Genomic DNA, 55,792 nt, shown 5'->3' with positions numbered 1-55,792 from the left:
CAGGTAGTGGGCGCGGCTCGGGCTGCCGGTGATGCGGCCGGTCAGCACCTCGCCGCGCGGCGCCGCGCCGGCCTCCAGCTCGGGCAGCACCTCGGCCAGGCTGCCGACCGCCCTGACCCGGCCCGGCGCGATGGCGGTCAGCTCGCCGCCGAACCCGACGAGCGTGACGCGCATCCGGTCCGACCACAGGTTCGTGGCCAGCTCGACCGCGAGGGCGGCCAGGGCGGCGGTGGTGTGGGCGCCGCGCACGTTGATCAGGCCCTGCGCGGCCTCCAGGTCGATCAGCACCCGCCCGGCGGCATCCGTCCCGATCGAGACCAGCCCGGGATACGGCGCCCCGCCCGGCCGCGCCGCCTCCTCGGGACGCGCACCGGCGTCCGGTGGCGGAGGTGCGGGCGTCCGGGCCCGGATGTCGGGGTACGGGATCTTGCCGGACCCGGACGCCGCCCGCCCCGCCTGATACGGCAGGTACGGCCGATACGGTGCCCCACCCGGCCGCCCCCCTGCCTCAGCAGGGGTGGCCGAGGCCGGTCGCGCCCGGTCATCAGGGGACGCGGCCGGTCGTGCACGGCCATCAGGGAAGGCGGCGCCGGCCGGTCGGGTCGGGCTTTCATGGGCGCCGGGCGGCCGAGTCCGGCTCTCAGCGGCACTGGCCGGCCGGGTCTGGCTCTCAAAGGCGTCGGGCGGCCGGCTGCGCGGGTCGGGCAGGAGGCGGGCCTCGTGGGCGGGCAGGCGCCAGATCTGGCCGCCGTCCGCCGCCGTCCACGGCGCGGGCGGGTGCTCGTCCGGCGGGTGGATCCACAGGTCGAGCGAGCGGGCCGACAGGTGCGCCCCGTACACGACGGGCGGCGTGCGGCGCTGGGCGGCCAGCTCGGCGCCGAGCATCCGCAGCCCCACGTCGAGGACGCGGGCGCCCGGCGCGTCGCTCCCGAGCCGGAGCGCGAGCTCGGCCTGGGCGGCGTCGTCGCGCGGCCGGGCGATCCGGCGCCCGGCCGGCCGCCGCCAGAGCTGCTCCCTGCGCCGCCTGGCCAGCACGAGCAGCAGCCCGGCGGCGGCCAGGGAGGCGGCGGCGAGGTACTGGGTCAGCTCGCCGCTCTGGCCCCCGGTGATGACGACGGGCTGCCGGTCCGTCGGCGTCTCGTCCTCCTGCCGGCCGGCGTGCTTGCCGCCCCGCTGCTCCGAGCGCTGGTCAGAGTGCCGATCCGGGTGCCGATCCGGGTGCTGATCGGGCTGGCGGTGCCGCGCCTCGCCCCGCTCGGCGGCGCCGGAGCCCCGGTCCACGTGCGCCCGGCCGGGGTGCTCGCGCAGCGTCTGCTCGCGCGGCTGGTCGGCGGGCACGATGTGGACGTGCCGGGCGTCGTCCGGCATGTCGAGCACCCAGCCGGGCCTGATCAGGTCGGCCATCCGCAGGCGGGTGCCGTCGGGCTGCTCCTTGGCCTGATTGAGCCGGTAGATCTCGGGGTAGCGGCGGCCGTCGCCCAGGCACTTCTCCGCGATCTCCCACAGGCTCTCGTGGTGGCGGCCGTGCGGCGGCTGCACCACGTACACCTTCTTGGTCTTGGGCGTCTCCAGCGTCTGCTCGACGATCGGCGCCGAGTACGCGACCGCCGTCACCGGCGGGGCGGCGGGCGTCGGGGCGAGCTTCACCAGCGGCGCCACCATCGCGCCCGCCGTGAACAGCAGCAGCACCGCCGAGACGAGCTTGTTGGCGAGCAGCTGCATCCCGCCGGAGAGCGGCACGCGGGCGGGCATGCCGACCCGGCGGACGCCGGCGTACACCTCGACCAGCACGCACATGAAGAGCTGGAACCAGGCGCCCCACACCACCAGCACCAGGACGCCCATGATCGTGGTGTAGTCGACCTTGCCGGCCCACACGGCGGGGTCGAGCAGCTCGGGCGCGACGGGCGGGCCGACGTAGGTGAGCAGCGCGTACGGCACGCCGCCCACCAGCGCGACCAGCACGATCAGCGCGGCGAGCCCGGCGAGCACGTCGCCGGGGCGCCGCCTGGCGGGGACGCGCACGGGAACGTGACGTCCGGGCGGGCGCGCGGGCTCTCGCGTCGGCATCGCCTCTCCTTTCCCCGGTCCAGCGTCGTGGCTGTGGTGTCCCGCTTCCATCGAGTGGCGGGATTCGGTCTATGTCGCTTCGGGCCCGCCCGCGCTACCTCGCCTCGGGGGCCGCGGTGGCGGCGCCGGTCATCGCGGAGCCGGGAAAGCCGATGGCGCTGAGGAAGAACGCCTTCCACCGCACCGACACGGTCACCGTGACCTGCGCCTGCCCCTGGCCGAGCGCGCACTCGCCGGCGGACACGTCGTCGCCGCCCTGGGCCGCGATGATCTCGTCGGCCCGCGCGCACACCTGCGCCTCGCCGAGCAGCCGCGTCTGGCCGGTCTGGCGGAGGTGGTCGACGTCGAGCTCGTCGGCGGCGGCCCGCGCGGCCTGCTCGGCCACGTCGGCGGCGCGCAGCCGGGCGTTGATCGCGGACCCGCCGTCGACCAGCAGCCCGGCCAGCAGGAACACGACGACGGAGAACAGCACGGTGAACACCGACATGGAGCCCCGCTCGCCGGCTCTCATTCGACCCTCCTGAACTGCTCGATCGGCACCACCGCGGTGCCTGTGAGCCGTTTGGTGCCGCCGAAGCCGAGGAAGGCGAGGTCCAGCTCGCAGGTCACCTCGGCCTGGACCTGGCCGCCGCCCTCCCACGCGGAGCCGTCGAGGGAGACGGCCGAGGTGCGGCAGCGCCCGTCCAGCACGTTCGTGGTGATGGCCTTCGCGGCGGCTTCGGCGTCGTCGAGCGTGCGCTGCACGGACGCGGCGCGGGCGGCGTCGCGCGCGGCCCCGTTGACCCGCCCCTGCGACTCCACCAGCACCCCGGCGCCGGCCAGGAACATGAGGAACAGCAGGAAGACCGGGGCCAGCATGACGGTCTCCACGGCCATCGACCCCCGCTCGTTCATGTGCAGTCCTCGCCGCCGTTGTCGGGGCGGAAGCACTCGACGGGCCCGCCGGCGGTGGCGGTGATGGTGAAGGCCAGGTCGGGCAGCAGCGGGATGACCTGCACGGCGCTGCCGGTCACGGTGACGAAGCGCTCGTCGGGCTCCTTCTCGGACGTCGTGGCGGTGGCGTCGCGCAGCAGCCGCGGCCCGATGGCCCGGATGATCTCCGTGGCCTTGCCGGTGGCCGCGCCCTGCCAGGCGCCGGAGTCGAACGGCGCGGCCCGGGCCACGCGGGCGCCTTCCCTGGCCGCCGCCTCGGCCACCTCACGGGCGTGGAACCAGAGCGCGACCTGCACGATGAGCAGCACGGTCGCGAGGATCACCGGCATGAGCAGGGCCAGCTCGATCACCGTCGCGCCGCGCTCACGGGCAGGGCGGGCCCGATCACCGTCGCGCCGCTCGCCCCGTGACGGCCGGGCTCTCACGGAGCGCCGCCACCGCCGCCACCGCCGCCGTCACCGCCGAAGTTCTGTTCGAGGTTGCCCTGCTGCTGCTCGACCAGGGTCCTGATCAGGGTGGCCAGGCCGAGCGCGACGCCGGCGATGATCGCGGTGATGATCACCCATTCGACGGCGGAGGCGCCCCTGGTGGGCGCGGTGCGGGCGCGGTGGACGCGGTCGCCCAGGTACGCGCGGAGATAGACGATCCAGGGGTGGTTCATGAGACTCCCAACATCTTCATCGCGGCGGGGTAGCTGAGAAAGATCACGAAGCCGGCGCAGAGCAGGAGCTGGGCCACCAGCATCGACTGCGAGCGCTCGCCCGCCCGGCCCTCGATCTCGGCCAGCTCACGGCGGCGCAGCGTGGCGGCCCTGGCCGTGAGCGAGGCACGTACTTTGGCGCCGTCGTCGGCCACCAGGCCGAGCGCGGCGGACAGGTCGCGCAGCTCGTCCACGTTGATCTCCTCGCCGAGCTGGCCGAGCGCCTGCCACGGCGTGATGCCGACGATCCTGGCGCCGCGCAGGGCGTCGCGGATGCGGCCCATCGCCCAGTTGGGCTGCTCGCCGCTGACCGAGACGGCCATCATCAGCGCCTCGGGGACGCCGCGGCCGCCGGCCAGGTTCATGGAGACGAGGTCGAGGAAGGCTCCGACGACGTGGCGGAAGTCGCGGCGCTTGGCCGCCGCGTCCCGCTTGACCTGCAGATCCGGCAGGAAGAAGAACAGGAGGGCCACCAGCACGGCGCTCCAGAACGGGATCGCCAGGTTGACGCCCCACTCCATGAGCACCAGCCAGGCCAGCAGCAGCGGGAAGGCCAGCAGGCCGCTGACCGCCAGCAGGACCTTCGTGGCCAGGAACGCCTCGAACGAGCGGCCGAGCAGGGCCAGGTCCGATTTCGCCGACCTGGCCTCCCAGCCGCGCGCGCCGTAGAGGCGGGCCAGGCGGGCGCCGAGACCGCGGCGGAACGCGCTGACCTCCTCGTCGGGCAGCAGGAGCTGGATACGGGGGGCGCCGGTGTCCTCGCGGACGGCGTCGAGCGCGAGCAGCCGCGCCACCAGACCGGGGCGGGCCGGGAACAGCGCCCGCAGCAGCACGAACAGGCCGAGCCCGAGCGCCGCGCCCGCCAGTGCGCTCTCAACCACCGGTCCCTCCTTCCACCAGGACGTCAGCCATCGCCGCCGCCCCCTCCCGTGAGCAGCCGCGTGGGCTTGTCGAACCTGGCCAGCCGGCGCATCCACGCGAACCCGGCACCGAACAGCCCGGCCACGACCACCAGCACGGCCTGGCCGAGGTAGCCCTTGTACTCCGCGACGTATCCGGGGTTGAACACCACGAGGATCCCGGCGAACGCCAGCGCGGTGATCACCACGATCTGCACGCTGCGCCTGGTCGAGCGGCGCTCGGCCTCGACGCGGCGGCGCATGTCGAGCTCCTCGCGGGCCGAGACGGCCAGCGCTCCGAGCACGTCGCGCAGGCCGGGGCCGCGCAGCCGGGAGTTGAGGATGAGCGCGGCCACGACGAGGTCGGCCGAGGGGTCGTCGAGCTCGTCGGCGAAGCGGGCCAGCGCCTCCGGCAGCGCCATGCGGGTGTGCAGCCGGTCGATCAGCGCCCGCAGGTGCGGCCTGAGCATGGGCGCGGCGGCCCGGATGGACGACGGGATGGCCTGTTCGAGCCCGGCGGCGCCGGCGATGGTGTCGCGCAGCGACTCCGTCCAGGCGGCCAGCCCTTCCAGGCGGCGCATCGCGGCGCGTTCCTCGGCGGCGCCGCCCGCCAGCCCGCGCCAGGCGAACACGAGCAGCACCGTGCCGACCGCCATGACGGGCCATTGGGTGATGATCAGGACCAGGGTGGCGGCGACCGCCGCGACGGCGCCCCTGGTGCCCAGCGCCTTGATCAGGTCGCTCTTGGGCCGGGTGGGGCGGGGGCGCAGGCCGTACAGGGACAGGATGAGCAGGAACACGCCGCCGCCCGCGGCCGCGCCGGCCAGCAGTGTCAGCGGGTTGATCGTGAACGGCATGGCGCTCACCAGCCTCCCGGGGTGTAGCCGTGGGCGGCGAGCTCCTCCAGGCAGGAGATCGGGGCGTGCGGGACGGCGGCGCCGTCGGGGCCCGGCACGAACACCTCGCTGGACAGGACCCGGCCGTCGCAGCCGTTGACCTCGCGGATGCTGGAGACGTAGCGGCGCAGCCGGCCGCCCACGTGGTAGTCGTTGCGCTTCTCGATGAAGACCACGAAGTCGATGGCGCCGGCGATGAGCATGTGGGTGGCGTCGATGGGCAGGCGCTCGCCGGCCTGGAGGGCGTAGGTGGAGATGCGGTTGAAGACCTCCATGCTGGAGTTGGCGTGGATGGTCGACAGGGAGCCGTCGTTGCCCTGGGTCATCGCGTTGAGCATGGTGACGATCTCGTCGCCGAGCACCTCGCCGACGATGACGCGGCTGGGGTTCATGCGCAGGGAGCGGCGGACCAGCTCGGCCATGGAGATCTCGCCCTGGCCCTCGGAGTTGGGCAGGCGCTGCTCGAAGGCGACGACGTTGGGGTGCAGCTCGGGGAACTGGTCGAGGCCCAGCTCCAGGGCGCGCTCGACGGTGATGAGGCGCTCGCCGGGCGGGATCTCGTTGGCCAGGGCCCGCAGCAGGGTGGTCTTGCCGGCGTTGGTGGACCCGGCGATCATGATGTTCTTGCGGGCGGCGACGGCCGCCTTGAGGAACCGCCCGACGTCCGGACTTATCGTGCCGTTGCCCACGAGATCGGACATGAAGACCTTGCCCAGGCGGGCGCGGCGGATCGACACGGCCGGCCTGACCGTGACGTCCATGACCGCGCTCAGCCGGGAGCCGTCGGGCAGGCGCAGGTCGAGCTGCGGGTTGGCGGTGTCGAACGGCCGGCTCGACAGCCCCGAGTACGCCGCCAGGATCTGGATCAGCTCGATCAGCTCGTCGTCGGAGTCGGCGACCGGGTCGTGCATGAGCTCCTGGCCGTCGGCGTAGCTCACGAACACCCGGTCGCAGCCGTTGATGTCGATGTTCTCCACCTCGGCGTCGTCGAGCAGCGGCTGCAGCCGCCCCACCCCGAACAGGGCCGCGTGGATGCCGGCCGCGAGCGCCTCTTCCTCCTCGACGGTGGGCGGCGTGCGGCCGAGACCGATCTCGCCGCGCGCGTGCTCCTCCAGCACCTGGGAGATCAGCGCCCTGGCGAACTGGCGCTCGTCCTCGCCGGTCATCGGGGGCAGGCCGCCGGCCTGGTCGAGGCGGCGCTGGTGGGCCAGGCGGTCGCCGACCTCCTGGCGGAAGCGCTTGACGAGCCCGTGGTCGATCATCGGTGGCTCACCAGCCTCGCGGCGAGGTCGCGGGCCGTGCGGATGAGCAGCGAGCGGTCGAGCCGCCCGCCCCACTGGCCGCGCAGCAGCTCGGCGCCCTTGGGGTCGTAGGCCAGGCCGTGCACGAACTGCACGCTCGGGCCGACGATCCTGCGGACGTCCTCGATGGAGCCGCGGTAGTTGCGCGGGTCGGCGATCACGACGACGCCGTGCGCCTTGGTGATCTGGAGGCGCTCTCGGAGGTGGGCCACGTGGTCGAGGGTGGCCCTGGTGAGCAGCACGACCTGCTCGGACTCGGCGACGAGGTCGGCGAGCTGCGGGTGGGCGCCGAGGCGGCCGCAGTCGGCGATCACGTCGGCGTTGGGGATGGCGGCCAGCGACCTGCCGAGGGGGCCCCACAGCCAGGTCAGGCCGGCGGCCTGCTCGCCGTGGGTGAGGCCCACGAGCACGTCGAGCCCGCCGACGATCTTCTGGGTGTGCTGGTGGATCTGCGCGGCCTCCAGGCCGCGCCGCGCGGTGGCGCCCAGCGTGAGCAGCCCCTTTCCGGGGTTGAGCACGCCGCCGCCGGCGGCGGGCAGCCGGTAGGCGAGGTCGCCGCCGGCGGGGTCGCATTCGGCCAGCAGCACGGGACGGGGCCAGACCGCGGCGAGCGCCGTGGCGGCCGTGGTCACGCCGGGCGCGCCCTTGTCGGCGGCCAGTACGATCAGCGCCACGTCAGCGTGCCCCCGGGAGCTCGGCGACCGCGATCTGCCCGCTGGAGGCGGCGGCCACGATCTCGGGTGCCGCCGGAGCCTCGACGACCACGGTGATCTGGCCGGAATTTCCGGTTTTCGAGCGATCTCCGACGGAGAAGACGAGCGCGCTCGCGGCGAGCACCCGGCTTTCTCCCTCACTCGACCGGCTCGGCACGAATATCACCTGGACGCGGTCGCCCTGCTGCACGCCCGCGGGCATTTGGCCGGGTTTGAGGGCCAAACCGACGGTGGCCTTTCCTTCACCCAGCTCGGTGCTGGCCTTCGCGCCCATGGCGTCGGTCATCAGCGTGCCCGGCAGGATCGTGACGGTCGCGAAGCTGTTGGTCACTTCCTGCCGCCGCGCCCAGGAGACGTAGCCGATGCCGGTGTCGGCGATCTTGACTTCCTCGATCGCCTCTTTGGGGATCCGCTGGCCCGCGCCCACCTGCTGGGTGAAGCGGATGGCCGAGACGCGGTCGCCGCTGCTCAGCACGAGCACGGTGGTGGCCAGCGCGCCGCCCAGGATGAGCAGGACGGCCAGCGCGGCCAGCGCCGGCTTGCGCTCTCTGGGCGGGACGGGGAGCTTGCGCGAGGCCGGCCCGGACAACCCCGCCGCCGCGTTGGGGGCAGGCTGCTTTTCACTGGTCCTCATGGGTGGGGGGCTCCCGAATGTGAATTGCGGAATTCACGCCATTATGTGGTGATCGCCCGGGCGGTGGAGGCGGAATTCGCGGACCCATGCTTGTTTCGCAGGTGACATGACGTCAAGCGGAAATAATCAATGCCTATTGTTTCTACCGAGTTGACGGATGCGCATATATCCGGTTAGTCGCACCTTTTTCAACTTGCGGCACAGGAATCACAGCCTCGCGGCGTGCCATGCCGTTGCCGTCAACCGGCGCACCCCGCCGCGCTCCGGACGCTACCTTTGGCGCCCGAAGTCGACCGAGGAGACGGCACCATGCGGATCATGCTCACCGTGATCGGCGGGCAGGGCGACCGTGACGTCGTGATCGACGGCGACGACGGCGCCACGGTGGGCAGGCTCAGCGCGGAGCTCAGCGACCACGGCCCGCTCGCGGAGATCGTCCGGCTGCCCAAGGCCCGAACGCCCTACGGCAGGGCTCCCTACGACACTTCGGGGGACGACGACGGCCGCCTCCGCGTGCCCCGGCCGCGCCGGCCGGAACGCTCCGACATGGGGCCGCCCACCCTGTGGCGCGACGGCCGCCCGCTCGACCCGCTCGCCCCCGTCGCCGCCGTGCTGCGCGACGGCGACAAGGTCACGCTGGAGGCCCACCTGGCCCGCGCGACCGTCGTCGAGGAGCCCGGCGGGGTTGCCGAGGTACGGGTCGTGGGCGGCCCCGCCGCCGGCGCGGTGCACCGGCTCGGGCTCGGCGTGCACGTCATCGGCTCCGACCCCATGTGCGCGATCGCGGCCGGCGACCCGGCGCTGCCGCCCGAGGCGGTGACCGTACGCGTGACACCCGACGCGATCACCGTCGAGCGGGCCTGGCACCCGCCCGCCGACACGCCCAAGCTCAAGCTCAAGGGCCGCTGGGCCGAGGAGGTCGCCGAGCTGACCGCGCGCACCGCCGCGCGGGAGGCCGCCGAACTCGCCGCCGGCTACGAAGAGGTGCCCGAGCTCGACGGCAGGCCGCTCACCGAGCCCGTCGAATGGCCCGACCAGGCCGTGCTGACCTGCGGGTCCTCCGTGTTCGTGCTGACCTCGATCGAGCCCAGGGACGCCCACCTGGCGCCGCGCGGGGAAGGCGGCGTCGCCTACAACCGGCCGCCCCGGCTGCTGCGGCCCGAGCCCCAGCGCGCGTTCGTCCGGCCCAAGGAGCCGAGCAGGAACGAGGGCATGCGCCTGCAACTGCTGGCCGCGTTCCTGCCCGCCGTGCTCGGCGTCACCCTGGCGTTCGCGCTCAAGCAGCCGTACTACCTGCTCGTCGCCCTCATGACGCCCGTCATCATGATCGGGCAGTGGTGGAGCGACCGCCGCCACGGCAGGAAGCAGCACAAGAAGGCGCTCAAGGAGCACCAGGAGCGGCTGCGGGCGTACGAGGAGGACGTCGAACGCGCCCGCGCCGCCGACGAGGCGGCACGCAGGGACGGCGCGCCCGACCCCGCCCAGGTGCTGCTGACCGCCACCGGCCCGCGCCGGCGGCTGTGGGAGCGCCGCATCCACGACGCCGACGCGCTGCGGCTGCGGGTCGGGCTCGCCGACCTGCCCGCCGGCCTGGAGCTGACCGAGGAGCAGGGCGGCCGCATCGACCCGCCCATCTGCCGCTCCGTGCCCGTCGCGCTGCCCATGCGGCGGCTCGGCGTCGCCGGCGTGACCGGGCACCGCGCCGCCGCCGCCTCGCTGGCGAGCTGGCTCATCGCGCAGGCCGCCACCCTGCACAGCCCACGCGACCTGGCCATCGTGATCGTCTCCGCGCACCCCGACGCCGAGCGGCAATGGGGCTGGATGCGCTGGCTGCCCCACTGCGCGCCGCGCGCCGGCGAGGAGTGCGTGGCGCTCGTCGGCGCCGACCCCGACGCCGCCGCCCGCCGGGTCGCCGAGCTGGCCGCCCTCATCGACGAGCGCCAGAACACCACCATCCCCGAGCTCGGCAAGATCCCCACCGGCTGGGACGACCTCGGCGGGCCCGAGAAACCCGCGTTCTCCTCCTACGACGTCCGCCCCTACGACGTGCTCGTGATCCTCGACGGCGCCCAGGTGCTGCGCGGCCTGCCCAACATGCCGCAGGTGCTGCGGCAGGGGCCGCGCTGCGGCGTGTTCGCCCTCGCCATCGACGAGGACCAGCGGCTGCTGCCCGAAGAGTGCCAGACCGTCGCCGAGTGCGGCACCGACGGCCTCGTCCGGCTGCGCGGCGGCGGCCTCGACGTCATCGGCCCCCTCCTCGGCGACCTCGTCTCCCCCGCCTGGTGCGACCGCCTCGCCAGAGCCCTCGCCCCCATCCGCGACGTCAGCAGGGACGACTCCGGCGGCAGCCTGCCCGACTCCGCCCGCCTGCTCGACCTCATGGGCATGCCCGTGCCCTCCGGCCGCGAGCTGGCCGCCCGATGGGGCGAGCGGGGCAGCACGGAAGCGCTGATCGGCGTCGGGCCCGACGGGCCCTTCACCGTCGACCTCCGGCTCGACGGCCCCCACGGGCTCATCGCCGGCACCACCGGCGCCGGCAAGTCCGAGCTGCTGCAGACGCTCATCTGCTCGCTCGCCGTCGCCAACCGGCCCGACCAGCTCACGTTCGTGCTGATCGACTACAAGGGCGGGGCGGCCTTCAAGGAGTGCGTACGGCTGCCGCACACCGTCGGCATGGTCAGCGACCTCGACGGGCACCTCACCCAGCGGGCCCTCGACTCGCTCGCGGCCGAGCTGCGGCGGCGGGAGCGGCTGCTGCTGGCCGCCGGGGCCAAGGACATCGACGACTACACCGGCCCTGGCCTGCCCCGGCTGGTGCTGGTCATCGACGAGTTCGCCGCGCTCGTGGCCGAGCTGCCCGACTTCGTGACCGGGCTCGTGGACATCGCGCGGCGCGGGCGGTCGCTGGGCATCCACCTCATCCTGGCCACGCAGCGGCCCGCCGGGGTCGTCACGGCCGACATCCAGGCGAACACGTCGCTGCGGATCGCGTTGCGGGTCACCGAGCCCGCCGAGTCCGCCGACGTCATCGACCTGCCGGACGCGGCGCACATCTCCAAGTCGACGCCTGGACGGTGTTACGTGCGGGCGGGGGTCGGGGCGGCGGTGGCCGTACAGACGGCCCGCGTCGGCGGCCGCACCCCGGCCCCACCCCCACCGACCACCGGCAACGGCTCCGGCGGCGCGGGCGGCTTGGGTGGCGCGGCCGGCTTGGGCGGTACGGGCGCCTTGGGCGGTGCGGGCGGCTCATCCGGCGGCGTGGGCGGCTCATCCGGCAGCGCGGGTGGCTCATCCGGCGGTGCCGGGGGTGGTGGGCGGTTGCGGGTGCTCGATGTGGACTGGCGCGGGCTCGGGAGGCCGTTGCCGCCGCCACCGCAGGCGGACGAGGAGGACTCCTCGACCACCGACCTGACGCTCGTCGCCGACGCCCTCATCGAGGCCGCCAGGCTGGCGGGCGTGCCCGAGCAGCCGAGCCCGTGGCTGGACCCCCTGCCGACCCACCTCGTCCTGGACCTCCCGGACGAGCCCCCCGACGGCGGGACGTTCGGCGAGGTGGCGCCGTTGCCGTTCGGGATCACCGACCGGCCGTGGGCGCAGGACCGGCGCCCGCTGGCGCTCGACGTGGCGCACGGCGGTCACCTGCTCATCGCCGGGGCGGCCCGCAGCGGCCGGTCGACGGCGCTGCGGACCATCGCCGGCTCGATCGCCGCCCACGCCTCCCCCGAGGACGTGCACCTGCACGCCGTGGACTGCGGCTCCGGCGCGCTGCTGCCGCTGATGGCGCTGCCGCACTGCGGCGCGGTGGTCACCCGTGACCAGCTCGACCGGGTGGAGCGGCTGCTCACCCGGCTGCGCGCGGAGGTCGGGCGGCGCCAGCAGCTCCTCGCGGAGGCCGGGCACGCGTCGCTGGCCGAGTACCGCCAGGCCGGTCACCGGCTGCCGTGGCTGGTGTTCATGCTCGACCGCTGGGAGGGCTTCGTCGCGGCCTTCGAGGGTTACGACTACGGCCGGCTGATCGAGGCGGTGCTCCAGCTCCTGAGGGAAGGGCCCGCGGTGGGGCTGCGGGGCGTGGTCAGCAGCGACCGGTCGGGGTTGCTCGGGCAGGTCTCGACGGTCTTCGACGACCGGCTGCTGCTGCGGCTGTCCGACAACGCGGACTACGGGCTGGCGGGCTTCCCACTCAAGGGGCTGCCCGCCGTCATGCCGCCGGGGCGGGCGCTGTCGATGGGCGAGCACGGGATCGTGGAGCACCACATCGCCCTGCTGGCCGCCGACCCGGCGGGCCCCGCCCAGGTGGCGGCCCTCCAGTCCCTGGCCCGCGCGGCAGCCACCGGCGCACCCCAGGCGGAAAGCGCCGCCCGAGCACCCCAGGCGGAAGGCGCCGCCGGTGACGGGGTGGGCAGGCGGGCCGGGGTCTCGCACGCGCTCGGCGTGAGCAGGGTGCCGTGGCGCTGGGGCGGGGCGCCGCCGTTGCGGGTGGACGCGCTGCCGATGCGGATCACCGCCGCCCAGACGCTGGCCCTCGACCCGGCGTTCGAGCCGCCGTCGCCGCTGTGGGCGCTGATCGGCGCGGGCGGTGACGCGCTCACCCCGCTCGGCCTCGACCTCCAGGCGCACGGCCCGGGCGCGGTGATCGCGGGCCCGTCCCGTTCCGGCCGCTCGTCGGCGCTGCTGACGGCCGCCCGCTCGCTGATCGCGCGCGGCACCCCGGTCGTCGCCGTCGCCCCCAGGCGCAGCCCGCTGCGCGACCTGGAGGGCGCGCTGGCCGTCCTGAACGCGGACGCCACCGACCTCCCTGAGGTGGTGGCCGGCCACGACCACTACGTGGTGCTGGTGGACGACGCGGAGCTGGTCAACCCGGACGGCCCGCTCGGCACGGCCCTGGAGGAGGTGATCAGGACGGGCCGCGACGGCGACCACGCGCTGCTGATCGCCGGTTCGACGGGCGACCTGGCGGTGGCCTACCGGGGTTTCGTGGCGGAGGCGCGCAAGTCGCGTACGGGCGTGCTGCTCAGCGTGCAGGGGCAGACGGACGGCGACCTGTTCTCGATCCGGCTCCCGCGCGGGACGGCGAGCGGCCCGGCGGGCCGCGGCCTCCTGGTGACGTCCGGCACGATCGTCCCTCTTCAGGCGGCCCTGCCGGAGGGCGGCTGAGCTTCACCACCCGCCTGACCTGCCTTTCGGTGAACAGTCAGCGAAAGATCTGGTCATCGCGCTCACCAGATGGCACCCTTGCTCCCCGTGCGGCGAGTGCGACAGCGCGTTCGAGCGCCGCGACCGACCGCTCTAAGCTGATGCGCGGGTTCCGAGCCGGGGAGGTGCTGTGCAGACCAACAAGGATCTCTACCAAGCCCATCGCCTGATGCAGCAGCGGCTCGGCATGGCGCTCCTCCAGGCGGAGCCCGATGTGCCCGAGTCCCCGATGCGCCGGCAGAACATCGCGACGTTCGGCGGCATCCTGGTCGGCGTCCTCGTGATGGCCGTGTTCGGGATCTGGGGCCTGGTGCGGCCGGGCAACGCCACCAAGCTGACCGACCCGGGCCAGCTGCTGATCGAGGAGGGGAGCGGCGCCAAGTTCGTCTACAGCGAGCAGCAGCGGCGGCTGCTTCCGGTGGCCAACTACGTGTCGGCGCGGCTGGTGCTCGACCCCGGGGGGTTCACCACGCGGAGCGTGTCCTCAGCGTCCCTGGCCGAGCTGCCGCGCGGGCCGGTCATCGGCATCCCGGGCGCGCCCGACGCGCTGCCGGCCAAGGAGAAGCTGGTCAAGGCGCCGTGGTCGGTTTGCGTCACGGAGGTGGTCGACGGCGCGGGCACGCGCAAGTCGTACACGACGCTGGTGGGCGGCCAGGACGTCGGCGGGCGGCAGGTGGGCCGCGACGCGATGGTGGTGACGGCGGGCCAGGGCAGCTGGCTCATCTGGGGCGACCGCCGCATGCGGGTGAGCACGGCGGGCGCGCGGGCGCTCAACGCGCAGCCGCGGCAGGTGCCGGCCGCGTGGCTGAACGCGCTGCCCGCCGGGCATGACTTCAAGGCGCCCGACGTCCCGGGCCGCGGCAGGAAGGTGCGGGCCGAGGGCAAGGTGACGGCGGTGGTCGGGCAGGTCTTCACGGTGGCCGCGCTGCCGGGCACCCCGGCCCGGTGGTACGTGCTGCTCGACGACGGGCTGGCGCCGATCACCGAGGTCCAGGCCCGGCTGCTGCTGGAGGATCCGGCCAGCAAGAAGGCGTACGGCAAGCGCCCGGTGCAGGCGATCACGATCGACGCCGCCTCGGCCAACGCCTCACCGTCGCGCCAGACCATCATGGACACCACCCTGCCGACCACCATGCCGAAGGTGATCAGCGTGCCCGGCACCGTCCCGCTCTGCGCGGTCTATCCGAAGACGGCGGCGGGCTCGGTCGTCGTGAAGGTGACGGTGGGCAGCAGGATCGCGATCCCGACGCCGTCGAGCTCGGCCGTGCAGGGCCAGTACGACCAGGTCATGCTGCCGCCGGGCAGCGCGGTGGTGGCGGGTGTGTTGCCCGGTGAGGGCCAGCTCGGCGCGGTGAGCAGTGCGCTGTCCCTGATCACCGACCAGGGGGTGCGCTTCCAGGTGCCGTCGGCCGACGTGCTCGGCAGGCTGGGGTACGACGCCGGTGACATCGCCCCCGTGCCCGCGAGCATCATCCACGCGATCCCGCAGGGCCCGGCTCTCGACCCGGCCGCGGCCATGGTGCCGCTTCCCGCCGGGAAGTAGGGCGGTTCACCAGCCGAACTCCGGCATGATCGACGGCTGTTCGAGCTGGGCGGCGTCGAGCTTGCTCTGCGGGTCGTCCACGATGTCGGCCGTCGTCGGGTCCCAGACGGCCTTGGCCTCGATCAGGTTCGGCTTGTCCGCCTTCACCGTCGCGATGCCCGGCAGGTTCTGGGTGAACTGGTTGAAGGCGACTCCGGCGGTGCCCAGGATCAGGGAGACCTTCAGCACGAGCTTCCAGTGCTGCTTGAACGCCGCCGACACCGCGTCGTGCAGTGACACCACCGCCCGCATCGCGTTCGCCTCGCCGGCGGCGGCGTTGACGAGGGAGCCGCGGCAGAACTGGACGAAGACCGCCAGCGCGGCCAGCACCGCCGCTACGGCGACGCAGACCATCAGGATCGCGTTGTAGCCCTGCGCCGAGGCCTTCAGCGTGTTGCCGGTGCCGACCCTGTTGTCGTCGAGGGCGGCGAGGTGCTTGTCGAGGACGTTGACCTTCTCGATGAACGACTGGTACGCCTGGCCCGCCCAGTCGCCCACCTCGCCGACCTCCTTGGCCAGCCGCTTGAGCTCGCTGCGCAGGAAGGTCAGGTCGCTCTGGTCGCCGGGTGTCGGGTGCGCCGCCATCGGCGGGTGCCATTGCTGCTGCTGTTGTGCCGACGTGAGCGGGGTGGCGGGGGCGTAGGTCGGCCAGTTGTTGACGGAGCGGGGGTTGAGCCACTCCTCGGCGCCCCGGTCCTGCTCTTGCGGGTCACCGTTCATCATGCCGATGAGCCCGACGACCGGCCAGGCGTACGGCATGATGAACGCGGCCATCGACGCCGTGCCGAGCGCGGCGGTGAAGGCCGCCACTGAGCCCTCGTAACCTGCCATGTCGCTGCTTACACCTCTTCCTTGCCGAGCACCGCGACGGTGTGGTCGACGTCCAGGCCCCAGGTCTCCTCGTCCTCACCGGCGTGCGGGCCGCGGTCGCGGTCCTTGCCGTCCTGGGCGGGGGCGCCGCCCATGCCGCCGGGCGGATAGAGGGGCACGCCGGTGTTCAGTGCCCTGGCGATGCTGCCCGGGGCGCCCAGGCCGGAGGAGGCCGGGGCGGACGACGACGATCCTCCCGCGAAGGTGCCCTCGGGCAGGCCGGCCGTCGTGCGGGGCACGGTGGTGCCGCCGGGGCTCGTCGACGGGAGGTCGGGGGTGCGGATCTGCGGCGTGCTCGTGGCGGGCACCTGGGGGTTCAGCCCGGCGAGGTCGGTCTTCGGCTGGCCGAGGCCGCTCAGGTCGGGGCTGGTGGCGCTGGGAGTGGGGATCTCGGGCTGCTTGATGTCGGACGGGTCGGGCGTGTTGAGGTCCGGTTGCTTGATGTCGGACGGGTCGGGGGTGGGGACCTCGGGCTGCTTGATGTCCGACGGGTCGGGGGTGGGAATCTCCGGCTGCTTGATGTCCGACGGGTCGGGGGTGGAGGGCTTGTCGATGCCGAGGTCGCTCGGATCGATGCCGCCCTTGCCGAGACCGCCCTTGCCCAGGTCGCCCAGGCCGCCGGTGTTCTTCGGCAGGCCGCCCAGCCCTCCCGAGGGCAGGCCGCCACCCGGGTTCTTGATCTGCGGGATCTTGCCGCCGCCGTCCTGCGGGGCCTTGCTGGCCTGCTCGGCCGCCTCGGTGTTGTCCGCGGCGGTGTTGAGCGCTTCCTTCCACGACTCCAGCACGTCCTTGGCCTGCTTCAGCGCTTCGGCGGCGCTGTCACGGGCGGCGCGGTGGGCGACGTTCAGCCCGCCGCCGATCACGCCGAAGGTCAGCGTGTGCAGGTCGATGGCACGGGTGCTGGAGCTGAGCTGCGACAGGTTCTCGCCGTAGCCGCGCACGTTCGTGCCCAGCGTCCTGACGCTGGAGTACCGCATCTTGAAGTCGGGATCGCTGGTCCGCGGATCGACGGCGCCCGCGGCGTTGCCGAGAGCGCTGGTGAAGGGATTCTCGGCGGACGAGGATGAGTTGGACACACGCCCCCCTAGTCACGTTCGGCACATACGCTACGCCAGCCCCGCTGCCCCCGTACACCCGCATTACGGACTACTGCCGCCACCTCTGGCCAGGGGCACAAACACCACCTTTTCTGGCGATACACCCACGATCCTCCTGGTTGCTATGGAAAATTAACTCGATCACGTGCGACGCTAGGGGCAGAAGTTCACTAATGTGACCAAATAGGCTGACACGACGTGTCGGCCTAGTCAGACGACTGGCAAGGGAGGGAGACCTGTGGCGGACCAGACACAGGTAAGTGCGTCCGATCTGACAGCCGCGATCGGATACATCGAGGAAGCGGCCACCAAGCTGCGCACCATCCAGAAGAACCTCGACACCGCGGGCGTGACCCTCAAGGCGAGCTGGGTCGGCCAGTCGGAATACGCCTTCGACCAGGTCCACAGGATCTGGCACCAGCGGATGGACAAGGTGCTCGACAGCCTGCGGACGCTGGCGGAGAACATCGGCGGCAGCAACAGGAACTACGCCGCGTTCAACGAGGAGCGGGTGCAGGCGATCAACAAGATCGAGGCCCTGATCAACGCCGCCCCGATGTCGCGTACGGCCGGCTAGCAACACACACCCATCCCGCAGGCACCGAAGGAGGTCAGCATGCCCGCTGAAGACATGTTCGACGTGACCAAGCTCAACTACAGCGGCCTCGACGCCGGTGAGGCCGACTTCCAGAACGCGTTCAACGGCATGGTCGAGACGCTCGAGACGCTGGAGCAGCAGCTCCTGGCCAAGAGCGCGATCTGGCAGGGTGACGCGAAGGCCGTCTTTGACGAGGTCCGCAAGATCTGGCAGACCGAGGCCTCGCACATGTCGACCGTCATCACCGAGCTGAAGACGACGATCAACGTGACCCACATGAACATGAGGGAGGTCGAGCGCATCAACTCCATCATGTTGGGCGCCGACTAGCGGCAGCATCCACGAGCGGCACCGGTGGAGGCCCTGACAGCGAAGGGGGAGCATGGGCAACGATCGTGGTGTGGAGCTCAGCAGGCGAGCGATCAAGGCCGCCAGGACCGACCTGGAGGAAGCGCTCGCGCTCCTGAGCCCTGACAGCAAGAACGGCGGCGCCAAGAACGACGGCACCGCCCAGCCTGTCTTCGCGCAGGCCTCTCCGGCGTTGCAGCTACGCGACGACTACGAGGCCATGAGCGGTTACTGGCCTGCCGCCACGGGCTTCCAGACCAGCGCCCAACGGGCCATCGGCGCCGTCACCGTGTCGTACGGCAACATCGCCACGCAGGTCCGTAACGTGATCGACCTGCTGGACCAGGCGCTGCGCAACTACGACGACATCGAGGTCGACAGCGAGGGCCGCTCGCAGTCGGTGCAGGTCTGATGAGCCGGTTCCAGCAGCCGATCAGGCAGGACTTCGACACCGGCGAGGTCGACTACGCCGACCTCCAGCTGTTGCGCGACCACCTGAACAAGAACAAGCCGGAGCTGCTGCGCAGCGCGGCCGAGGAGTTCCTGACGGCCAAGCGGCGCCTGGAGCACCTGATCGGGGTGATCGACCGGCACCTCCGGGCGCTGGACGAGCACTGGACGACGGGCAACGACGCCAAGACGGTCAAGGCCGAGCTGCGCCGGCTGCGCGCGGCCGCCTCCGACGTCTCCACCACGATCAGCAACCAGCCCGTGGACGCCGAGCAGTGCCCGGCCAACCCGTCCGGCGTGGCCCCCGCGCTGCTCCTCCAGGCCCACACGCTGTCGGTCTTCAGCGGCAAGAACCTGCCGGAGTCCGCCGACCGGGACGTCAGCGTCCTGGAGGGCGCCTTCCAGGGCGGCGCGGTCGGCACCATCGGCGGCGGCGTGATCGGCGGCCCGCCCGGAGCGGTCATCGGCGCCGTCGTGGGCACGCTGGCCGGCGGCGTGACCGCCCTGTTCACCGACGGCCCGTTCGCGAACCTCGTCGGCGACTCCAAGGAGGAGAAGGACAGGAAGGCCGCCAAGGAGCACATCAAGCTGCTGACCGAGGCGACGAACCAGAACAACCAGGCCTTCCCGGTGGAGCTGAACACCGACATCCCGCAGTTCAGCCCGCTCGCCCCGCGGACCCCGACGATCCCGGACGTCAACGGCCCCGGCGGCGGCACGGTGCCGGCCGGGCTCGGCCAGGGCCTCGACCCGGGCGCCCCGGGCATCGACGGCCTCGGCTACCCCACCGGCCAGGACGGGCTGACGGACCCGAGCCTGCACCGGATCCCCGGCGTGGACACCACGTACCCGGGGGGCACGCTGCCCGACGGGTCGGCAGTCGGCGCCACGCCGGGCGGCGGCACGGGCCTCGGCGGCACGAACGGCGCGGGTGGCGCGGGTGGCGCGAACTTGCCCGGCGGGCAGGGCGCCGACGTTCCGGCCACGAACGTTCCCGGCGCCGGCGGCACGAGCCCGAACGCGCCGCAGACCTCCCTGGCCGGCCTGGGCGACCCGGCGGCGACCCTGCCGCAGGTCCCTTCGACCACCACTCCCGCGCTGAACGCCGCCGCCACGAACGTGCCGGCCACGGGCATCGGCAGCCCGTACGGCGGCTCGTCCGTGGGAGGCGCGTTCGGCAACGGCGCGGCGGCCGGCGCCGCCTCCGCCGCGGGCCGCGGCGCGAGCGGCAGGGCGCCGACGGTGCCCGTGGTGCCTCCCGTGGGCGCGCGCGGCAAGGGCAAGGAGGACGCGCAGGAGACGACGCGGACCACGTGGCTCCTGGAGGACGACTCGCTCTTCGCCAGCGACGTGCCCACCATCAATCCCACCCTCAAGGGCGAGTCGAAAGGCAAGGCATGAGTCGCCCCGCTGACAACGGCAGCCCCGCTCCGGAGCTGGAGCTGCCCGCCAACTTCCCCGGCCTGGGCGACGACGCCGCCACGGGCGGCCCGTACGTCGACCACACGGAGCTGCGGCGCGTCGTCGGACGCCTGCGCACGAAGCTGGACTCGCTGCGCGGCAACGCCCCCGCCTCCATGAGCGCCACCTACAGCGGTCCCGGCACGATCGGGGAGGTGGCCGGCATGGGCAACGTCGGACCGCAGGAGACCGGCCAGTGGGAGGTGGCCTCGTCCTTCGGCGCGAACACCGAGCAGGCCTACACGGTGCTCGACCCGAGCTACGGCAAGCTCCTCGACCACGTCGAGCAGTGGGTGGACGCCGTGGAGAAGGCCATCGCGAACTACGAGAGATTCCATCAGGACAGCAGTGCGTGAGAAGTGGCGGGGTTGTTGAGCCATGGGTGAATGGCAGCCGATCAGGCTCTACGCCTACCTTGGCGAGAGCGACCCTGGAGCGGGCACGACGCGGGAGCAGGTCGTCTCCTGGCTGAACAGCACCGATCCCGACCGGATCGAGGCCGCCGGGCAGAGCTACGTCGAGGCGGCCAAGCTGATCAAGGGCGAGGACGGCGTCCAGGACGCCCTGAGGCGGACGGCCGAGGAGCTGAAGAACGTCTGGCGCGGCGAGGGCGCCACCAAGGCGCTGGAGAGCCTGCGGGTGCTGTTCGCCAGCGCGGGTGCGCTCGGCACGGCGATGCATGACACCGGCACCCCCATGAAGCAGTACGCCGCGAAGGTCAGGGAGTACCGCGCGGCCCTGCCCGCCGCCCCGGAGGAGAACGCCGGCGGCGGCATGCTCAACGGCGGCGGCACCGGGGGTTCCGGCGGTACGGGAGGTTCCGGCGGCAGCGGCGGCACCGGCGGTGCCGAGTACGCGCCGCCGCTGCTCGACCAGAACACCGCCGGCGGGACGTTCGGCGACCCGTCCCTGTCGGGCGTCCTCACCCCCGACGAGATCGCCAGGAACCACCTGAAGCGCCTCAACGACGAGATCGCCGAGGTGAACGCCAGGATGGCGGAGGGGTTGTCCTTCCGGATGCCCAACGTCACGCCGCTCGACGTCGCCCTGACGAAGAACAAGAAGATCGACGTCGGCAGCGGCAGCGACGCCGGCGGCGGCCCGGTCACGTACTGGGACGGCGGGAACGGCTCCGGGAGCGGCACGGGCTCCGGATCGGGCGGCGGCGCCACCGGCTCCGGCGCGGGCGGCTCCGGGTCGGGCTCGGACGGCACGGGCGGCACGGGCGGCTCAGGGGCAGGCTCAGGAGCGGGCTCGGGCGGCTCCGGGACGGGCTCGGGCGGTGGCACGCCGCAGGATCCCGCGGCCCCGGGCCAGAACGGCCAGGACGGCTCCGCCACCCCCAACCCGGGTGACTCCGGACAGCAGCCCGGCGGCACCCAGGGCCAGCAGCCGTCCGGTCAGGCGCCGGGCGACTCCGCGCGGGACGTGCCCCCGGTGATCGGCGCCGACGGCCGGACCGAGCTGGCCGACAGCACCACCACGCCCACGGCGAACCCCGGCTCGACCTCGAACCCGTACCAGACCACCACGCCGACCACCACGAGCGTCCCCACGCCGCAGACGCCGACGAGCACGCTGCCGACACCGAACCCGGCGGTCCAGCCGGGCGTGAACGGCGGCATGTGGTACCCGTCGGGCGGCGGCGCGGCGGCGGCGGCCAGCCCGGCGGTCCTGCGCGGCGGCGCCACGCCGGGCTCCGGCTTCATGGCCTACCCGCCAGGGGCGGGCGCGGGCGCGCCGGGCAGCGACGGCGGCGAGAAGACGCGCGACATCTACGACCCGGAGCCCAGCGTGTGGCACGTGCCCACGCCAACGGGCCCGGACAAGATCGGCTGAGCCGGACGCGGCGGCTCCGGCGCGCGTGACCTCGCGCCGGAGCGGCCCAGGCCTCAGGGCGCGACCGACCTCGTGCCGGGGCGGCTTCGGGCCTCAGGACGGGTGACCTCGTGCCGGGGCGGCCTCAGGGCGCGGGTGGCCTCGTGCTGGGGCGGCCGCGGGCCTCAGCCCTCCATGCGCTGCCGGATGCGGTCGAGCTGGCCCATGAGGTCCTCGTGGGTCCGGTCGTAGGCCGCCTGTGCCTGGCGGACCTGCTCCAGCGCGCCCTCGGGGTCTCGTCCGAACCGCAGCGGGTTCTCCTCCCCGAAGGCCTCCTCCATCATCTCGCTCAGCTGCCGCTGCAGGTCGGCGGCGGCCTCTTCGATGACGGCCTTGATGCGCTCGGCCAGCTCGCCGGAGGTGAGCCGCATGGCCTTCGGGTGCAGGACGAGGTCCTTGAGGCCGCCGCCGCCGAACTCGGCGGTGACGAGGCCGTCCTCGTCCTGTGCCCGGCCGGTCAGCTCGACCATGGAGCTGCGCAGCTCGGCGACGCGGGCCATCTGCTGCTCGGCGTTCCTGAGGATCTTGTCGAAGTCGAGTGCGCCGAACTCCCGCTCCATGCTCACGCCCCTCACCTGCCACAAAAGCCCTGTTCTGCCGCAACCCTACCGTCAGGGCTGCGCGGTGGTCTCCGTCCGCTTCGGCTCGACCCAGGTGAAGTCCTCGTAGCCGGGCGGCAGGCCGGTGCGCGGGTCGGGCTCGGCGAAGGAGGGGAACTCGCTCGCGTCGATGGTCACCGACCGGAAGTCGATCGCGGCGTCGCCGCTGGGGGTGATGTAGCCGAACTGGTGCTGCTTCTTCACCATGGTCGACAGCACGTCCCCGGCCTCCTTCAGCGTGTGGCCGAGCGTGGTGGCGAGGAAGAGCGTGGAGACGTTCACCGTGCCGGTGATGTAGCGCTCCAGCAGCAGGCCCCAGACGGAGGTGTTGGGCACCCGCTGCAGCTTCTTGGCGACGACGAGCAGGCCGATCGCGGCCAGCGACGCGCGCAGCACCCAGGTCCAGAAGCTCCGGTAGCCGGCCGCGACCTCGTCGAGCATGCCGGCGCCCTTGGAGATGACGTTGCGCAGCGCGCCGATCTCGCGGTGGAAGGTCCAGATCCACTTCTCGTACTCGTCGCGGTCGAGGGCGATCCAGCCGTCCCTGGCCGTGTTGAGCAGCTGGGGCAGCAGCTGCTTGATGCCGTCGTCGAGCCGGGCGGACATGCCGCTGTCGAGGGTGCTGACCGCTCTCGCCATGCCGGGCTCGTTGGCCAGCATGCCGCCCGCGATGGCGATGGAGGGCGCCAGTCCCACGGTGAGCCGGCCGGCCTTCTTGAGGACGTCGAGAGCCCTCTCGCCGATGACCGGCCGGTACGGATTGCGCAGCGCGGAGACCGCCTGCTGGGGGGCCGGCGTGTTGTACGGGCCCGGCGTGGGGCCGCCGAAGCCCGGCGTGCCGGGATAGCGGGCGGGGCCGAAGCCCCCGCTCGCCGGCGGCGTGGTCGGCGTGCCCGGGGGCGTGGCGTACGGGTTGCCCGGTACCGGCTGGTTGGGGGTGGTGCGGGTGTGCGCCCAGGGGTCGGGGGTGCTCATCAGCCGCGGTACCTCACCATGCTGGCCTCCTCGGCCGCCCGCCAGTTGCGCCTGGCCCGGCCGAGCGCGGTCGAGCACTCCTGCACGCAGGTCTCCGCCTCGCCGAGCGTCGTGTCGAGCCAGGTGCGGAACTGCTCGTACGCGCCCTGGATGAACAGGCCGCCGATCTGCCCGAAGCCGAGCCCGTCCACGGTCGTCATCGGCAGGAGCCCGTGGATGTGCTCCACGGCCGGCTTCAGCTCGTCGTCCATGCGGGAGCGCGTGTGGGCGATCGTGGACGACGTGACGTAGATCTCCTGGCCCGAACCTTGTTGAGTATTCGCCACAAAACGCGATTGTTGTCCACGTTCGACGGTGAACGGGCGAATTGCTGTGATCTTCACACCAGATTCAGCGTCCGGACAGTTCCGCAACCCTTTCGGTTAACCGGCCGCCGATGGCGTGGCATGCCATGGACTACACCGAGAACGACATCGACCGGCTCATGCGGGAGAACCAGCGCGAGCTGCGCGACCTCGCGGACGCCGCCCAGAGCCTGCGGGAGGTCGTCGGCAGGGGCGAGAGCCGCAGCGGGCTGACCAAGGCGGTCGTGGACGCGGACGGCCGCCTCCAGAGCGTCACCTTCGCGCCCCGCGTCCTGCGCCTGGACGTCGCCGCCCTCCAGGACGAGGTGGTGCAGGCCGTCCGGCAGGCGCAGGAGGACCAGGACCGGCAGACGCGCGGCGTGCTGGGCGTGCCCGAGGCCCAGCTCGGGCTGGAGGACATCCAGCGCCAGTTCGAGGAGTTCCGCGACCTGTTCGCCGCCGAGACCTCCGAGCGGAACCTGCGGATGCGGCGGCTGGCCGAGCGCGACCCCTACGACGACTGACCGCTCAGCCCGCCAGCCCCCGGATCCAGGTGTAGACATCGAGCACGCCCAGCGCGAGCGGGAACAGGGCGATGAGCAGGATCACGTCCACGATCTCGCCCGCCCGTCCCCAGAACGGCGACAGCTTGCCCGACGGCAGCCACAGGCCCAGCCCGACGACCAGCATGGCCACCCAGAGCAGGCCCATCACGACCGCGGCGGCGGCCACCGTGCCCGCGCCCACGCTGAGCGCGACCGCCACGCCCACCAGGCCGGCCAGCCCCACGCCGAGCAGCCAGAGCCGCTGGCCGACGCCGTGGAAGACGCGGGCGCGCAGCAGCATCACCAGCGAGAGCACGACGGCCATCGCGATCGCCATCCAGGTCGCCGCCGTGACCAGGTAGGCCAGCGCGCCGAGCGCGGTCAGGGCGATGCCGGTGACCATGCCGGTGGCGTACCGGCTGGCCTGGGCGGTGCGGGCGAGCACCGCCTCGCTGTCCAGGCGCTGGTTGTCGGCGCGCAGTTCCTCGGCGTTGGTGGGCAGGGTGGGCAGCGGCACCCTGGCGATCTTGAACGACAGGGACGGGATCAGCGGGCTGAGCGAGATGAGCAGCGTGACGGCCATGGCCGCGGCGCCCGCGGCCGGGACGCCGAACACCATGACCACGGCCGCCGCCACCGCGCCCACCACCGTGGCGATGGCCGTGCCGAGGAAGCCCGCCACGCCGCCGGCGACCATGGTGCCGCCGAGCGTGGCCACCAGCGCGGTGCAGGTGAGCGCGGCCAGCAGGTGCGGGGCGCCGATCCCGGCCAGGGTGGAGCCGCTGAGCAGCCCGTACAGGCCGGCGAGGAAGGCGTAGGGCAACGCGGCGTACCCGATCAGGGCGCCGGCGGAGGAGTCGCCGACCGCGCGCGACAGGGCGGTGCTCACGCCGAGCAGCAGCAGGGCCAGCAGGCCGGCGACCACGGTCACGCCCAGCGGCTCGCTCCCCGACAGCACCAGCCCGGGTGCGCCGAGCGCGAGCAGGACGGCCGCCGCGCCCGTGCCCATCGCCTTGGTGTGGCGGGACTCCCACTTGCCCGTGCTCTCCTTCACGCCCGTGGCGACCACGTCGGCCACGTCGTCGTAGAGCGCGGGCGGCAGCGCCAGCTCGCGTGGCCGCAGGTACAGCAGCTCGCCGTCGAGCACCCCGAGGGAGGCGAGCGTCTGGCTCAGGTCGAACGGCGCGCCGCCCAGCCGCTGGAGCACCCAGCCGGGCGAGCCGGCGTCGCCGCCGCCCTCCCCGACGGCACGCAGCAGGCCCGGCAGCACGTGCGGCAGGGGGATGTCGGCGGGCAGGGCCAGGTCCACGCGGCGGCGCGGGGCGACGATCGTGACGTGGCACAGCGGCGCCAGCGGCCCGCGCGGCACCGGCTGCGCGCCCGGCGGCAGCGCCGGCCCCGGTGGCAGCGCGCCACCCGGCGGGACGGGACCTCCCGGCGGCATGGGAGCGCCGGGTGGCATGGGAGCGCCCGGTGGCATGGGACGCATCGGCTGCATCGGCTGATGGGCGAGCGAGGTCACGGCCACTCCACGTTCGGCTGGCTAAATCCGACATGCCGAACATATAGGGACGGCAGGTCTGGTAAGAAAGTGTTTCAGGTGACAGGAGGGTTGTCGCGTCAGTGAGCATTGTTGTTGTTCGTCGCCCCGAGCGCCGCCCCAGTCCGAAACCACCGCGCGGGGAAATCCTCCTGGAGTCCCCGCCGGAGATTCCCGAGGTGCAGCCCGCCGGGCTCTCGGGCGTCCTCATGTACGTGCCGATGCTCGCGGGCGGCGCGGCCATGGCCCTCATGTTCACCGCCGGCGGCAACTCCAGCCCGATCATGTACGTGGCCAGCGGCCTGTTCGCCGTCTCGATGCTCGGCATGACGGCCGGCCAGCTCGGCCGCAACGCCGGAGAGCGCAAGAACCGCCTCAACGGCCTGCGCCGCGACTACTTCCGCTACCTCGCCCAGATCCGCAAGCGCGTCCGCAAGGCCGCCGTCCAGCAGCGCGAGGCCCTGGAGTGGAGCGGCCCCGCCCCCGACACGCTCTGGTGGGTGGCCATGGGCCCGCGCCTGTGGGAGCGCCGCCCCGCGACGAGGACTTCGCCACCGTACGCCTGGGCACCGGCGTGCAGAAGCTCGCCGTGCAGCTCATCCCGCCCGACTCCAAGCCCGTCGAGGACCTCGACGCGCTGACCGCCGGCGCCCTGCGCAGGTTCGTGCGCGCGCACTCCACGGTGTCGGGCCTGCCGGTCGCCGTCGCGCTCAACTCCTTCGCCCGCATCAGGCTCTCCGGCGACCCCAGGGCCGCGCGCAGCCTCGTCCGCGCCGTGGTCGCGCAGCTCGTCACCTTCCACTCCCCCGACGACATGCGGATCCTCGTGTGCGCGGGCAAGGAGTCGATGCCGTACTGGGACTGGGTGAAGTGGCTGCCGCACGCGCTGCACCCCGAGCAGGTGGACGCGGCCGGGCAGGTGCGGCTGATGGCCGAGGACCTGTCGCGGCTCGACCAGCTCGTGGGCGAGGAGCTCAAGGAACGCGCGAGGTTCCGGCCCGGCACGGCGGCGGACGCGCTGCCGTACCACGTGGTGATCGTGGACGGCGGGCACGTGCCGCACGACTCCCAGCTCGGCACCGACGCCATCCAGGGCGTCACCGTCATCGACCTGTCCGACGCCACCGGGCCCGTCGAGGAGGCCAGCACGCTGCGGCTGGAGATCCAGCCCGACGGCTTCCACATGGTCAAGATCGACCACACCGGCAAGCGGTCCACGACCCGGCTGGGCGACCCCGACACCCTCGACTACCACCGGGCCGAGGGCCTGGCCAGGCAGCTCGCGCCGCTGCGCGCCTCGATCGGCTCCGGCGGCGAGGAGCAGGACGTGCTGGGCACCAACACCACGCTCACCGACCTGCTCGGCGTCGGCGACGCCGCCCGCGTGCAGCCCGCCGTCACGTGGCAGCCCAGGGCGGGCCGCAACCGGCTGCGCGTGCCCATCGGGCTCGGCAGCGACGGGCGCGTGGTCGAGCTGGACATCAAGGAGTCGGCACAGGGCGGCATGGGCCCGCACGGGCTGGTGATCGGCGCCACCGGCTCGGGCAAGTCGGAGCTGCTGCGCACGCTGGTGCTCGGGCTCGCGATCACGCACTCGCCCGAGATCCTCAACTTCGTGCTGGTCGACTTCAAGGGCGGCGCCACGTTCCTCGGCCTGGAGACGCTCACCCACGTCTCCGCCGTGATCACGAACCTGGAGGACGAGCTCCCCCTCGTCGACCGCATGCACGACGCGCTGCACGGCGAGATGGTGCGCCGCCAGGAGCTGCTGCGCGCCGCCGGGAACTACGCCTCCCTGCGCGACTACGAGCGCGCCCGCGAGCAGGGCGCCGACCTGCGCCCGCTGCCGACGCTGTTCATCGTGCTCGACGAGTTCAGCGAGCTGCTGGCGGCCAAGCCCGAGTTCATCGACCTGTTCGTGATGATCGGCCGGCTGGGCCGCTCGCTCGGCGTGCACCTGCTGCTCGCCTCGCAACGGCTGGAGGAGGGCCGGCTGCGCGGGCTCGACACGCACCTGTCGTACCGGATCGGCCTGCGCACGTTCTCGGCCATGGAGAGCCGGGTCGTGCTCGGCGTGGCGGACGCGTACGAGCTGCCGTCCGCGCCCGGCAACGGCTACCTCAAGTTCGACACGACCGGCATGACGAGGTTCAAGGCGGCCTACGTCTCCGGCCCGTACCACGAGGACCCGGCGCAGGCCGTCTCGGCCGACGGCCAGGTCCCCATCCGCGACGTCGTCGAGTACGGCCCGGCCCACGTGCCGCTCCCCGAGGTCACCGCCCCGCAGCAGCTGCCGGAGGAGGACCAGGACGAGCCGGCCGGCGGCAACCAGCGCAGCCTCCTCGACGTCGTGGTGGGGCAGCTCGCCGGGCACGGGCCCGCGGCGCACCGCATCTGGCTGCCGCCGCTGGCCGAGCCGCCTACCCTGGCGCACCTGCTGCCGCCGCTCTCGGTCACCCCCGAGCACGGCCTGACCACGGCCGGCTGGCCGGGCAGGGGCAAGCTGCACGCCGTCATCGGCATCATCGACAAGCCCTTCGAGCAGCGCCGCGACCCGTTCTGGCTGGACCTGTCCGGCGGCGCCGGGCACGTGGGCGTGGCCGGCGGCACGCAGAGCGGCAAGAGCACCGTGCTGCGGACGCTGGTGGCGAGCATGGCGCTGCTGCACGACCCGCGCGAGGTGCAGTTCTACTGCCTCGACTTCGGCGGCGGCGCGCTGGCCTCCTTGGAGGGGCTGCCGCACGTGGGCGGCGTGGCCGCCCGCCTCGACGGCGACCGGGTCCGCCGCACGGTGGCCGAGGTCAGCGGCATCCTGGAGCAGCGCGAGCGGGACTTCGGCGCGCACGGCGTCGAGTCGATGACCGCCTACCGGCGCATGTGTCAGGAGGGCACGATCGAGGGTGACGGCTGGGGCGACGTGTTCCTGGTCGTGGACGGCTGGCTGACGCTCCGGCAGGAGTTCGACTCGCTGGAGCCCGTCATCACCGACATCGCGGCCCGCGGGCTCGGCTACGGCATCCACGTCATCGCCGCCTCCAACAAGTGGTCGGAGTACCGCCCCAGCATCCGCGACCTGCTCGGCACCAAGATCGAGCTCAAGCTCGGCGACGCCTACGAGTCGGAGGTCAGCAGGAAGAAGGCGGTCAGCGTGCCCGAGGGCGCGCCGGGGCGCGGCCTGACCAAGGACGGCTTCCACTTCCTGTGCGCGCTGCCGCGCATCGACGGGGTGCAGAACGTCTCCGACCTGGCGGCCGGGGCGCGCGGGCTGGTGCAGGCCGTCCGCGACTCGTGGCAGGGCCCGGCGGCGCCGAAGGTCAGGCTGCTGCCCGCGATCCTGCCCGCCGCGTCGCTGCCCGACGACCCCGACCGGATCCCGATCGGCATCGACGAGGCGGCGCTGGCGCCCGTGGCGCTGGACTTCGACGCCGACCCGCACTTCATCGTGTTCGGCGAGAACGAGAGCGGAAAGTCCAACCTGCTGCGCCTCATCTCCGAGGGCCTGGTGCGCAGGAAGCAGCCGAGCCAGGCCATGATGATCGTGATCGACTACCGGCGCTCGCTGCTCGACTCCGCGGCGACCGAGCACCGCATCGGCTACGCCGCCTCCAGCGCCGCCGCGGCCGAGCTGATCAACGACGCCAGGGGCGCGCTGCTGAACCGCCTGCCCCCGGCCGACCTGACGCCGCAGCAGCTGCGCGACCGGAGCTGGTGGCAGGGCTCCGACCTCTACATCGTCGTGGACGACTACGACCTCGTGGCGACCTCGTCCAACCCGCTGCTTCCCCTCGTGGAGCTGCTGCCGCAGGCGCGCGACATCGGCCTGCACGTCGTGCTCAGCCGCCAGATGGGCGGCGCGGGCCGCGCCATGTTCGACCCCGTCATCCAGCGGATGAAGGACATGGCGACGCCGGCGCTGCTCCTGTCGGGCAACAAGGACGAGGGCATGCTGTTCGGCAACGTCCGGCCCCAGCCCTTCCCGCCGGGGCGCGGGCAACTGCTGGACCGGCGCCACGGGCCGCGTCTGGTGCAGACGGCGTTCCTGGGCGCTGACCAGCCAGGACAGGACTGATCGTGGCGAAGGACGGATGAGGTATGGCGGATCCGGATCTCGAGACGCACTATTCGGCGCTGGACAACTGCCGCACGGCCATCAAGCGCGCCGCCGGCCAGTACGAGGACACCCTGACCGAACGCAACCCGGGACAGATCACCTACGGCGACGACGGCGCCCCGGTCAACAACCGCACCCCCGTCGCGGCCGCCACCTTCGGCGACCTGACCGACTCGGGCGCGCTGGCCACGGCCGCGAACGACGTCTGGAACGCCGTCATCACCGAGACGGACCAGGCCCGCAGGAAGCTGCGCGCCGTCGAGCACGCGCTGAGCACCGTGGAGGAGAACATCCGGGCGGCGCACGGGGCCGGCTCGTGAGCGTGGCGCACCTGCCCGGAGGCGCCGCGCTCGACACGATGCTGCGGAAGGTGAAGGGCGATCCGGGGGCGATCGACACGCTCGCCGCGGCCTGGCGCGGCGTGTCCGGCGACGTCGACGAGTTCGCCCGCGGGCTGTCGGCGGCGGTGCGAACGGTGGACAACGCCTGGAAGGGCCGCGCGGCCGACCAGTTCGACACCTACATGGGCAAGTACCAGGCCGCGGCCGGCGACCTGAAGTCGGCGCTGTCGAACGCCGCCTCCTCCCTCGGCGACGCGGCGAGCGCGCTGCGGGAGGCGCACACCGAGATCGCCGCCATCATCCGGGACCTCAGCACCAGCGCGACGACGTACGAGAACGCCTACTACAAGGAGCACCCCGACGCCACCGCGGAGGACGTGCGGCCGGGCCTGACCAAGCTGGTCGAGCAGGCCAAGGCCGACGCGCAGCCGTGGGTGGACGCCGCCGACGCGGCCGTGACCAAGGCCAAGAACGACATCGGCCGCTTCCTCGACGAGCGCGGGCAGACCTTCCACGGCATCCCCGAGGTGACGACGCAGACGTTCGTCCCGCCCCGTGGCAAGTCCACCGGCTGGGAGCCGGAGCCCGACTACCGGCCGCAGGCGGGCACCTCCCTGCAGGGCGCGGACGGCGGCCTCCGTGGCCCCGAGGGCGGGGGCGGCTTCGGCGGGTACGGCTCCAGCGGCCCGCCGCCCGCCGTCCAACCGACCGGGCAGGTCAAGGAGTGGATCGAGCAGGCCATGGCGATCCTGGAGCGGAACGGCGTGCCGCGCTCGAAGATGGACCCCGTCGCCATCGCCACGATCATCAAGCACGAGTCGGGCGGCAACCCGCACGCCATCAACACCTGGGACTCGAACGCGGCCCGCGGCACGCCGTCCAAGGGGCTGATGCAGACCATCGACCCCACGTTCAACGCCTACGCGCTGAACGGTCACAAGGACATCTGGAACCCGGTGGACAACATCATCGCCGGGGTGCGGTACGCGGTCTCGCGCTACGGCTCGGTGTCGAACGTGCCCGGCCTGCGCGGAAACGGCTACGTCGGCTACTGACCGGCAGCGGGCCCCGGCACCTGGTGCCGGGGCCCGCGCCCGCCGGGTGGATCAGCCGCAGTTGGCCCAGCCGGCGCTGGTGCTGCCCGAGCCGGCGCTGCCGGAGTACTTCACGCACTTGCCCTTGGCCGACACGTAGACCGGCCCGGCGTAGTACTCGTAGCTGCCGCTGTCGGAGTCGGTGCCGCCGCCCTGCGCCTCCAGCGTGACGCTGACCGGGCTGGACTTGCCCACGTTCGCGGTCTTCATGGTGACCGCGCAGTTCTGGCCGGTGCTGTTGTTCCAGAGCTGGTACGTCACGCCGCCGGAGAACGAGCTGGACCGCTGGACGGAGTAGCCCGAGCCGCACACCTGCGTCGGCGTGTACGGGTTCTTGACCGGCGCGGCCGTGGTCTTGCTGGGGGTCGGCCTGGCCGTCGTCTTCGTCGGGGTGGGCTTGGCCGTCGTCTTGGTCGGCGTCGGCGTCGGTGTCGGCTCCGGCTCCTCGGTCGGCGTCGGGTCCGGCTTCTTCGTCGGCGTCTTGCTGGGCTGCACCGTCTTGGTGACGGTCGCCGTCGGCTTGCTCCTCTTCTTGGTGGGCGTCGGCTGCGCGGTGGTCGTCCGCGTCACCGGCGCCTGCGTGGGCACCGGGACCGGCTGCGACGGGAGCGGGCCGGCGTGGTCGGCGCCGAGGTGAGCTCGGGGACCGAGGGCACGGTGGGCGCGCCCGACCCCCACTCGGTGGGCAGGACCAGCGGGCCGACCCCTTCGTCGTCGGGGCTGGCGGTCGTCGCCCACGGGACCGCGGACTCCGGCTGCGACGGGCTGACGCCCACCGGGTAGGAGCCCTGCGGGGCCGGGGTCCCCGTGGCCTCGGCCATCGGGATCTCGTCGGCGTCGGCCTGGGCCGCGGCGGGGTTGACCTGCTGCAGCTTGACGTACCTGTTGGCGCCCCACAGGCCGAGCACGGCGACGAGCGTGACCACGGCCACCCCGGCGACCAGCGCGAGGGGGAAGCCTCTCCGGTGCGTCTGGGCCGGCCGGTTCTGCACGGCCTCCAGCCTGATGTGGTGCGGCGGCGGCACGTCGGCGTCCGGCGGCCCCCACATGGGAGCCTCGGGCTGCGGCGGCATGGGCATGCCGCGCATCGGCGGCGGCCCCTGCATCAGGGGCGGGCCCTGCACCGGCGGCGGGCCCGGCACGGGCGGGGGACCCTGGATCGGCGGGCCCTGCATGGGCGGGCCCTGCATGGGCGGCGGCCCTTGCACGGGCGGCGGGCCCTGGACGGGCGTGCCGGGGACGGGGACGCCCTCGATCGGCCCTGCCGCGATCGCGGCGGGCTGCTTCGGCCCGCTCACGTCGCCGAGGACCTGCATGAGCGCGCTGTACGTGGTCGGCCGCCTGGTGACCTCCTTGGCCAGGGCCGCCAGCAGCACCCGCCGCATCGGCTCGGCCTCCACCCGGACCTCGGGCTCGCCGTTCAGCACGGCGTCCCGGTCGGCGAACGGCGGCGCGCCGCTGCCGGCGAACACGACCGTCGCGGCCCAGGCGAACACGTCCGCGTACGGGCCGTACTGCAGCCCTTCGAGCTGCTCCGGGGCCTGGTAGGCGGGCTCGCCGACGGGCTCGCCGACGGCCGCGTCGGTGACCCTGGGGCCCTCGGCGGCGAGGATGACGTTGTGCGGGGTGAGCGATCGGTGGGACAGCCCGGCGAGGTGCACGGCCGACAGCGCGGTCAGCACGCCGACGGCCACGCGTTCGAGCGCGTCGCCGGTCAGCGGCCCGTCGTCGGCGACGGTCTGGGCCAGGCTCTTGCCCTCGACGTACTCGCGGACGATGTACGGCCGGCCCTCGTGCAGGCCGCCGTCGAGGACCCTGGCCACGTACGAGCTGGAGACCCGCTTGGCCGCCAGATGGTCGGCCGGCCGGTCGGGGCCGGACTCGGGCTCGGCGGGAAGGAGCTTGATCGCGACCATGGGCGCGTCGTCGGATGCGCGCGCGAGGAAGAGCTCCCCTCTCGGCCCCTCTCCCAGCAGCCCGACAACGCTGAAGGCGCCGATCCGCTCTGGATCACCAGGGCGCAAAGGGTGCATGCCTCACCTTTCACCTACCAAAGCATGATCGAGGGATATTCAACCAGATAGGTAACACCAGCATCAGGGGTTTCACGGCATACCCGACAATTCACAGTGCCGTTTCCTTGCAGCCACAGTGAAGCGGGCTACTCGGCACGGCCCGGCCGCCAGCCCCTGCGCCGCCCCATCGGCACCATGATCCGGGCCACCGTCACGAGGAGCGCCACCCCCAAGGCGGAGCCGGCGATGATCAGAGCCAGCCGGACGGCGTCCCGATCGACGGGCGCGACCTTCGCCACGGTGCCCGGCGGCAGCGCGCTCGGCGGCGGGGGCGCGACCACGGGCGCGTTGTTCGGCTCGAACGGCAGCACCGCGCTGAGCGCCAGCATCGGGTTGATCATCCCGTCGCCCTTGCCCGCGCCGCTGGCGCCGTCCGCCGTCGCGATGATGCGCTGCCGCACCTGGGCCTGGTCGAGATCGGGGAAACGGGCCCGCACCAGCGCCGCCAGCCCCGACACGAACGGGGTGCCGTAACTGGTGCCGTCCAGGTCCCGGTTGTAGGAGCGGCCCGGCCACGTGGAGGTGACGTCCTGGCCGGGAGCCAGCACGGAGACGGGCGTCTTGGAGTTCGAGAAGTCCGACAGGGCGCCGTTCGGGCCCGCCGCGCCCACCGCCAGCACGCCCTCGTAACTCGCCGGATAGGCCGGGACGGTGGTGCCGTCGTCCTTCTGCACGTTGCCCGCCGCCGCAACCACCAGGGCGTCCTTGGCCATGGCGTACTCCACGGCCGCCTTGAGCGCGGGCTGGTCGGTCGTCGAGATCGACACGTTGATCACCTTGGCGCCCTGGTCGGCCGCCGCCTTGATGGCGGCCACCAGGAGCTTCGGGTCACCGTCGCGTTCGGAGTTGGTCTGCTTGTACGACAGCAGCCGCGCCCCCGGCGCCATGCCGTAGAACATCACGCCCTGCGTGTACTGGGCGCCGATGATGCCGGCGACGGCCGTGCCGTGCCCGATGCAGTCCTGGTAACCGGTGCCCGTCAGGTCGGCCTTGCCGGCCAGCCGGATCTGGGGATGGTTCAGCTCCACCCCGCTGTCGATGATCGCCACCGAGACGCCCGCGCCCGTCGAGAGCGACCAGAGGCGCCGGGGGTCGAGCCGCTGCTGCGCCCACGACGCGCCGACCTGCATCGTCCCCCGCTCGGGGGAACAGTCAGCCTGAGCGGCGGCGGCGGGCACCAGCGGGACCTGCAGGGCGAGCACGCTCGCCACGAGGACGCGACCAATCACGGCGAGAAAGCGTAGCTTGCCCGATTCGACCCCGCAGGGTCAGCGGCCGGGTCTTCGTGGCCGGCCGGGTACGTGCGCCGGCCCTGGACGCTCGCGCCGGCCGGGTACGTGCGCCGGCCCTGGACGCTCGCGCCGGCCGGATACGTGCGCCGGCCCTGGATGCTCGCGCCGGCCGCCAACGGGAAGAAGCCCCGGCAGCTCTACCCGCCAGGGCCCCTCCCGTCGCTCACTGCGTGGCGGTGTCGATGTTCTGCCGGTACGTCGTGATGACCCGCGAAGCCTCTCCCAGCTCCTCGGCCATCCGCTGGAACGCCGTGCGATAGTTCTGCCACGACTGCTGGAAGCGCTGCGCCCCCTGCCCCGTCCATGCGGTGCCGACCTTCGCGGCCTCGCGGTCGAGAGCGGTCATCGTGGCGCGCACTGCCTCCGCCTGTTGCGTGAACTGGTTGGACATCTGCTGCATTTCCTGCAGATTTCCGCCGACCATGCTGTGGCTCATGCCTACCTCCTGGCGCCTGTCAAAGCGCCATCACCCTAAGGAAGCACTCCCGGACATCGCCGCCGTTATGCCGAGCGGCTATGGTCTACCCGAGGAATGTTCGGATCGGGTGAGGGGCGCATGCGGGAGATCGTGGTCACCGGTGGCGGCACCGGCATCGGCTACGCGATCGCCGCCGCCTTCGCCTCGCTCGGCGAGCGCGTCACCATCACCGGCCGCCGCGAGCACGTGCTCGCCAAGGCCGCCGAGAGCATCGGGGCGCGGTTCCTGCCGTTCGACGCCTCCAGCCCCGCCGAGGTGCGGGCCGCACTCCCCCACCTGCCCGAACGCGTGGACGTGCTGGTCAACAACGCCGGCGGCAACACCAATCTGGGCCGCAGGCAGCCACGCGAGCCGGCCGAGGTCGCCGAATCCTGGTGGGCCAACCTCAACGCCAACCTCATGTCCGCCGTGCTCGTCACCACCGCGCTCACGCCGCGCATGCGCGAGGGCGGCCGGATCGTCTCGATCGGCTCGATCGCCGCCAGGGGCACCGGCTCCGGCTCGTACGGCGCCGCCAAGGCCGCCTTGGAGTCGTGGACCGCCGACCTGGCCGCCGAGCTCGGCCCCAGAGGCATCACCGCGAACGTCGTCTCCCCCGGCCTCGTGCTCGACACCGAGTTCTTCCAGGGCCGCCTCACCGAGGAGGGCATCAAGGCCCGGGTGGAGAACACACGCAACGGCCGCCCCGGAGCCCCCTCCGATGTGGCCGACACCGTGCTCTTCTTGGCCTCCCCCGGTGCCGGGCACGTCACGGGGCAGGTGCTTCACGTGAACGGCGGCGCGTACCTGGGCCGCTGACTCTAGGAGGAAGGACAACGCAGGTGCGGAAGGTTCTGATCGCCAACCGCGGCGAGATCGCCGTACGTGTGGCCCGGGCTTGTGCGGACTCCGGGATCGGCAGCGTCGCGGTCTACGCCGACCAGGACCTCGACGCCCTGCACGTCAAGGTCGCCGACGAGGCGTACGCGCTGGGCGGACAGACCCCGGCCGAGACCTACCTCGACATCGGCAAGCTCATCGACGTCGCGCGCCGCTCCGGCGCCGACGCCGTGCACCCCGGCTACGGCTTCCTGTCCGAGAACGCCGACTTCGCCCAGGCCGTCATCGACGCCGGGCTGACCTGGATCGGCCCGCCGCCCGCCGCCATCGCCGCCCTCGGCGACAAGGTGCGGGCCAGGCACATCGCCCAGAAGGTCGGCGCGCCGCTCGTCGCCGGCACCAAGGACCCCGTCGCCGGCGTGTCCGAGGTGGTGGCGTTCGCCGAGGAGCACGGGCTGCCGATCGCGATCAAGGCCGCGTACGGCGGCGGCGGGCGCGGCATCAAGGTCGCCCGCCGCATCGAGGAGGTCCCCGAGCTGTACGAGTCGGCCGTCCGCGAGGCGGTCGCCGCCTTCGGGCGCGGCGAGTGCTTCGTCGAGCGCTACCTCGACCGGCCCCGCCACGTCGAGACCCAGTGCCTGGCCGACCGGGCCGGCAACGTCGTCGTCGTCAGCACCCGCGACTGCTCGCTCCAGCGCCGCCACCAGAAGCTGGTGGAGGAGGCGCCCGCGCCGTTCCTCACCGACGAGCAGGTCTCCGTCCTGTACGCCAGCTCCAAGGCCATCCTCAAGGAGGCCGGCTACGTCGGGGCCGGCACCTGCGAGTTCCTCGTCGGCCAGGACGGCACCATCTCCTTCCTCGAAGTCAACACCCGCCTCCAGGTCGAGCACCCCGTCAGCGAGGAGGTCGCCGGCATCGACCTCGTCCGCGAGATGTTCCGCGTCGCCGACGGCGAGCTGCTCGGCTACGACGACCCCGCCCTGCGCGGCCACTCCATCGAGTTCCGGATCAACGCCGAGGACGCCGGACGCAACTTCCTGCCCGCCCCCGGCACCCTGACCACCATGCGCACCCCCTCCGGGCCCGGCGTGCGCCTCGACGCCGGGTACGAGGCCGGCATGACCGTCCCCGGGACGTTCGACTCGCTGGTGGCCAAGCTGATCGTCACCGGCCGGACCCGGCGGGAGGCGCTGGAGCGGGCGCGGCGGGCCCTGGCCGAGTTCGAGATCACCGGCATGCCGACCGTGCTGCCCTTCCACCGGGCCGTCGTCGCCGACCCCGCCTTCACCTCCGAGCCGTTCACCGTCCACACCCGGTGGATCGAGACCGAGTGGGACAACCCCGTCCCGCCGTACGAAGGGGAGGTGGCCTCGCCCGACACCACCGCCTCCGCGCGGGAGACCGTGACCGTCGAGGTCGGGGGCAAGCGGCTCGAAGTCGTCCTGCCCGCCGGCCTCGGCTCCGCGGCGCCCGCCCCCTCCAAGACGCCCCGGCGTACGGGCGGCAGGACCAGGAAGGCGTCCGCGGCGGGCGGCGACGCGCTCGTCAGCCCCATGCAGGGGACGATCGTCAAGGTCGTGGCGTCGGACGGCGACGTGGTGGACGAGGGCGACACCGTCGTCGTCCTGGAGGCCATGAAGATGGAGCAGCCGCTGGCCGCCCACAAGGCGGGCACGATCACGGGGCTCACGGCGGCGATCGGTCAGACCGTGACGGCCGGCGCCACCATCTGCGAGATCAAGAACACGTAACGCGGGTAGGGCTCAGGTGCAACCGTCGGGGACTGTTCGGCCACGGTGTGCGCCTGAGCGCTCCCGGACAGGTAGCGTGCCCATGAAGGAACTTCGCCGATCGCCCGTTCGTCCTTAAGGGCGAAGGAGGCTTGCTGCCAATGACCCATTCGCTGCGCCGAGCAGGGGCCGCGATCGCGGCTCTGATCGCCGGTCTTATCGTCGTTCTTGCGCTGTCCCCTGCCGCCCACGCGGCGGCTCCACCGGATGCCAACTCCGTGGTGTCCAACTGGAAGAAGGCTCCGCTGTACGCGGTGTCCGGCTCCTCCTTGTCGTCGGACCAGCAGAGCGAGATCAATGACGCGCTCAAGGGTGCCGACAGCAAGATCTACGCCGTCGCGCTGCCCGACGGCACGTTCGACAACTCCACCGTTGGGCCGTACCTGAAGCAGCTCAGCTCCGATTTGAGCGCCGCGGGCCGCCCCAGCGCGACGGTCGTCGTGCTCGACGGCCAGACGATGTTCACCGCGTCGAGCGCCCTGCGGCCCGGCATGGCCGCCAAGCTCTCCGACCTCTCGGTCAACGCCAACTCGGGCGACATCGTGGCCGGCATGAAAGACTTCGCCAACCGCGTCGACATGGCCGCCAAGGGTGACCGTTCCGCGCTGAGCAGCGGCAGCCAGTCCAACCCCGGCGCCGGCGGCACCGCCGCCCTGATCGCCCTCGGCGCGCTCGTCGTGGTCGGCGGCGGCGGCTACTTCCTCTACTCCAGCAACAAGAAGAAGAAGCGCGCCATCCAGGAGGCGAAAGACCTCGCCGCCGTCAAGCAGACCGTCGAGGAGGACGTCACCAAGCTCGGCGAGGAGATCACCGCCCTCGACACCGACGTCACCCTGGCCGGCCAGGGTGGCAAGCACATCGACGAGTGGCAGACGGCGCTCGACTCGTACGAGAAGGCCAAGACCCAGCTCAACGCGGTCCAGCGGCCCGACCAGGTCCGCGAGGTCACCCAGACCCTTGAGGACGGCCGCTACGCGCTGGCCGTCGTCAAGGCCAAGGTCAACAACGAGCCGGTGCCCGAGCGGCGCGCCCCCTGCTTCTTCAACCCGCAGCACGGCCCGTCCGTCCGCGACGTCCGCTGGGCCCCGCCCGGCGGCGCCGTCCGCGACGTCCCCGCCTGCCGCATGGACGCCGAGGCCGTGGAGCGCGGCTTCGACCCGCAGATGCGCGAGGTCATGGTCGACGGCCACCGCCGGCCCTACTACGACGCCGGCCCCGCCTACCAGCCCTACGCCTACGGCTACTACGGCGGCTTCGGCGACGTCATGACCGGCATGTTCATCGGCACCATGATGGGCAGCATGCTCAGCGGCGGCTGGGGCTACGGCGGCTACGGCGCCGGCTACGCGGAAGGCTACGCCGACGGCGGCGGCGACATGGGCGGCGACTTCGGCGGCGGCGGCGACTTCGGTGGCGGCGGCGGCTGGGGCGACTTCGGCGGCGGCGGAGACTTCGGCGGCGGAGACTTCGGCGGCGGCGACTGGTAACCACCCAGGGGAATCCGGGGCCCAAAGCTCGGTCCTCCGCAAGGGGGCGCATCCGCGCCATTTGGCTCCGGGCTGTGACTGCAGGGGAGCCGAGCTCCCCCGCACCCCCTAGCCGGTGGCCTCCCGGCCCCCGGACCCCCGAGCCTTGACCGGCTTCGCCAGCGACGATGAAGAGCCTCAGATCCAGTTCGTGATCTGAGGCTCTTTCGCTGTCCTTAGTGGGCGACAGGTTGGGGGCTGTAATGCGAAGCTCACCAGCACGGATGAGTCGCAGCACACGGACGGGTCTGCTGTATGGCCCGCGAAGACTGGCGGTATCCCGTAACGAAGGCGGCGGCTTCTCCCCATGGTGCGCCGGCCAGCGCCTGACTAGCTTCGGCGGGTGTTCAAAGTCGCCCTTGCCGCCATTTGTCTCGCCACCATTTCAGCGCCCGCCCGGCGTCCGTCCCCGCGCTGGTCGACGCCTACGTAGAGGAGTACCGGGCATCCACCGGCCTGCCGGGCGTGGAGGTGGCGATCACCAAGGGAAGCGCGGTCGTGCACGCCGCCGGATACGGCGAGACCGCCGCGGGTGAGCCCGTCACGGCCGACACGCCCATGGCGATGGCCTCGGTGAGCAAGTCGTTCACCGCCCTGGCCGTCATGCAGCTCGCCGAGCGGGGGCAGGTAGGGCTGGATGAGCCGGTGCGGCGGTATCTGCCCGAGTTCACGATGGCCGATCCGAGGGCCGGGCGGATCACCGTGCGGGAGCTGCTGCACCAGACCTCAGGCATGGACGATTCGGCGTTCCGGGAGAAGAGCCTGCCTCAGCCGCAGGATCTGCGGGGGGCCGTGGCCCGGCTCAGGACGGCGAGGCTGGCGGCGGAGCCGGGCAGCGCGTACAGCTATCACAACACGAACTACCAGGTCGCCGCGCGGCTGGTCGAGGTGGTGAGCGGGCGGCCGTTCGCGGCCTATCTGGATGCGAACGTGTTCCGGCCGCTCGGCATGCGCCACAGCAGGACCGTCGACACCGACCGTGACCTGCCCGGCAGCGCTCGCGGGCACCTGTACGTCCTGGGCCGGGCCGTCGCCGTGCCCGAGCCGGCGGGGTTCGGGAACGGGTCGGGTGGGGTGCTCAGCACCGCCCGCGACATGGCCAAATGGTTGATCGCGCAGAACGGCGGCCTTCCGGGGCTGCTGTCGGCGCGGGGTGTGCGGGAGATGCGGACGGGGTCGAAGCAGAATCCCGAGTACGCACTCGGCTGGGAGCTGGGTGAGACGGCGCTCGGCACGCCCGTGCTGGAGCATGGTGGGGACCTGTTCACCTCCACCGCCCACCAGCTGCTGATGCCGGGCTCCGGGTACGGTGTCGCCGTGATGGCCAACACCGGGATGGCCTTCTCCGACGCGCACGCCCTCATGGCCGGGATCGTCGCCGTCATCGAGGGCGGCCGCCCGCAGGCGCCGCCCTCCATGTGGTCCCTGATTCTCGTTGACGCGTTCTTCGTGCTGCTGAGCCTGGTGACCGTCGGGCTGGCGGTGCGGGGAGTGGTGCGGGCCCGGCTCTGGGCCCTTCAGGGTGCGGGCCTGCGGCTGGGGCTGTGGCGGATGGGGCGGCTTGTGCCGTACGTGCTGCCCGCGGTGCTGTGCGGGACGGTCACCTCGGTCCACCGCGTCCTGGCGCACGGGCGGGACGCCGCGTGGATTCAGCTCGCCTACCTCTACCCGACGTTCATGGTCTGGCTGGTGGTGGCAGCGGCGGCGGGCCTCGCGGTGGTCGGGGCCCGCCTGTGGGCGGTGGCGCGGCGGCGTCAGGCGACCTTCGGGGCGGCGCGCATGCCGATGTAGACGCACGCCACGCCGTTGGACAGGGTGGAGAAGACGACCGGCATGTAGTCCTCACTGAAGGAGGGGCCGGCGCCGGAGGCGGCGAACACGGTCGAGGTGACCGGGGTGAGCTCCATGTCCAGGGGCGGTGACATGTCCTTCATCCCGTCCACGAACTCGTAGCGCAGGTGCGCGCCGCCGTCCGCCTTCTCGGTGACCGTGATGACGACGCCTTCGCGGCGGTACGTGCCGAGCAGCGGGGCGAGGTCCACGGCGGGCGGCTGCGCGGGCGGGGCGAACGGGGCGGGCATCGTGACCCCGGCCAGCTCGGCGAGCAGCTCGCGGAACAGGTCGGCGTACAGGAGGCGGGCGCTGCCGCCGTTGGTCATCAGGGCGAGCGCGAGCCCGGCGTGCGGGACGACGCGCAGGTACGCGTACTGGCCGACGGCGGCGCCGTCGTGGCCGTAGCCGGGGATGCCGTTCCAGTCGTACAGGGTCCAGCCGAGGCCCCAGCCGTCGGCGGAGACGGTCCACTTGTCGGGCACGTCGGTCTCGCGGCGCTGCATCGCGGCGACCGCCTCGGCCGACAGGACGCGGGTGCCGTCGGGGGCGAGGCCGCCGTTCAGGTGCAGGCCGGCGAAGCGGGCCATGTCGCCGGCGGAGACGATGACGCGGCCGGCCGGGCCCGCCGAGCGCGGCATCAGGTCCCACGCCGGCGCCGGCTCGGGCTCGGCGCCGGGCTCGCCCAGGTGGCTCATCGCCGTACGGAAGCGCAGCGCCTCCTCCGGCAGCGTCATCGAGCGCTCCAGGCCGAGCGGGGTGAACAGCAGGTCCTTGAGCGCCTGGTCCCACGTCTTGCCGGTGATCACCTCGACGAGCCGGCCGAGCACGACGAAGCCGAGCCCGCCGTAGGAGACGCCGGCGCCGGGCGGGCAGTCGAGGGGGACGTCCCTGGCGGCCTCGACGTACTTGGCGAGGCAGTCGTCGCCGCGGCCGCTGTCGTAGTTGAAGTCGGTGGTGACGCCGCCGGTGTGGGACAGCAGCTGCCGGACGGTGATCTTGACGGTGTCCTCGGGGTTCGGGGTGGCGAACTCCGGCAGCACGTCGATCACCCGCGTCTCCAGGCTCAGCCGGCCCTCGTCGACCAGCCGCATGACCAGCGTGGCGGTGTAGGTCTTGGCGATCGAGCCGGACAGGAACACCGAGTCGGTCGTCACCTTCACGCCGGTGCCGCGGTGCAGCACGCCGCTGGCCAGCTCGTGCACCCGGCCGTTGACCAGCACGGCCAGCGCGGCGCCCGGGACGTGGTGCTTGGCGCGCAGCTCGTCGAGGCGGGCCTGCCAGCGGCTCTGGTCGAAGCGGCGGCCGGACGAGTCGTGCATGCCCCAGTCGCCCTGCGCGGTCCACTCGCCGCCGGCGTTCCAGGTCGTTTCCGTGTTCATGGGTCTCTCCTCAGTGGTCGATGGTGAAGGGGTCAGGAGCGGGTGGCCAGCGCGTCGGTGGTGGTTGTAGGGGCAGGCGCAGGTTCGCGTTCCGGCGCGTCGGTGGTGGTCGGGTGCGGGACGGCGGGCGTCCTGGCGTCCCGCAGCACGATCAGGGCCAGGACGGCGGCGGCGAGCACCCCGGCGGCGCTGATCGCGAACGCCGACGACATGGCCGCCGTGAAGGCGTCGCGGGCCGCCTGCGCCAGGGTCGTGTCGCCGGTGAGGCGGGCGGCGGCCAGGGCGTCCGCGATCGAGCGGCGCGCGGCCGCGGCGGCGGTCGCGGGCATCGCGGCGCCGTAGCCGGCGGCCAGGACGCTGCCCAGGACGGCGACGCCGAGCGCGGCGCCCATCTGCTGGATGGTGTCGTTCAGTGCGGAGCCGACGCCGGCGTGCTCGGCGGGCACCCGGCCCATCAGGGCGGCGATGGCGGCGGGCATGGCGGTGCCGCCGCCCGCGCCGATCAGGAGCAGGCCCGCGAGCGGGAACGCCAGGCCGCGGGCGGGGGTCGTGACGGCCAGCAGGGCGAACCCGGCGGCCATGACGGCCAGACCGGTGACGATCTGCGCCCGGGCGCCGACCCGGCCGCCCAGCCTGGCGCCGAGCGTGTTGCAGGCGAGCGAGGCGACCGCCATCGGGATGAACGCCAGCCCCGCCTGGGTGGGGGTGAAGCCGAGCATGTACTGCAGGTATTGGGTGAGCACGAGCAGCAACCCGCCGTTGCCGATCTGCACGAGCGTGAGCGACAGGCTGCTGCCGCTGAACGTGCGGTCGCGGAACAGGCCCAGCGGCACCATCGGGTGGGCGCAGCGCAGCTCCCACACCACGAAGGCGGCCAGCGCGAGCACGGCCAGGGCCCCGGTGGCGGCGGTGGCCGGATGGGTCAGGCCGTGGGCGGGCAGCTCGATGATCGTCCAGACGAGCGCGGTCATGCCGGACGTCGACAGGATCATGCCCACCGGGTCCGCCTTGCGCCACGGCCCCTTCGACTCGGGCATGAGCGTGAGGGCGGCGGCGATGGCGAGCGCGGCGATGGGCACGTTGATCACGAACACCGCGCCCCACCAGAACCACGCGATCAGCGCACCACCCAGGACGGGCCCGCCGACCAGGCCGACCATGGCGACGGCGCTCCACGCGGCCAGCGCCTTGCGCCGCTCCCGCTCGTCGAACACCGTGATCAGGATCGACAGGGTGCTCGGCATGATCAGCGCCCCGCCGACGCCCATCGCCACGCGGGCGGCGACGAGCTGCACGGGATCGGCGGCGTACGCGGCGGCCAGCGAGGCGGCGCCGAACAGCGCCAGCCCGATGACCATGACCCGGCGGCGGCCGAAGCGGTCCGAGAGGCTGCCCGCCGTCAGCAGCAGCCCGGCGAACACCAGGATGTAGGAGTCGAGGATCCACTGGACGTCCCGGGCGCCGGCGCCGAGGTCGGCGGCGAGCGGCGGGATGGCCACCGTCAGCACCATGTTGTCGATGACCAGCACGAGCGTGCTCAGGCACAGGACGATCAGGATCAGCCGGCGACGCGAGCTGCTGAGATTCATGGAAACACCTTTTCCAGATGCGTACGTCGTTCGCGTTATGCGAACACTGTACTCCACAAGGCACGGTGTTGCGCAAGCCCCGGATTTTCCGGCCCGGATCAGGAGGTCCGGACGGGAGCGTCCGTCAGCTGAGGTGCCCGTCCGTCACGCGGACTCAGGTGAGGGGGCCGTCCCCTCGCGGCGCAGCCCTTCGAGGAGGGTTTCGAGCGCGGCCTCGGGCGTGCGGCCCGCCGTGTCGACGGTGATGTGGTCGCGTTCCCACAGCTCGTACTCGCGCCCCACCACCTCGCTCCACTCCGGCAGCCGCAGGTCGGGGATGTCGGTGGAGCGGGAGGTGACGCGGTGGCGGTGCTCGTCCCGATCGGAGCACGTCACCTCCACCTCCGCGACCCGCACCCCGGCCCGCAGGCCCACCTCCCGCCAGGCGTCGCGGGTGACGGCCAGCGGGTTCACCGACTCGGCGATCACCGTGAACCCCTGGCGGAGGTGGTCCTCGGCGAGGGCATAGCCGACGGCGTACCCGGCCGGGCCCAGAGGCTGCGAGGCCAGGCCCGAGCGGACGATCGCCTGCTCGATGGTGTCGATGCGCACGTGGACCGCGCCCAGGCGACCGGCGAGCAGGCGGGACAGGGTGGTCTTGCCAGTGGCCGGCAGGCCGCCGATGACGATGAGCATCCCCCCATGCTCGCCCACCCACGAGACCGACGGCGCCCGGCCCGGCCACCAGAATGGCTGGTGTGATCTATCTTGCCGAAGGGCCGCGCGTGGCCCTGCGCTACATCAGCCTCCAGGACTTCGAGGAGCTCGCGGCCCTGCACGAGGAGAGCGCGGAGCTGCTGGCCCGGTGGATGCCCGGCCCGCCCATCCTCACGTACGAGGACTTCGAGCGGTACCTGACCAGGTTCGACGGGCCCCTCAACGAAGGGTTTCTGATCTGCCTGCGTGACACCGGCGCGATCGTGGGCCGCGTCAACGTCAACCACATCATCCGGGGCACCCACCAGAGCGCGACCATCGGCTACTCCGCCTACGCCACCACCACCGGGCGCGGCTACATGACCGAGGGCCTCGAGCTGCTGGTCGGGCACGCGTTCGAGGAGATGGAGCTGCACCGGCTGGAGGCCAACATCCAGCCCGCCAACACCGCCTCCCTCAGGCTGATCGAACGCGTCGGCTTCCAGCGCGAGGGCTACTCGCCGAACTTCCAGTTCATCGACGGCGCCTGGCGCGACCACGAGCGCTGGGCCATCACGGTCGAGATGACGCTCGGCTCATGAACGCCGCGACCGCGCGGCCGCTCCCCCGACGGGGATTCCGCGTTCTTGTCGTACCCGGGTGGCAGGATCGCCGGTGTGAGCTTCGCATCCCTGCCTGAGACGGCCGCCTGGCGGCATCACACCGCGCGTGCGGGTTTCGAGGTCGCCTGGTTCCGCCCGCAGCGTGTCGAGGGCTGCACGACGGCGGTCGAGGGCGGTCACGCCTGGATCGTCGAGTACGCGATCGACCTCGATCCCGGCTGGGTGACGCGGCGCGCGGTGGTCACGAGCCGGTCGGCGGCGGGCGTCCGCTCCACGCTGCTGGAGTGCGACGGGGCGGGCCGCTGGCGGGTGGACGGCAGCCCGGCTCCGCACCTCGACGGGTGCCTCGACGTGGATCTGGAGTCGTCGGCGATGACCAACACGTTTCCCGTGCACCGGCTCGGCTTAGGCGGGGGCGGGTCTTCCGCGCCGGCGGCCTTCGTGCGTGCGCTCGACCTGGGGGTCGAGCGGCTCGACCAGCGTTACGCGCGGGCCGGCGAGCGGTCTTACGACTATGCGGCGCCGGTGTTCGGGGTGGAGTGCCGGCTGGAGTTCGACGCGTGCGGGCTGGTGCTCGAATACCCGGGGCTGGCCACCCGGGAGGCTTGACCTCAACTATGGTCGAGGTAGCAGCCTGAGGGTATGACGAAGAACAGAGTGATCATTTACGAGGAAGCCGGGGCCGATCCTCAGGCCGACATCCTGGATGTGGCGAACCGGCACGGGCGCACGCGCGTGCGGGCCATCGCCGAGCCGGGGCAGCTCGTGGGGCTCCTGACGGAGCTGGTCGACGAGGGGGTCGATCGCGTCGAGTTGTGCGGCGCGTTCGGCGCCGTGTGGCAGGCGGAGGCGCGGCGGGCCGTCGGCGGGCGGGCGCGGGTCGGGGCGATCTACTACGGGTTCGAGTCGCTGGCGGGGGTGGCGGCTTACAAGCGGCGGTTCGAGAGCGGGGAGGTGCTGTCGGAGGCGTTCCTCATCGTGCACGAGGACGCCGATCCCGACGCGGACCGGGTCGTGCGGGTGCGGGAGGAAGGCGGCAGCACGACGTTCGTGGCGGTGCCCGACGAGGCGGCGGCGGCCTCCGTGGCCGGCAAGCTGGCCGACGGGCTGCAGCTCATCGAGATGTACGGCGGGCAGGGTCCGGAGTCGGCCGCACCCGTCATCACGGCCGTGAACGCGCGCGTGCCCGTCGGCGTCACCGCCTGGGCGGCAGGATCGGAGTGACCTGGGCAAGCGAGGCCCTGGGGCGGGCCCACCCCGGCCTGGTGCGGGTGTCACTGGGTGGGAAGGAGCGTGCCCAGGGGGCCGAGGTCGAGGTTGAGCTGGTCGGGGGTCAGGTCGAAGCGGTCGCAGAGGTCGCCCATCGCCTCCTCCAGCCGCATCAGCGTGACCCCCAGCACCTCGATCTGCTCGTCCGTCAGGTTGCCCTGCTCCATCCGCCGCACGCACTGGCGCTCCACGAGCTGGCGTACCAGCTCGACGAGGGTGAGCACGAGCCGGGTCAGGTCGCGCTCGACGGTGTCGGGGTCGGTGGACAGCCGCCAGCGCGGCGGCGGTGGCACCTCCACTTACGGGCTCCCTTCGAGCTCGTCCACCGACACGAGCAGCGTGCGCAGCGAGATGTGCACGAGGTCGATGTCGGCGATCGACAGCACCAGGTCGCCGGTCACGACGACGCCGCCGGCGAGGAGCCGGTCCAGGAGGTCCACGAGGGCGATGCGCTCGGGCGGCAGCTCCTCGCAGGCGACCACGTCGCGTCGTCTCATGCCGGCTCCATGACGGTGAACGAGTAGGGCGCCCACGGGCCGGTCACGCGGATCTCCACGCCGTCGCCGCCGAGCTTTTCCGCGAGCGCGGTGAACTCCTCGGTCCGGGTCTCGTCCACCAGGTAGGCGCCGTTGAGTAGCATGATGTCGTCGCGGCCCGACAGGCGCGGGTCCTGGGCGCGGTGGCGGCGGCCGGCGGCGGCCAGGGCGGACAGCGCGCGGTGGATGTGGTCGGCGCGCTGCACCGCCTGCTTGCGCGCCTGTTCCCGCCCGCGCAGGCTGGCTCGGCGCCGGTGCAGGTACGCCGTCCCCGGCCGGCCTCCCTGCCCTGCCCCGCCGCCGGAACCGGCGCACGCCTGCGTGCTCCGGGTGTCCCGGGTGCCGGGCGAAGTGGCCGCCGAGGGTTCGGGCGGGGTCGTGTACGCCTTGACGCCCCACTCCCGCCGCCCCGTGACCTGCGTGAGCACGTCGGTGAAGGCGGTGGCGCGGCGTTCGAGGAGCTCGGCCACCTGGGCGTCGTCCTCGTACACGGTGACGAGCCGGACCGGTGCGGTGGTGGTGGCGCGGGCGACGGCGTCCACGACGCGGTGGTGCGCGCGGGCCGTCTCCGCCAGCCAGTCCAGGTCCTCCAGGGAGCGCCGCAGCGGCTCCTCGCCGAAGTGGCAGGCGGGCACGGAGCTGACGTACGCGACGAGCCCGGCGCGGGTGACGGTGCGGACGGGTGTGTCGCCCACGCCGGCCGGGCAGGGCAGCGGCTCGCGCGCCACCGCGTACAGGTAGGTGAGGTCGCCAGGCACCGGCGGTCCCCAGGTGTGATCGTCAGGCACCGGCGGCCCCCAGGTGGGGTCGCCCGGCGCCGGCGGCTCGCAGGTGAGGTCGTCAGGCATCGGCGGCCTCCACCTCGTCGGCGCGGCCCTCGGCGGCGGCGAGGCGGCGGCGCAGGCGGCGGTTCTCCTCCACCAGCTCGCGGTCCCGCCCCGACAGGTACGGGTCGTGCTCCCACCAGTCGATGCCCAGTTCCCTGGCCGTGTCGACGGAGGCGATCAGCAGCCGCAGCTTGATCGTGAGCAGCTCGATGTCGAGCAGGTTGACCCGGATGTCGCCGGCGATCACGATGCCCCGGTCGAGCACGCGTTCCAGGATGTCGCCGAGGTTGGCGGGCTCGCGGTTGGCGGGCCCCGCGCCGTACGTGGGGCGGATGGCGGGGCCGGAGGGCGAGATTCTGTCCATCTCAGAACGCCTCACCCGTGTCGGCGTTCGAGCGCCGGTACCGCCGGATTCTCCGGTATGACAACAACCTGCCCTCCTGGTCGATCTGGGCCTGGTAGACGGCGAGGATGTCGCCGGAGGAGGGTATCCGGCGGTCCTCGATGACTTCGACGTTGACGAGCCAGCCGTCGTCGGCGGGCTCGACCGAGGTGATGCCCTCGGCCTCTTTGGTGGTCAGGTCCACGATGTGCCGCAGACCGACTCCGCCGGCCGTCACGGCGTTGAGCTCCTCCGCGACGGCGCTGTCCTTGGCGGCCATCCTCACCTCCCTGTCGCCAGCCGAAGGACGCGCTCGACGGCTTGCTGTTCTTCCTCTTCCGTTATCTGCCCGGCCGCTCTCGCCGCTTCGATCTCCTCCAGCCGCCTGCGTACCGCGGCGGGGTTGCGCAGCTCCCTGTCGGCCTGGTCCTGGATCATCTCGGCGAGCCGGATGAGCCCTTTGACCGGCAACATCGGCCAGGCGAAAATGCTGCTCACCAGGCCCACGAGCGTCCACCTCCTAGCCTTGGGCGAGGACGAAGTCGTAGGGGGCCATGGGCCCGAGCAGCCGCAGGTCCACGCGGCCGGTCCAGCGCTCCCCGAACTCCTTCATCGCCTTCTCCAGGCCCTTCTGGTCGTCCCGTTCCGACAGCAGGGCCACGTGCACGGCGTCCCACTCGTGGGTGGGGTCGCGCAGGGAGGCCTGCATGTAGTGGCCGGTCAGGCCGTCGAGGAGCATCTGGGTGTCCATGGCGCGCTTGGCCTCGACGGACGCCGTGATGATCTCGCCGAGGCGGATGCGCTCGTTGCGGGTGGCGTCCTCGGGCTTGCCGCGGATGGCCTCGCGCAGGCCCTGGGCCTCGGGGCTCTCGGCGAGGATCTCGGCCAGGACGGTCTGCTCGGCGTAGCGGCCCTTGACGACGAACTCGGCGTACCCCTGGAGCTGGTCCAGGGCGGACTTGAAGTCGTCGTGGTGCGGTGCGAGCAGCTCTTCGACGACGGCTTCTGTGCTGGCGAGCACGCCGCCGAAGCGGAACGGCAGCACGGGCCCCTTGTCGGCCATGGCGTCGAGCAGCCCTTCGTGGGCCAGGAAGTCTCCCGGCCGGCCCAAGGGCTGGTCCACGTTGACGTCGCTGACGAGGGCGGCGATGTCCTCGTGCTCGATGAGCTTGACCTTGCCGGCCGGGTCGCCGAGCCCCTGCACGTCGGCGGGCACCTTGGTGCCGGCGGGCACGATGCCGTAGACGTAGGAGCCGAGGTTCTGGCGTTGACGAGTGGCCTGCTTGGGCACGGAGGCGCCGGATACCTTGGTGGAGCGTCCCATGGTGCTTACTCTTCCTCTCGCTTCGGCCGGATCTTCCTGCGCGGCGGGCCGGACGTCCGTTCGACGGAGACCTCGGGTTCCTCCTCCATGGAGGCCTCGGCGGCGGGGTCGCTCTTCTTGCCGGTGAGCTCCTGCAGCGTGTCGCCCGCGGCTTCCACCACGCCCTGGATGACTTCCTTGGTCTTGTCCTGGCTGGGCACGCCCTTGGCCTCGCTGATGACCTCGGGCAGGCCCTTCTCGCTCTTGGCCATGTCGAGCCGGTTGGCGGCCTCGGCGAAGCGCAGGTAGGTGTCGACGCTGGCGATGACGACGCGCGTGTCGATCGTCAGGATCTCGATCCCGACGAGCGACACCCGGACGTAGGCGTCGATCACCAGGCCCCGGTCGAGGATGGTGTCGATGACGTCGGCCAAGCCCGTGGGGCCGTGCCCGCCCATCTGTCCGGCTGACGCCGGTTGCACAGACGTAGTCATGTGGTTTCCCCCTTGCTCCCCGCGAGCCTGCCCGCGAAAAAGGGACGAGGAACCACATACAGCGTAAAAACCGACACATTTGGTGTACGGTCGGCGCACGGCCGATTACCGGCCGCGAATTTGGCCTCTTCAGGAGTTTCAGATGCTGGCGCGGACCGCCGGGAGCGGCTCCAGGAGTTTCAGGTGCTGGCGCGGACCGCCAGGAGCGGCGTCAGGAGGGTCGAGTCAGGGACCGTACGGCCCTCCAGCTTCTCCATCACCAGCCGCACCGCCTCCCTGCCCACCTCCTCGGCCGGGATGAGCACGGACGTCAGCGGCGGCCCGGCCCGCTCGGCCACGTCGTCGGGGCAGATCGCCACCACGGCCACGTCGTGCGGCACCCGGCGGCCGAGCTGGCGCAGGGCCGACAGCACGTGGCTCACCGCGGCCTCGTTGTGCACGACCAGCCCGGACAGGCCCGGATGGTCGAGGAACAGGTCGCGGACGGTCTCGTACACCTCGTCGAACGTCTCCTCGCACGGCAGCGCGACCCCCTTGAGCCCGTGGTCGCCCACCGCCTCCACGAACCCGTCGCGGGTGCGGGTGGCGAAGCCGGTGCCCCGGTCGTACACGACGGAAGGCGCCCCGAGCAGCGCGATCTCCTCGTGCCCGCGTTCGGCCAGGTGCTCCACGCAGCGCGCGCCGGCGGCGGCGAAGTCGAGGTCGACGCAGGTCAGCCCGGCCGGCTCGGCGGGGAAGCCGATGAGCACGCTCGGCTCGGCCAGCTCGCGCAGCAGCGGCACCCGGCGGTCGTCCAGCTCCACGTCCATCAGGACGAGCGCGTCCACCAGCGCGCTGGCGGCCACCCGGCGGATGCCCTCCGTGCCCTCGTCGGCGGTCAGCAGCAGCACGTCGTGGTCGAAGCGGCGGGCGGCCGTGACGACCGCGCTGGCGAAGCGCATCAGCACCGGCACGTGCATGCCGGCGCGCAGCGGCAGCACCAGCGCGATCACGTTCGAGCGCTTGCTGGCCAGGGCGCGGGCGCCGGCGTTGGGGTGGTAGCCGAGCGCGCTGATGCTGTCGAGCACGCGCCGCCTGGTGTCGGCCGAGATCGTCCGCTTGCCGCTGAGCACGTACGAGACCGTGCTGACGGCCACGCCCGCGTGCTTGGCGACCTGCGCGATCGTGACCGTGCGCCCGCTCAAGCGCCCGCTCCGAAGTCCACCTCGGTCAGGGTCACGCCCTCGTCCTCGAACACCACGTACAGATCGTGCACCCCGTCGACGCCCTGGAGCGAGGCCGTGACGGCGTGATGGTCGTACCGGCCGGTCCGCGGCACCGGGAACGCGGCCACCGGCCGGCCGTAGAGCGGGTCGCCGAGCCGGATGGTGATCATGCCGCCCTCGGTGCTGCCCGCCCTGGCCACGCAGGTCGCCGCGCCCGTCAGGTCGACCTGGCGGAACAGGATCCAGGCGCCTTCGGCGTCGGAGCGCACCGCGTCGCCGTCCTGCCTGGTCTCGTCCACGAACGTGATCGCGTCGTACTCGTCGTGGTCGGCCGCGCGCAGCAGCCCCGACTGGGGCGGGATGACCTCGCCCTCGACGTCGAAGCGGGCGCTGAGCCGCAGGTCGGTGGCGCTGCGGCCGACCATGAGCCGGTGGGGGGCGCGCTCCACGACGAACCTGCCCCGGGTGACGTCCCAGAACGCCAGGTCCGCGACCGGCAGGCGGAGCTCCACGGTGCGGCTCTCGCCGGGCTCCAGACGTACCTTCTCGAAGCCGCGCAGGCGGCGCAGCGGCTGCTTGACCCGCGAGCGCTGCTGGTGGGTGTAGAACTGCACGACCTCGACGCCGGGCCGCTCGCCCGTGTTCGTCACCGTGACCTCGGCCTCCAGCACGTCGCCGGCCAGGCGGACGCGCAGGTCGGCGTAGGCGAAGGTGGTGTAGCTGAGGCCGTGGCCGAAGGGGTGCAGGGGGACGCCGCGGAAGTACTGGTAGGTGGCGTCGGAGGCGATGATGTCGTAGTCGAGCAGGTCGGGCAGCTCCTGCTCGGAGCGGTACCACGTCTGCGTGAGGCGGCCCTCCGGGTCGGCGTCGCCGAAGAGCACCTCGGCCAGGGCGTGGCCGTACTCCTGGCCGCCGTGCGCCGACCAGAGCACCGCCGGCAGGTCGCCCTCGGTCCAGGTGAGCGGGTAGCCGCTGGTGATGACCATGACGGTACGCGGGTTCGCCTTGCGCACGGCGCGGACCACGGCGTCCTGGGCGGAGGCCAGCGCCAGCGTCATGCGGTCCTCGGTCTCGCGGCCGTTCACCAGCGGGTGGTCGCCGACCACCACGACCGCCACGTCCGCCTCGGCGGCCAGGCGGGCGGCCTCGTCGGTGCCGCTCCTGACCACGTCCATGGCCAGCCAGGCGGCCTGGTCGGCGTCGTCCACCAGGCGCAGCACGCCGTCCTCCGCGACGCCGACGTAGCAGCCTGAGGAGATGTGGCGCAGGGCGTGCGTGCCGCGCGGACGCTCCTCCATGCGGAACGTCTGGCGCACCTCCCACCCGTTCGGCCCCGGCTGGTCGTTGACCAGCGTCGTGCCCTCCACCGACACGAACCGGCCGGTGGCCACGGCGCGCAGCGCGTACGCGCCGCCGCCCCAGTCGAACAGGTCGAACAGGCCCGGCTCCGCGGCCCCCGCGCGCAGCGGCCCGCCCGCCGGGTCGGCCGTGACGGGCCCCGCGTCGGCGGTCAGCGTCACCCGGTCCACGGCCTCGCAGAACGTGGTCGCGCACCGCTCGGCCAGTCCGGCGCGGGCGGTGACCGCGTACGGCAGGGTGCCGCTGTACCAGTCCTCCATGAGGGTGTCGCCGAGCTGCCCGATCACCGCGAGCTTCGTGACGTCCCGGAGCGGCAGCAGGCCGTCGTTGTGCAGCAGCACGAACGAGCGCCGCGCCGCCTCCCTGGCCAGCGCCTGGTGCTCGGGGCAGTTGACCACGTTGTCGTTGATGTCGTCGTAGGGCGTCGAGGGGTCGAACTCGCCCAGCCGGAACCGGACGGACAGCGTGTGGCGGACGGCCGCGTCGATGTCCCGCTCGTCCAGCAGGCCGCGCGCGAGGGCGGCGCGGACGTGGCCGAGCGTGGCCTCGGAGCGGTCGTCGTCCTGGGTGAAGCTGTCGAGCCCGGCCTTGATCGCGTGCGCGTACGCCTCGGGCAGCGAGTCGTGGTAGTTCTGCGGGCTGGTGAGGTTGCCCGGCGCGTACGCGTCGCTGACCACGAGCAGGTCGTCCGGCGCCCAGGAGCGCAGCACCCGCCCGATGAGCGGGCTGAGGTGCGCGGGGCGGCCGTTGACCAGGTTGTACGACGGCATCACGGCCACCGCCGCGCCCGACTCGATGGGGCCGCGGAAGGCGGGCAGCTCGTACTCGTGCAGCACCCGGGGCGGCAGGTTGCTGGAGGTGGTGCAGCGGTCGGTCTCGTTGTTGTAGGCGAGGAAGTGCTTGAGGGTGGGGGCGGTCTTCAGCGTTCCGGGAGCGCTCCCACGAAGGCCGGAGGCGTACGCGGTGGCCATGACCGAGGTCAGCCACGGGTCCTCGGAGTACCCCTCCTCGTTGCGTCCCCACCGGGGGTCGCGCAGCGGGTTGACCACGGGCGCCCACACGTTCAGGCCCGCCCCGGCGGGATCCTTGTGGTGGAAGGCCAGCACCTCGTCGCTCGTCGCGGCGCCGACCCGGCGCACGAGGTCGCGGTCCCACGTCGAGGCCAGGCCGATGGCCTGCGGGAAGACGGTGGCGGGGCCGAGCCAGGCCAGGCCGTGCAGCGCCTCGGTGCCCGTGCGGAACGCGCCGAGCCCGAGCCGCTCGACCGGGGCCTGGTACTGGTGCAGCAGGCCCACCTTCTCCTCAAGGGTGAGCCGGCCCATCAGGTCGTCGATCCGGTCGCGAAGCGGGGCCGCTGGGTCACGGAAGGGGGGTTGTTGCATGATCATCCCTCTGAGAGTGTCGAAGCGCTTCGACGACCGGCCTGGGGAAGTTACGCGGACATTTCGGTGGGTTGACTGAAGGGTGCACGTCCCCGTGACCAAGGTCAAGGGATTCGCGACAATCCTCCCGGCAATCTTCCCGAATCGACGGAGTCGAGCACCCTGGCCGCGCCCCCCAGCGCGGCGGCGTCGTACCCGAGCGTCGAGGCCACGACCTGCACACCTCCGGCCTCCGAGGCGATCACGCGGGCGGCGACCTCCTCGTGGACGGCGGGCAGCAGCCACGGCGCCAGCGGCACGTAGTAGCCGCCGAGGATCACCACCTCGGGGTTGAGCAGGTTCGCCAGGATCGACACGCCCACGCCGAGGCTGCGGCCCACCGCACCCAGGTTGCCGACCGTCTCGGCGTCGCCGGCCCGCGCCAGGCGTACGACCTCCTCGACCTCGACCTGGATCTCCGCAGGAGACGGATCCCGGCGCAGCACGGCGCCGATGCCCGCCATGGCCTCCAGGCAGCCGCGCCGGCCGCAGTGGCAGGCGGGGCCTTCGGGGTCGACCTGCACGTGGCCGATCTCGCCGCTGTAGCCGCGCCCGCCGCGCCGCAGCCGCCCGTCGAGGATGATGCCGGCGCCCACGCCCAGCTCGCCGGTGAGGTAGACCAGGTCGGAGGCGCCCGCGTGCGCGCCGAAGCGCTGCTCGGCCAGGGCCCCGAGGTTGGCGTCGTTGTCGACCTGGATGGGGAAGCCGGGGTCGCGCAGCGCCTTGGCGAGGTCGCCGCCGATGTCGGCGTCGTGCCAGCCGAGGTTGGGCGCGATGCGGACGGTGCCCTGCACGTCGATCAGCCCCGGCACGGCCACGGCCAGGCCGAGCACCTGGCGCTCCTCCTTGGCCATGCGGCTGACCACGCGCCTGATGATCGCGCCGACGCCGGCCACGCCCTGGTTGACCGAGTCACCGCCGGAGAACGAGCGCCGCCAGGTCAGCAGCCGCTCCCCCGCCAGGTCGGTGGCCACGGCCGACACGGTGTCGACGTTGATCTCGACGCCGATGGCGGCGTACGGGGAGCCGTCGAGGACGAGCATCGTGGCCGGCCTGCCGACGCGGTTCTCCGTCAGGCCCGTCTCGCGGACCAGCCGGCGGTCGATGAGGTCGGCGACCAGGCTGGAGACCGTCGCCTTGTTCAGCCCGGTGGAGGCCGCGATGTCGGCGCGCGAGCACGGCGCGTGCTCGCGGACGAACCGCAGCACGACCGCGAGGTTGGTGGCCCGTACGTCGGCGAAGTCGGCCGGCTGAGGGCCGGTCGTAGAAGTGATCAATATCAGCCCCGTTCCCACCAAGAGATGACCCCAGCATGCCGCATCGCCGGCTCCCTTCACCAACCTGTGACCACCGCGCTCACTTGTGGCTGCGGTCACAGTCTACTAATTTGTTTGGCCGGAATACCAACTAATTGTATCGGGGCCATCCCCACTCCGAGAAGGGAGCGAGATGCCCACGTCCACGACTCGCCGGGGGTTCCTCGGCCTGGTAGGCGCGAGCGTCCTGGTGGCCGGTTGCGCCGAGAAGAGGCAGGTGTCGAAGGGCACCGCCGTGGCGGCCGACAAGCTCAAGAGCCTGGTGCCGACCAGGGTGCCGTTCGAGATCCCCGGGCTCAAGCCCGACCTGCCCGGCAGCGAGTTCGTCCAGCCCGGCTTCCTGACCAGGCCCGCCCAGATGGTGCAGGCCGTCACCACCCCGCCGCTGACCAGCGGCAAGGAGGTCACCGCGATGACCCCGCTGTGGGG

At 72.7% G+C, this 55,792-nt stretch carries 55 protein-coding genes (2 of these 55 running past the window's edge); 21 read left to right on the top strand and 34 right to left on the bottom strand.

Annotated features, from left to right (window positions below):
- The 10 genes from KIS93_RS66015 to KIS93_RS38880 all read right to left on the bottom strand — a co-directional run.
- Positions 1-2,070, bottom strand: partial view of a BTAD domain-containing putative transcriptional regulator gene (locus KIS93_RS66015; protein ID WP_230465594.1) — the 5' portion only. 1,035 nt of this gene lie to the left of the window's left edge; the window shows 2,070 of its 3,105 coding nt (coding positions 1-2,070); it begins with the start codon at positions 2,068-2,070; its stop codon lies off the left edge, out of view.
- 94 nt (positions 2,071-2,164) lie between these two features.
- A complete protein-coding gene (locus KIS93_RS38920) occupies positions 2,165-2,581 on the bottom strand; it encodes a pilus assembly protein TadG-related protein (RefSeq protein ID WP_230465595.1) in 417 nt (138 codons plus the stop codon).
- Positions 2,578-2,964, bottom strand: a complete 387-nt coding sequence (locus tag KIS93_RS38915) for a TadE/TadG family type IV pilus assembly protein (RefSeq protein WP_080042957.1) — start codon at positions 2,962-2,964, stop codon at positions 2,578-2,580. The genes KIS93_RS38920 and KIS93_RS38915 overlap by 4 nt, the downstream gene beginning before the upstream one ends.
- On the bottom strand, positions 2,961-3,428 hold the full coding sequence (locus tag KIS93_RS38910) for a TadE/TadG family type IV pilus assembly protein (protein WP_230465596.1): 468 nt from the start codon (positions 3,426-3,428) through the stop codon (positions 2,961-2,963). Before KIS93_RS38910 ends, KIS93_RS38915 begins: the two co-directional genes overlap by 4 nt.
- On the bottom strand, positions 3,425-3,664 hold the full coding sequence (locus KIS93_RS38905) for a hypothetical protein (protein ID WP_080042958.1): 240 nt from the start codon (positions 3,662-3,664) through the stop codon (positions 3,425-3,427). Before KIS93_RS38905 ends, KIS93_RS38910 begins: the two co-directional genes overlap by 4 nt.
- Complete coding sequence (locus KIS93_RS38900; RefSeq protein WP_080042959.1) at positions 3,661-4,584, bottom strand: type II secretion system F family protein; 924 nt, start codon at positions 4,582-4,584, stop codon at positions 3,661-3,663. The genes KIS93_RS38905 and KIS93_RS38900 overlap by 4 nt, the downstream gene beginning before the upstream one ends.
- A 23-nt stretch (positions 4,585-4,607) precedes the next feature.
- Positions 4,608-5,459, bottom strand: coding sequence for a type II secretion system F family protein (locus KIS93_RS38895; protein WP_080047261.1), 852 nt, complete (start codon positions 5,457-5,459; stop codon positions 4,608-4,610).
- A 5-nt stretch (positions 5,460-5,464) separates the two neighbouring features.
- Positions 5,465-6,760 carry a TadA family conjugal transfer-associated ATPase gene (locus KIS93_RS38890; protein WP_080042960.1) on the bottom strand — a complete coding sequence of 432 codons (1,296 nt, stop codon included), beginning with the start codon at positions 6,758-6,760 and terminating at the stop codon, positions 5,465-5,467.
- Entirely contained in the window at positions 6,757-7,473 is a 717-nt protein-coding gene (locus KIS93_RS38885; RefSeq protein WP_080042961.1) for a CpaE/TadZ family protein, read from the bottom strand. Before KIS93_RS38885 ends, KIS93_RS38890 begins: the two co-directional genes overlap by 4 nt.
- A 1-nt stretch (position 7,474) precedes the next feature.
- The gene (locus KIS93_RS38880; RefSeq protein ID WP_080042962.1) at positions 7,475-8,146 is read right to left on the bottom strand and encodes a CpaB family protein; all 672 of its coding nucleotides are present in this window, start codon (positions 8,144-8,146) and stop codon (positions 7,475-7,477) included.
- A 309-nt stretch (positions 8,147-8,455) separates the two neighbouring features.
- Here KIS93_RS38880 and KIS93_RS38875 point away from each other — a divergent pair, with 309 nt between their 5' ends.
- Both KIS93_RS38875 and eccB read left to right on the top strand, forming a co-directional pair.
- Positions 8,456-13,300, top strand: a complete 4,845-nt coding sequence (locus tag KIS93_RS38875) for an FtsK/SpoIIIE domain-containing protein (RefSeq protein ID WP_080042963.1) — start codon at positions 8,456-8,458, stop codon at positions 13,298-13,300.
- Between the two features lie 169 nt (positions 13,301-13,469).
- Positions 13,470-14,882, top strand: coding sequence for a type VII secretion protein EccB (gene eccB, locus KIS93_RS38870; RefSeq protein ID WP_186404648.1), 1,413 nt, complete (start codon positions 13,470-13,472; stop codon positions 14,880-14,882).
- A gap of 6 nt (positions 14,883-14,888) precedes the next feature.
- Here the strand turns inward: eccB and KIS93_RS38865 are convergent, their stop codons facing one another.
- A complete protein-coding gene (locus tag KIS93_RS38865) occupies positions 14,889-15,752 on the bottom strand; it encodes a hypothetical protein (RefSeq protein WP_155128563.1) in 864 nt (287 codons plus the stop codon).
- 8 nt (positions 15,753-15,760) lie between these two features.
- Complete coding sequence (locus tag KIS93_RS38860) at positions 15,761-16,867, bottom strand: WXG100 family type VII secretion target (protein ID WP_186404647.1); 1,107 nt, start codon at positions 16,865-16,867, stop codon at positions 15,761-15,763.
- Between the two features lie 259 nt (positions 16,868-17,126).
- Between KIS93_RS38860 and KIS93_RS38855 the strand changes: the two genes are divergently transcribed.
- The 6 genes from KIS93_RS38855 to KIS93_RS38830 are packed head-to-tail and all read left to right on the top strand — an operon-like array spanning position 17,127 to position 21,584.
- The gene (locus KIS93_RS38855) at positions 17,127-17,465 is read left to right on the top strand and encodes a WXG100 family type VII secretion target (protein WP_080042967.1); all 339 of its coding nucleotides are present in this window, start codon (positions 17,127-17,129) and stop codon (positions 17,463-17,465) included.
- A gap of 39 nt (positions 17,466-17,504) precedes the next feature.
- Positions 17,505-17,816 carry a WXG100 family type VII secretion target gene (locus KIS93_RS38850; protein WP_080042968.1) on the top strand — a complete coding sequence of 104 codons (312 nt, stop codon included), beginning with the start codon at positions 17,505-17,507 and terminating at the stop codon, positions 17,814-17,816.
- Positions 17,817-17,868: 52 nt separating this feature from the next.
- Positions 17,869-18,246, top strand: a complete 378-nt coding sequence (locus tag KIS93_RS38845) for a hypothetical protein (protein WP_155128565.1) — start codon at positions 17,869-17,871, stop codon at positions 18,244-18,246.
- Positions 18,246-19,685 (top strand): WXG100 family type VII secretion target, encoded by a 1,440-nt coding sequence (locus tag KIS93_RS38840; protein ID WP_080042970.1) that lies wholly within the window; start codon positions 18,246-18,248, stop codon positions 19,683-19,685. The genes KIS93_RS38845 and KIS93_RS38840 overlap by 1 nt, the downstream gene beginning before the upstream one ends.
- A complete protein-coding gene (locus KIS93_RS38835; protein WP_080042971.1) occupies positions 19,682-20,101 on the top strand; it encodes a hypothetical protein in 420 nt (139 codons plus the stop codon). Before KIS93_RS38840 ends, KIS93_RS38835 begins: the two co-directional genes overlap by 4 nt.
- Before the next feature lie 22 nt (positions 20,102-20,123).
- Positions 20,124-21,584 (top strand): WXG100 family type VII secretion target, encoded by a 1,461-nt coding sequence (locus KIS93_RS38830; RefSeq protein WP_155128567.1) that lies wholly within the window; start codon positions 20,124-20,126, stop codon positions 21,582-21,584.
- 164 nt (positions 21,585-21,748) lie between these two features.
- Here the strand turns inward: KIS93_RS38830 and KIS93_RS38825 are convergent, their stop codons facing one another.
- From KIS93_RS38825 to KIS93_RS38815, 3 genes are read right to left on the bottom strand one after another with little or no spacing between them, the layout of a single operon-like run.
- A complete protein-coding gene (locus tag KIS93_RS38825) occupies positions 21,749-22,183 on the bottom strand; it encodes a YbaB/EbfC family nucleoid-associated protein (RefSeq protein ID WP_080042974.1) in 435 nt (144 codons plus the stop codon).
- Positions 22,184-22,234: 51 nt separating this feature from the next.
- Positions 22,235-23,197 carry a hypothetical protein gene (locus tag KIS93_RS38820; RefSeq protein ID WP_080042975.1) on the bottom strand — a complete coding sequence of 321 codons (963 nt, stop codon included), beginning with the start codon at positions 23,195-23,197 and terminating at the stop codon, positions 22,235-22,237.
- Positions 23,197-23,523, bottom strand: coding sequence for a hypothetical protein (locus KIS93_RS38815; protein WP_155128569.1), 327 nt, complete (start codon positions 23,521-23,523; stop codon positions 23,197-23,199). The genes KIS93_RS38820 and KIS93_RS38815 overlap by 1 nt, the downstream gene beginning before the upstream one ends.
- 110 nt (positions 23,524-23,633) lie before the next feature.
- Between KIS93_RS38815 and KIS93_RS38810 the strand changes: the two genes are divergently transcribed.
- Complete coding sequence (locus tag KIS93_RS38810; RefSeq protein ID WP_080042977.1) at positions 23,634-24,065, top strand: YbaB/EbfC family nucleoid-associated protein; 432 nt, start codon at positions 23,634-23,636, stop codon at positions 24,063-24,065.
- A gap of 4 nt (positions 24,066-24,069) precedes the next feature.
- Here KIS93_RS38810 and eccD read toward each other — a convergent pair whose 3' ends face one another.
- Entirely contained in the window at positions 24,070-25,530 is a 1,461-nt protein-coding gene (gene eccD, locus KIS93_RS38805; protein WP_080042978.1) for a type VII secretion integral membrane protein EccD, read from the bottom strand.
- A gap of 275 nt (positions 25,531-25,805) precedes the next feature.
- On the opposite strand from eccD, the gene KIS93_RS66010 reads away from it, so the two are divergent.
- The 4 genes from KIS93_RS66010 to KIS93_RS38790 are packed head-to-tail and all read left to right on the top strand — an operon-like array spanning position 25,806 to position 31,133.
- Positions 25,806-26,267 carry a hypothetical protein gene (locus KIS93_RS66010; protein WP_246005407.1) on the top strand — a complete coding sequence of 154 codons (462 nt, stop codon included), beginning with the start codon at positions 25,806-25,808 and terminating at the stop codon, positions 26,265-26,267.
- Positions 26,201-29,695 (top strand): type VII secretion protein EccCb, encoded by a 3,495-nt coding sequence (gene eccCb / locus KIS93_RS38800; protein ID WP_335673922.1) that lies wholly within the window; start codon positions 26,201-26,203, stop codon positions 29,693-29,695. Before KIS93_RS66010 ends, eccCb begins: the two co-directional genes overlap by 67 nt.
- Positions 29,696-29,718: 23 nt before the next feature.
- Positions 29,719-30,057: a hypothetical protein gene (locus tag KIS93_RS38795; RefSeq protein ID WP_186404646.1), complete on the top strand. Its 339-nt coding sequence runs from the start codon at positions 29,719-29,721 to the stop codon at positions 30,055-30,057.
- The gene (locus KIS93_RS38790) at positions 30,054-31,133 is read left to right on the top strand and encodes a transglycosylase SLT domain-containing protein (protein ID WP_186404645.1); all 1,080 of its coding nucleotides are present in this window, start codon (positions 30,054-30,056) and stop codon (positions 31,131-31,133) included. The genes KIS93_RS38795 and KIS93_RS38790 overlap by 4 nt, the downstream gene beginning before the upstream one ends.
- A 51-nt stretch (positions 31,134-31,184) precedes the next feature.
- On the opposite strand, the gene KIS93_RS38785 is transcribed toward KIS93_RS38790, so the two are convergent.
- The 4 genes from KIS93_RS38785 to KIS93_RS38770 all read right to left on the bottom strand — a co-directional run bounded on the left by KIS93_RS38785 (position 31,185) and on the right by KIS93_RS38770 (position 34,975).
- Positions 31,185-31,742 carry a hypothetical protein gene (locus KIS93_RS38785; protein ID WP_186404644.1) on the bottom strand — a complete coding sequence of 186 codons (558 nt, stop codon included), beginning with the start codon at positions 31,740-31,742 and terminating at the stop codon, positions 31,185-31,187.
- Complete coding sequence (locus KIS93_RS38780) at positions 31,739-33,205, bottom strand: serine/threonine-protein kinase (RefSeq protein WP_186404643.1); 1,467 nt, start codon at positions 33,203-33,205, stop codon at positions 31,739-31,741. The genes KIS93_RS38785 and KIS93_RS38780 overlap by 4 nt, the downstream gene beginning before the upstream one ends.
- A gap of 128 nt (positions 33,206-33,333) precedes the next feature.
- Positions 33,334-34,476 (bottom strand): S8 family serine peptidase, encoded by a 1,143-nt coding sequence (locus KIS93_RS38775; protein WP_155128571.1) that lies wholly within the window; start codon positions 34,474-34,476, stop codon positions 33,334-33,336.
- A 226-nt stretch (positions 34,477-34,702) separates the two neighbouring features.
- Entirely contained in the window at positions 34,703-34,975 is a 273-nt protein-coding gene (locus tag KIS93_RS38770) for a WXG100 family type VII secretion target (RefSeq protein ID WP_168013589.1), read from the bottom strand.
- Positions 34,976-35,095: 120 nt separating this feature from the next.
- Between KIS93_RS38770 and KIS93_RS38765 the strand changes: the two genes are divergently transcribed.
- From KIS93_RS38765 to KIS93_RS38750, 4 genes are all read left to right on the top strand, one after another.
- Positions 35,096-35,815: an SDR family NAD(P)-dependent oxidoreductase gene (locus KIS93_RS38765; RefSeq protein WP_080042983.1), complete on the top strand. Its 720-nt coding sequence runs from the start codon at positions 35,096-35,098 to the stop codon at positions 35,813-35,815.
- Between the two features lie 23 nt (positions 35,816-35,838).
- Positions 35,839-37,587, top strand: a complete 1,749-nt coding sequence (locus KIS93_RS38760; RefSeq protein WP_080042984.1) for an acetyl/propionyl/methylcrotonyl-CoA carboxylase subunit alpha — start codon at positions 35,839-35,841, stop codon at positions 37,585-37,587.
- 140 nt (positions 37,588-37,727) lie between these two features.
- Positions 37,728-39,113 (top strand): hypothetical protein, encoded by a 1,386-nt coding sequence (locus tag KIS93_RS38755; protein WP_155128573.1) that lies wholly within the window; start codon positions 37,728-37,730, stop codon positions 39,111-39,113.
- Between the two features lie 408 nt (positions 39,114-39,521).
- A complete protein-coding gene (locus tag KIS93_RS38750) occupies positions 39,522-40,943 on the top strand; it encodes a serine hydrolase domain-containing protein (RefSeq protein ID WP_186404642.1) in 1,422 nt (473 codons plus the stop codon).
- Here the strand turns inward: KIS93_RS38750 and KIS93_RS38745 are convergent.
- The 3 genes from KIS93_RS38745 to KIS93_RS38735 form a co-directional block, all read right to left on the bottom strand.
- Entirely contained in the window at positions 40,907-42,364 is a 1,458-nt protein-coding gene (locus tag KIS93_RS38745; RefSeq protein ID WP_080042986.1) for a serine hydrolase domain-containing protein, read from the bottom strand. The genes KIS93_RS38750 and KIS93_RS38745 overlap by 37 nt on opposite strands.
- Positions 42,365-42,396: 32 nt before the next feature.
- The gene (locus tag KIS93_RS38740) at positions 42,397-43,953 is read right to left on the bottom strand and encodes an MFS transporter (RefSeq protein WP_080042987.1); all 1,557 of its coding nucleotides are present in this window, start codon (positions 43,951-43,953) and stop codon (positions 42,397-42,399) included.
- A 144-nt stretch (positions 43,954-44,097) separates the two neighbouring features.
- On the bottom strand, positions 44,098-44,628 hold the full coding sequence (locus KIS93_RS38735; protein WP_080042988.1) for a P-loop nucleotide/nucleoside kinase family protein: 531 nt from the start codon (positions 44,626-44,628) through the stop codon (positions 44,098-44,100).
- A 62-nt stretch (positions 44,629-44,690) separates the two neighbouring features.
- Between KIS93_RS38735 and KIS93_RS38730 the strand changes: the two genes are divergently transcribed.
- The 3 genes from KIS93_RS38730 to KIS93_RS38720 all read left to right on the top strand — a co-directional run bounded on the left by KIS93_RS38730 (position 44,691) and on the right by KIS93_RS38720 (position 46,475).
- Complete coding sequence (locus KIS93_RS38730) at positions 44,691-45,230, top strand: GNAT family N-acetyltransferase (RefSeq protein ID WP_222107722.1); 540 nt, start codon at positions 44,691-44,693, stop codon at positions 45,228-45,230.
- A 75-nt stretch (positions 45,231-45,305) separates the two neighbouring features.
- Entirely contained in the window at positions 45,306-45,860 is a 555-nt protein-coding gene (locus KIS93_RS38725; RefSeq protein WP_080042990.1) for a putative glycolipid-binding domain-containing protein, read from the top strand.
- Between the two features lie 33 nt (positions 45,861-45,893).
- Positions 45,894-46,475, top strand: a complete 582-nt coding sequence (locus KIS93_RS38720) for a DUF6506 family protein (protein WP_080042991.1) — start codon at positions 45,894-45,896, stop codon at positions 46,473-46,475.
- A 50-nt stretch (positions 46,476-46,525) separates the two neighbouring features.
- Here KIS93_RS38720 and KIS93_RS38715 read toward each other — a convergent pair whose 3' ends face one another.
- From KIS93_RS38715 to KIS93_RS38665, 11 genes are all read right to left on the bottom strand, one after another.
- Positions 46,526-46,819, bottom strand: a complete 294-nt coding sequence (locus KIS93_RS38715; protein WP_080042992.1) for a gas vesicle protein K — start codon at positions 46,817-46,819, stop codon at positions 46,526-46,528.
- On the bottom strand, positions 46,820-47,017 hold the full coding sequence (locus KIS93_RS38710; protein WP_080042993.1) for a gas vesicle protein: 198 nt from the start codon (positions 47,015-47,017) through the stop codon (positions 46,820-46,822).
- Positions 47,014-47,904 (bottom strand): GvpL/GvpF family gas vesicle protein, encoded by an 891-nt coding sequence (locus KIS93_RS38705; protein ID WP_080042994.1) that lies wholly within the window; start codon positions 47,902-47,904, stop codon positions 47,014-47,016. The genes KIS93_RS38710 and KIS93_RS38705 overlap by 4 nt, the downstream gene beginning before the upstream one ends.
- Complete coding sequence (locus KIS93_RS38700; RefSeq protein ID WP_080042995.1) at positions 47,897-48,247, bottom strand: gas vesicle protein; 351 nt, start codon at positions 48,245-48,247, stop codon at positions 47,897-47,899. Before KIS93_RS38700 ends, KIS93_RS38705 begins: the two co-directional genes overlap by 8 nt.
- Position 48,248: 1 nt before the next feature.
- The gene (gene gvpO, locus KIS93_RS38695; protein ID WP_080042996.1) at positions 48,249-48,545 is read right to left on the bottom strand and encodes a gas vesicle protein GvpO; all 297 of its coding nucleotides are present in this window, start codon (positions 48,543-48,545) and stop codon (positions 48,249-48,251) included.
- 2 nt (positions 48,546-48,547) lie between these two features.
- On the bottom strand, positions 48,548-48,772 hold the full coding sequence (locus KIS93_RS38690) for a gas vesicle protein GvpG (RefSeq protein WP_080042997.1): 225 nt from the start codon (positions 48,770-48,772) through the stop codon (positions 48,548-48,550).
- Positions 48,773-48,785: 13 nt separating this feature from the next.
- Positions 48,786-49,589, bottom strand: coding sequence for a GvpL/GvpF family gas vesicle protein (locus tag KIS93_RS38685; protein WP_080042998.1), 804 nt, complete (start codon positions 49,587-49,589; stop codon positions 48,786-48,788).
- A 5-nt stretch (positions 49,590-49,594) separates the two neighbouring features.
- Positions 49,595-50,062: a gas vesicle protein GvpJ gene (gene gvpJ, locus KIS93_RS38680; protein WP_080042999.1), complete on the bottom strand. Its 468-nt coding sequence runs from the start codon at positions 50,060-50,062 to the stop codon at positions 49,595-49,597.
- Between the two features lie 179 nt (positions 50,063-50,241).
- The gene (locus KIS93_RS38675; protein WP_080043000.1) at positions 50,242-51,246 is read right to left on the bottom strand and encodes a LacI family DNA-binding transcriptional regulator; all 1,005 of its coding nucleotides are present in this window, start codon (positions 51,244-51,246) and stop codon (positions 50,242-50,244) included.
- Complete coding sequence (locus KIS93_RS38670; protein WP_080043001.1) at positions 51,243-54,014, bottom strand: glycoside hydrolase family 3 protein; 2,772 nt, start codon at positions 54,012-54,014, stop codon at positions 51,243-51,245. The genes KIS93_RS38675 and KIS93_RS38670 overlap by 4 nt, the downstream gene beginning before the upstream one ends.
- A gap of 98 nt (positions 54,015-54,112) precedes the next feature.
- Positions 54,113-55,324, bottom strand: coding sequence for an ROK family transcriptional regulator (locus KIS93_RS38665; RefSeq protein ID WP_080043002.1), 1,212 nt, complete (start codon positions 55,322-55,324; stop codon positions 54,113-54,115).
- 172 nt (positions 55,325-55,496) lie between these two features.
- Here KIS93_RS38665 and KIS93_RS38660 point away from each other — a divergent pair, with 172 nt between their 5' ends.
- Positions 55,497-55,792, top strand: partial view of an extracellular solute-binding protein gene (locus tag KIS93_RS38660; protein WP_080043003.1) — the 5' end (the start) only. 1,345 nt of this gene lie beyond the right edge of the window; 296 of the gene's 1,641 nt are visible here — the first part of the coding sequence; the start codon lies at positions 55,497-55,499; the stop codon falls past the right edge of the window.

Source organism: [Actinomadura] parvosata subsp. kistnae, assembly GCF_900323885.1.
GTDB lineage: Bacteria > Actinomycetota > Actinomycetes > Streptosporangiales > Streptosporangiaceae > Nonomuraea > Nonomuraea composti.
This window is presented reverse-complemented; position numbering and strand designations above follow the sequence as displayed.

What these genes read in the sequence shown, in the direction of transcription:
- KIS93_RS38920 (WP_230465595.1), bottom strand. Translation starts at nt 2,581, where the DNA reads ATGAGAGCCGGCGAGCGGGGCTCCATGTCGGTGTTCACCGTGCTGTTC.
- KIS93_RS38915 (WP_080042957.1), bottom strand. Translation starts at nt 2,964, where the DNA reads ATGAACGAGCGGGGGTCGATGGCCGTGGAGACCGTCATGCTGGCCCCG.
- KIS93_RS38905 (WP_080042958.1), bottom strand. Translation starts at nt 3,664, where the DNA reads ATGAACCACCCCTGGATCGTCTATCTCCGCGCGTACCTGGGCGACCGC.
- KIS93_RS38895 (WP_080047261.1), bottom strand. Translation starts at nt 5,459, where the DNA reads ATGCCGTTCACGATCAACCCGCTGACACTGCTGGCCGGCGCGGCCGCG.
- KIS93_RS38890 (WP_080042960.1), bottom strand. Translation starts at nt 6,760, where the DNA reads ATGATCGACCACGGGCTCGTCAAGCGCTTCCGCCAGGAGGTCGGCGAC.
- KIS93_RS38880 (WP_080042962.1), bottom strand. Translation starts at nt 8,146, where the DNA reads ATGAGGACCAGTGAAAAGCAGCCTGCCCCCAACGCGGCGGCGGGGTTG.
- KIS93_RS38875 (WP_080042963.1), top strand. Translation starts at nt 8,456, where the DNA reads ATGCGGATCATGCTCACCGTGATCGGCGGGCAGGGCGACCGTGACGTC.
- KIS93_RS38865 (WP_155128563.1), bottom strand. Translation starts at nt 15,752, where the DNA reads ATGGCAGGTTACGAGGGCTCAGTGGCGGCCTTCACCGCCGCGCTCGGC.
- KIS93_RS38850 (WP_080042968.1), top strand. Translation starts at nt 17,505, where the DNA reads ATGCCCGCTGAAGACATGTTCGACGTGACCAAGCTCAACTACAGCGGC.
- KIS93_RS38845 (WP_155128565.1), top strand. Translation starts at nt 17,869, where the DNA reads ATGGGCAACGATCGTGGTGTGGAGCTCAGCAGGCGAGCGATCAAGGCC.
- KIS93_RS38840 (WP_080042970.1), top strand. Translation starts at nt 18,246, where the DNA reads ATGAGCCGGTTCCAGCAGCCGATCAGGCAGGACTTCGACACCGGCGAG.
- KIS93_RS38835 (WP_080042971.1), top strand. Translation starts at nt 19,682, where the DNA reads ATGAGTCGCCCCGCTGACAACGGCAGCCCCGCTCCGGAGCTGGAGCTG.
- KIS93_RS38830 (WP_155128567.1), top strand. Translation starts at nt 20,124, where the DNA reads ATGGGTGAATGGCAGCCGATCAGGCTCTACGCCTACCTTGGCGAGAGC.
- KIS93_RS38825 (WP_080042974.1), bottom strand. Translation starts at nt 22,183, where the DNA reads ATGGAGCGGGAGTTCGGCGCACTCGACTTCGACAAGATCCTCAGGAAC.
- KIS93_RS38820 (WP_080042975.1), bottom strand. Translation starts at nt 23,197, where the DNA reads ATGAGCACCCCCGACCCCTGGGCGCACACCCGCACCACCCCCAACCAG.
- KIS93_RS38810 (WP_080042977.1), top strand. Translation starts at nt 23,634, where the DNA reads ATGGCGTGGCATGCCATGGACTACACCGAGAACGACATCGACCGGCTC.
- eccD (WP_080042978.1), bottom strand. Translation starts at nt 25,530, where the DNA reads ATGCCGCCGGGAGGTCCCGTCCCGCCGGGTGGCGCGCTGCCACCGGGG.
- KIS93_RS38795 (WP_186404646.1), top strand. Translation starts at nt 29,719, where the DNA reads ATGGCGGATCCGGATCTCGAGACGCACTATTCGGCGCTGGACAACTGC.
- KIS93_RS38780 (WP_186404643.1), bottom strand. Translation starts at nt 33,205, where the DNA reads ATGCACCCTTTGCGCCCTGGTGATCCAGAGCGGATCGGCGCCTTCAGC.
- KIS93_RS38770 (WP_168013589.1), bottom strand. Translation starts at nt 34,975, where the DNA reads ATGAGCCACAGCATGGTCGGCGGAAATCTGCAGGAAATGCAGCAGATG.
- KIS93_RS38765 (WP_080042983.1), top strand. Translation starts at nt 35,096, where the DNA reads ATGCGGGAGATCGTGGTCACCGGTGGCGGCACCGGCATCGGCTACGCG.
- KIS93_RS38755 (WP_155128573.1), top strand. Translation starts at nt 37,728, where the DNA reads ATGACCCATTCGCTGCGCCGAGCAGGGGCCGCGATCGCGGCTCTGATC.
- KIS93_RS38745 (WP_080042986.1), bottom strand. Translation starts at nt 42,364, where the DNA reads ATGAACACGGAAACGACCTGGAACGCCGGCGGCGAGTGGACCGCGCAG.
- KIS93_RS38740 (WP_080042987.1), bottom strand. Translation starts at nt 43,953, where the DNA reads ATGAATCTCAGCAGCTCGCGTCGCCGGCTGATCCTGATCGTCCTGTGC.
- KIS93_RS38735 (WP_080042988.1), bottom strand. Translation starts at nt 44,628, where the DNA reads ATGCTCATCGTCATCGGCGGCCTGCCGGCCACTGGCAAGACCACCCTG.
- KIS93_RS38720 (WP_080042991.1), top strand. Translation starts at nt 45,894, where the DNA reads ATGACGAAGAACAGAGTGATCATTTACGAGGAAGCCGGGGCCGATCCT.
- KIS93_RS38710 (WP_080042993.1), bottom strand. Translation starts at nt 47,017, where the DNA reads ATGAGACGACGCGACGTGGTCGCCTGCGAGGAGCTGCCGCCCGAGCGC.
- KIS93_RS38705 (WP_080042994.1), bottom strand. Translation starts at nt 47,904, where the DNA reads ATGCCTGACGACCTCACCTGCGAGCCGCCGGCGCCGGGCGACCCCACC.
- KIS93_RS38700 (WP_080042995.1), bottom strand. Translation starts at nt 48,247, where the DNA reads ATGGACAGAATCTCGCCCTCCGGCCCCGCCATCCGCCCCACGTACGGC.
- gvpO (WP_080042996.1), bottom strand. Translation starts at nt 48,545, where the DNA reads ATGGCCGCCAAGGACAGCGCCGTCGCGGAGGAGCTCAACGCCGTGACG.
- KIS93_RS38685 (WP_080042998.1), bottom strand. Translation starts at nt 49,589, where the DNA reads ATGGGACGCTCCACCAAGGTATCCGGCGCCTCCGTGCCCAAGCAGGCC.
- gvpJ (WP_080042999.1), bottom strand. Translation starts at nt 50,062, where the DNA reads ATGACTACGTCTGTGCAACCGGCGTCAGCCGGACAGATGGGCGGGCAC.
- KIS93_RS38670 (WP_080043001.1), bottom strand. Translation starts at nt 54,014, where the DNA reads ATGATCATGCAACAACCCCCCTTCCGTGACCCAGCGGCCCCGCTTCGC.